Origin of the sequence: Roseofilum reptotaenium CS-1145, from assembly GCF_028330985.1 — a bacterium.
GTDB classification, from domain to species: Bacteria; Cyanobacteriota; Cyanobacteriia; order Cyanobacteriales; family Desertifilaceae; genus Roseofilum; species Roseofilum reptotaenium.
Genome location: NZ_JAQMUE010000067.1, coordinates 1 through 45,800, shown reverse-complemented (window position 1 = coordinate 45,800; position 45,800 = coordinate 1). Strand labels below are relative to the sequence as shown.

51 protein-coding genes and 1 pseudogene are annotated in these 45,800 nt (G+C 45.3%); 30 read left to right on the top strand and 22 right to left on the bottom strand.

Annotated elements, in window-relative coordinates; translation table 11 throughout:
- Positions 1 to 163: 163 nt before the first annotated feature.
- The 3 genes from PN466_RS10930 to PN466_RS10920 form a co-directional block, all read right to left on the bottom strand.
- Complete coding sequence (locus tag PN466_RS10930; protein ID WP_271939615.1) at positions 164 to 2,305, bottom strand: ABC transporter substrate-binding protein; 2,142 nt, start codon at positions 2,303 to 2,305, stop codon at positions 164 to 166.
- A gap of 35 nt (positions 2,306 to 2,340) precedes the next feature.
- Complete coding sequence (locus PN466_RS10925) at positions 2,341 to 3,168, bottom strand: alkaline phosphatase family protein (protein WP_390889990.1); 828 nt, start codon at positions 3,166 to 3,168, stop codon at positions 2,341 to 2,343.
- Positions 3,169 to 3,320: 152 nt separating this feature from the next.
- Positions 3,321 to 3,779 carry an NUDIX domain-containing protein gene (locus tag PN466_RS10920; RefSeq protein WP_271939609.1) on the bottom strand — a complete coding sequence of 153 codons (459 nt, stop codon included), beginning with the start codon at positions 3,777 to 3,779 and terminating at the stop codon, positions 3,321 to 3,323.
- A gap of 108 nt (positions 3,780 to 3,887) precedes the next feature.
- Here PN466_RS10920 and PN466_RS10915 point away from each other — a divergent pair, with 108 nt between their 5' ends.
- The gene (locus PN466_RS10915; RefSeq protein ID WP_271939608.1) at positions 3,888 to 4,181 is read left to right on the top strand and encodes a hypothetical protein; all 294 of its coding nucleotides are present in this window, start codon (positions 3,888 to 3,890) and stop codon (positions 4,179 to 4,181) included.
- Positions 4,182 to 4,187: 6 nt separating this feature from the next.
- On the opposite strand, the pseudogene PN466_RS10910 reads toward PN466_RS10915, so the two are convergent.
- The 3 genes and pseudogenes from PN466_RS10910 to PN466_RS10900 all read right to left on the bottom strand — a co-directional run bounded on the left by PN466_RS10910 (position 4,188) and on the right by PN466_RS10900 (position 6,847).
- Positions 4,188 to 5,141: pseudogene (locus PN466_RS10910) on the bottom strand (IS630 family transposase).
- A 52-nt stretch (positions 5,142 to 5,193) separates the two neighbouring features.
- Positions 5,194 to 5,409 carry a nucleotidyltransferase family protein gene (locus tag PN466_RS10905; RefSeq protein WP_271939606.1) on the bottom strand — a complete coding sequence of 72 codons (216 nt, stop codon included), beginning with the start codon at positions 5,407 to 5,409 and terminating at the stop codon, positions 5,194 to 5,196.
- A gap of 28 nt (positions 5,410 to 5,437) precedes the next feature.
- A complete protein-coding gene (locus tag PN466_RS10900) occupies positions 5,438 to 6,847 on the bottom strand; it encodes a cytochrome c biogenesis protein ResB (RefSeq protein ID WP_271939603.1) in 1,410 nt (469 codons plus the stop codon).
- Between the two features lie 153 nt (positions 6,848 to 7,000).
- Between PN466_RS10900 and PN466_RS10895 the strand changes: the two genes are divergently transcribed.
- Entirely contained in the window at positions 7,001 to 7,927 is a 927-nt protein-coding gene (locus tag PN466_RS10895) for a pentapeptide repeat-containing protein (RefSeq protein ID WP_271939601.1), read from the top strand.
- A 19-nt stretch (positions 7,928 to 7,946) separates the two neighbouring features.
- Here the strand turns inward: PN466_RS10895 and PN466_RS10890 are convergent, their stop codons facing one another.
- The 7 genes from PN466_RS10890 to PN466_RS10860 all read right to left on the bottom strand — a co-directional run bounded on the left by PN466_RS10890 (position 7,947) and on the right by PN466_RS10860 (position 12,959).
- A complete protein-coding gene (locus tag PN466_RS10890) occupies positions 7,947 to 8,432 on the bottom strand; it encodes a thioredoxin domain-containing protein (RefSeq protein WP_271939599.1) in 486 nt (161 codons plus the stop codon).
- The gene (locus PN466_RS10885; protein WP_271939596.1) at positions 8,432 to 9,034 is read right to left on the bottom strand and encodes a hypothetical protein; all 603 of its coding nucleotides are present in this window, start codon (positions 9,032 to 9,034) and stop codon (positions 8,432 to 8,434) included. Before PN466_RS10885 ends, PN466_RS10890 begins: the two co-directional genes overlap by 1 nt.
- An 83-nt stretch (positions 9,035 to 9,117) precedes the next feature.
- The gene (locus PN466_RS10880) at positions 9,118 to 9,774 is read right to left on the bottom strand and encodes a c-type heme family protein (protein ID WP_271939593.1); all 657 of its coding nucleotides are present in this window, start codon (positions 9,772 to 9,774) and stop codon (positions 9,118 to 9,120) included.
- 30 nt (positions 9,775 to 9,804) lie between these two features.
- Positions 9,805 to 10,575 carry a cytochrome c3 family protein gene (locus PN466_RS10875; RefSeq protein WP_271939590.1) on the bottom strand — a complete coding sequence of 257 codons (771 nt, stop codon included), beginning with the start codon at positions 10,573 to 10,575 and terminating at the stop codon, positions 9,805 to 9,807.
- Positions 10,576 to 10,595: 20 nt separating this feature from the next.
- Positions 10,596 to 11,243 carry a cytochrome c3 family protein gene (locus PN466_RS10870; protein ID WP_271939589.1) on the bottom strand — a complete coding sequence of 216 codons (648 nt, stop codon included), beginning with the start codon at positions 11,241 to 11,243 and terminating at the stop codon, positions 10,596 to 10,598.
- Positions 11,244 to 11,246: 3 nt separating this feature from the next.
- The gene (locus PN466_RS10865; RefSeq protein WP_271939587.1) at positions 11,247 to 11,678 is read right to left on the bottom strand and encodes a globin family protein; all 432 of its coding nucleotides are present in this window, start codon (positions 11,676 to 11,678) and stop codon (positions 11,247 to 11,249) included.
- Between the two features lie 486 nt (positions 11,679 to 12,164).
- Positions 12,165 to 12,959: an MlaE family lipid ABC transporter permease subunit gene (locus tag PN466_RS10860; RefSeq protein ID WP_271939585.1), complete on the bottom strand. Its 795-nt coding sequence runs from the start codon at positions 12,957 to 12,959 to the stop codon at positions 12,165 to 12,167.
- Between the two features lie 169 nt (positions 12,960 to 13,128).
- On the opposite strand from PN466_RS10860, the gene PN466_RS10855 reads away from it, so the two are divergent.
- Entirely contained in the window at positions 13,129 to 13,419 is a 291-nt protein-coding gene (locus PN466_RS10855; RefSeq protein WP_278003058.1) for a DUF5132 domain-containing protein, read from the top strand.
- Positions 13,420 to 13,549: 130 nt separating this feature from the next.
- On the opposite strand, the gene PN466_RS10850 is transcribed toward PN466_RS10855, so the two are convergent.
- The 3 genes from PN466_RS10850 to PN466_RS10840 form a co-directional block, all read right to left on the bottom strand.
- Entirely contained in the window at positions 13,550 to 13,762 is a 213-nt protein-coding gene (locus PN466_RS10850; RefSeq protein ID WP_271939582.1) for a hypothetical protein, read from the bottom strand.
- A 180-nt stretch (positions 13,763 to 13,942) separates the two neighbouring features.
- Positions 13,943 to 16,072: a heavy metal translocating P-type ATPase gene (locus PN466_RS10845; RefSeq protein WP_271939580.1), complete on the bottom strand. Its 2,130-nt coding sequence runs from the start codon at positions 16,070 to 16,072 to the stop codon at positions 13,943 to 13,945.
- Between the two features lie 64 nt (positions 16,073 to 16,136).
- Positions 16,137 to 16,748 carry an HMA2 domain-containing protein gene (locus PN466_RS10840; protein WP_271939579.1) on the bottom strand — a complete coding sequence of 204 codons (612 nt, stop codon included), beginning with the start codon at positions 16,746 to 16,748 and terminating at the stop codon, positions 16,137 to 16,139.
- A 315-nt stretch (positions 16,749 to 17,063) separates the two neighbouring features.
- Between PN466_RS10840 and PN466_RS10835 the strand changes: the two genes are divergently transcribed.
- The 7 genes from PN466_RS10835 to sodC all read left to right on the top strand — a co-directional run bounded on the left by PN466_RS10835 (position 17,064) and on the right by sodC (position 23,925).
- Entirely contained in the window at positions 17,064 to 17,678 is a 615-nt protein-coding gene (locus PN466_RS10835; RefSeq protein WP_271939578.1) for a FeoA family protein, read from the top strand.
- A 118-nt stretch (positions 17,679 to 17,796) separates the two neighbouring features.
- Positions 17,797 to 20,133, top strand: a complete 2,337-nt coding sequence (gene feoB / locus PN466_RS10830) for a Fe(2+) transporter permease subunit FeoB (protein WP_271939577.1) — start codon at positions 17,797 to 17,799, stop codon at positions 20,131 to 20,133.
- 173 nt (positions 20,134 to 20,306) lie between these two features.
- On the top strand, positions 20,307 to 20,534 hold the full coding sequence (locus PN466_RS10825) for a FeoC-like transcriptional regulator (protein WP_271939576.1): 228 nt from the start codon (positions 20,307 to 20,309) through the stop codon (positions 20,532 to 20,534).
- A gap of 57 nt (positions 20,535 to 20,591) precedes the next feature.
- Entirely contained in the window at positions 20,592 to 21,323 is a 732-nt protein-coding gene (locus tag PN466_RS10820; protein WP_271939573.1) for an HAD hydrolase-like protein, read from the top strand.
- Between the two features lie 14 nt (positions 21,324 to 21,337).
- Positions 21,338 to 22,003 carry an ureidoglycolate lyase gene (locus tag PN466_RS10815; protein ID WP_271939571.1) on the top strand — a complete coding sequence of 222 codons (666 nt, stop codon included), beginning with the start codon at positions 21,338 to 21,340 and terminating at the stop codon, positions 22,001 to 22,003.
- 11 nt (positions 22,004 to 22,014) lie between these two features.
- On the top strand, positions 22,015 to 23,160 hold the full coding sequence (locus tag PN466_RS10810) for a TIGR03364 family FAD-dependent oxidoreductase (RefSeq protein ID WP_271939569.1): 1,146 nt from the start codon (positions 22,015 to 22,017) through the stop codon (positions 23,158 to 23,160).
- Positions 23,161 to 23,418: 258 nt separating this feature from the next.
- Positions 23,419 to 23,925, top strand: coding sequence for a superoxide dismutase [Cu-Zn] SodC (gene sodC, locus PN466_RS10805; RefSeq protein WP_278003061.1), 507 nt, complete (start codon positions 23,419 to 23,421; stop codon positions 23,923 to 23,925).
- Positions 23,926 to 24,046: 121 nt separating this feature from the next.
- Here sodC and PN466_RS10800 read toward each other — a convergent pair whose 3' ends face one another.
- On the bottom strand, positions 24,047 to 24,919 hold the full coding sequence (locus PN466_RS10800; RefSeq protein WP_271939566.1) for an AraC family transcriptional regulator: 873 nt from the start codon (positions 24,917 to 24,919) through the stop codon (positions 24,047 to 24,049).
- Between the two features lie 192 nt (positions 24,920 to 25,111).
- Between PN466_RS10800 and PN466_RS10795 the strand changes: the two genes are divergently transcribed.
- From PN466_RS10795 to PN466_RS10785, 3 genes are all read left to right on the top strand, one after another.
- Entirely contained in the window at positions 25,112 to 25,843 is a 732-nt protein-coding gene (locus PN466_RS10795; RefSeq protein WP_271939564.1) for an SDR family oxidoreductase, read from the top strand.
- Between the two features lie 227 nt (positions 25,844 to 26,070).
- Positions 26,071 to 26,574, top strand: coding sequence for a hypothetical protein (locus PN466_RS10790; RefSeq protein WP_271939562.1), 504 nt, complete (start codon positions 26,071 to 26,073; stop codon positions 26,572 to 26,574).
- A 433-nt stretch (positions 26,575 to 27,007) separates the two neighbouring features.
- Positions 27,008 to 27,316, top strand: coding sequence for a hypothetical protein (locus PN466_RS10785; RefSeq protein WP_271939561.1), 309 nt, complete (start codon positions 27,008 to 27,010; stop codon positions 27,314 to 27,316).
- Positions 27,317 to 27,419: 103 nt separating this feature from the next.
- On the opposite strand, the gene PN466_RS10780 is transcribed toward PN466_RS10785, so the two are convergent.
- Together PN466_RS10780 and PN466_RS10775 are read right to left on the bottom strand one after the other, a co-directional pair.
- Positions 27,420 to 27,665 (bottom strand): hypothetical protein, encoded by a 246-nt coding sequence (locus tag PN466_RS10780; RefSeq protein ID WP_271939559.1) that lies wholly within the window; start codon positions 27,663 to 27,665, stop codon positions 27,420 to 27,422.
- A gap of 103 nt (positions 27,666 to 27,768) precedes the next feature.
- Entirely contained in the window at positions 27,769 to 28,092 is a 324-nt protein-coding gene (locus PN466_RS10775) for a nucleotidyltransferase family protein (RefSeq protein WP_271939556.1), read from the bottom strand.
- 223 nt (positions 28,093 to 28,315) lie between these two features.
- Here PN466_RS10775 and PN466_RS10770 point away from each other — a divergent pair, with 223 nt between their 5' ends.
- From PN466_RS10770 to PN466_RS10755, 4 genes are all read left to right on the top strand, one after another.
- Positions 28,316 to 30,001: a cytochrome c biogenesis protein gene (locus PN466_RS10770; protein WP_271939554.1), complete on the top strand. Its 1,686-nt coding sequence runs from the start codon at positions 28,316 to 28,318 to the stop codon at positions 29,999 to 30,001.
- A 19-nt stretch (positions 30,002 to 30,020) separates the two neighbouring features.
- Positions 30,021 to 30,479, top strand: a complete 459-nt coding sequence (locus PN466_RS10765; RefSeq protein WP_271939552.1) for a QcrA and Rieske domain-containing protein — start codon at positions 30,021 to 30,023, stop codon at positions 30,477 to 30,479.
- A gap of 129 nt (positions 30,480 to 30,608) precedes the next feature.
- Positions 30,609 to 31,871, top strand: coding sequence for an NACHT domain-containing protein (locus PN466_RS10760; protein WP_271939550.1), 1,263 nt, complete (start codon positions 30,609 to 30,611; stop codon positions 31,869 to 31,871).
- Positions 31,822 to 32,943, top strand: coding sequence for a hypothetical protein (locus PN466_RS10755; RefSeq protein WP_271939549.1), 1,122 nt, complete (start codon positions 31,822 to 31,824; stop codon positions 32,941 to 32,943). The genes PN466_RS10760 and PN466_RS10755 overlap by 50 nt, the downstream gene beginning before the upstream one ends.
- Here the strand turns inward: PN466_RS10755 and PN466_RS10750 are convergent.
- A complete protein-coding gene (locus tag PN466_RS10750; protein ID WP_271939546.1) occupies positions 32,921 to 33,310 on the bottom strand; it encodes a nucleotidyltransferase family protein in 390 nt (129 codons plus the stop codon). The two genes, PN466_RS10755 and PN466_RS10750, sit on opposite strands and share 23 nt — an antisense overlap.
- Positions 33,311 to 33,373: 63 nt before the next feature.
- Entirely contained in the window at positions 33,374 to 33,928 is a 555-nt protein-coding gene (locus tag PN466_RS10745; protein ID WP_271939544.1) for a Uma2 family endonuclease, read from the bottom strand.
- Between the two features lie 133 nt (positions 33,929 to 34,061).
- On the opposite strand from PN466_RS10745, the gene PN466_RS10740 reads away from it, so the two are divergent.
- The 5 genes from PN466_RS10740 to PN466_RS10720 all read left to right on the top strand — a co-directional run bounded on the left by PN466_RS10740 (position 34,062) and on the right by PN466_RS10720 (position 38,471).
- Entirely contained in the window at positions 34,062 to 34,466 is a 405-nt protein-coding gene (locus PN466_RS10740; RefSeq protein ID WP_271939542.1) for a DUF3119 family protein, read from the top strand.
- A gap of 25 nt (positions 34,467 to 34,491) precedes the next feature.
- A complete protein-coding gene (locus PN466_RS10735) occupies positions 34,492 to 35,805 on the top strand; it encodes a DUF3086 domain-containing protein (protein WP_271939541.1) in 1,314 nt (437 codons plus the stop codon).
- Positions 35,806 to 35,846: 41 nt separating this feature from the next.
- Positions 35,847 to 36,614: a glycerol-3-phosphate 1-O-acyltransferase PlsY gene (gene plsY / locus PN466_RS10730; protein WP_313898579.1), complete on the top strand. Its 768-nt coding sequence runs from the start codon at positions 35,847 to 35,849 to the stop codon at positions 36,612 to 36,614.
- A 28-nt stretch (positions 36,615 to 36,642) separates the two neighbouring features.
- Positions 36,643 to 37,617, top strand: a complete 975-nt coding sequence (gshB, locus tag PN466_RS10725; protein ID WP_271939540.1) for a glutathione synthase — start codon at positions 36,643 to 36,645, stop codon at positions 37,615 to 37,617.
- A 278-nt stretch (positions 37,618 to 37,895) separates the two neighbouring features.
- The gene (locus PN466_RS10720; RefSeq protein ID WP_278003059.1) at positions 37,896 to 38,471 is read left to right on the top strand and encodes a GNAT family N-acetyltransferase; all 576 of its coding nucleotides are present in this window, start codon (positions 37,896 to 37,898) and stop codon (positions 38,469 to 38,471) included.
- 152 nt (positions 38,472 to 38,623) lie between these two features.
- On the opposite strand, the gene menA is transcribed toward PN466_RS10720, so the two are convergent.
- A complete protein-coding gene (gene menA / locus PN466_RS10715) occupies positions 38,624 to 39,523 on the bottom strand; it encodes a 2-carboxy-1,4-naphthoquinone phytyltransferase (protein WP_271939538.1) in 900 nt (299 codons plus the stop codon).
- A 250-nt stretch (positions 39,524 to 39,773) separates the two neighbouring features.
- On the opposite strand from menA, the gene PN466_RS10710 reads away from it, so the two are divergent.
- The 8 genes from PN466_RS10710 to PN466_RS10675 all read left to right on the top strand — a co-directional run bounded on the left by PN466_RS10710 (position 39,774) and on the right by PN466_RS10675 (position 45,487).
- Positions 39,774 to 40,109, top strand: coding sequence for a cation:proton antiporter subunit C (locus PN466_RS10710; protein WP_271939536.1), 336 nt, complete (start codon positions 39,774 to 39,776; stop codon positions 40,107 to 40,109).
- The gene (locus PN466_RS10705; protein WP_271939534.1) at positions 40,106 to 41,545 is read left to right on the top strand and encodes a cation:proton antiporter; all 1,440 of its coding nucleotides are present in this window, start codon (positions 40,106 to 40,108) and stop codon (positions 41,543 to 41,545) included. The genes PN466_RS10710 and PN466_RS10705 overlap by 4 nt, the downstream gene beginning before the upstream one ends.
- Positions 41,542 to 41,952 (top strand): Na+/H+ antiporter subunit E, encoded by a 411-nt coding sequence (locus PN466_RS10700; protein ID WP_271939531.1) that lies wholly within the window; start codon positions 41,542 to 41,544, stop codon positions 41,950 to 41,952. Before PN466_RS10705 ends, PN466_RS10700 begins: the two co-directional genes overlap by 4 nt.
- A 70-nt stretch (positions 41,953 to 42,022) precedes the next feature.
- Positions 42,023 to 42,274 carry a hypothetical protein gene (locus tag PN466_RS10695; RefSeq protein ID WP_271939528.1) on the top strand — a complete coding sequence of 84 codons (252 nt, stop codon included), beginning with the start codon at positions 42,023 to 42,025 and terminating at the stop codon, positions 42,272 to 42,274.
- A complete protein-coding gene (locus PN466_RS10690; RefSeq protein WP_271939526.1) occupies positions 42,271 to 42,549 on the top strand; it encodes a monovalent cation/H(+) antiporter subunit G in 279 nt (92 codons plus the stop codon). Before PN466_RS10695 ends, PN466_RS10690 begins: the two co-directional genes overlap by 4 nt.
- A 132-nt stretch (positions 42,550 to 42,681) precedes the next feature.
- The gene (locus PN466_RS10685; RefSeq protein WP_271939524.1) at positions 42,682 to 44,121 is read left to right on the top strand and encodes a cation:proton antiporter; all 1,440 of its coding nucleotides are present in this window, start codon (positions 42,682 to 42,684) and stop codon (positions 44,119 to 44,121) included.
- A gap of 76 nt (positions 44,122 to 44,197) precedes the next feature.
- Positions 44,198 to 44,743 carry a DUF4040 domain-containing protein gene (locus tag PN466_RS10680; protein ID WP_271939522.1) on the top strand — a complete coding sequence of 182 codons (546 nt, stop codon included), beginning with the start codon at positions 44,198 to 44,200 and terminating at the stop codon, positions 44,741 to 44,743.
- Positions 44,744 to 44,824: 81 nt separating this feature from the next.
- On the top strand, positions 44,825 to 45,487 hold the full coding sequence (locus PN466_RS10675; protein WP_271939521.1) for a Na(+)/H(+) antiporter subunit B: 663 nt from the start codon (positions 44,825 to 44,827) through the stop codon (positions 45,485 to 45,487).
- Positions 45,488 to 45,800: the final 313 nt, after the last annotated feature.

Sequence of the window (45,800 nt, the reverse complement as noted above, 5' to 3'; positions counted from 1 at the left end):
GCCACTAACCCATCAAGAATTTGATGGGTTAGTGGCTCCCTTGCGTGTAAAAACGCCTCTCTTGAGATAAGACATCAGGTATAGAGAACGGGTAGAATTTAGAAAGCGAGTTTCTGTCAGAAACCCACTTTTTAGCGTTTCTCCATTACCAGCGCGTAGCGCTCTACTTCAAGAACCATTGACTGGGACGATAGGGATAAGCCCAGTAATAGTCATAGGATTTGGCAGTAAATTCCTGGAAATTACCTAAATCATTGCGATGGTAAACAGGTTCGGCAGGATTCCCTACCGTGCCGATAAACAGCAGATCGGATTGCAGTAAATCGACGATTTGCTTACCGAGTTGATTGGATTCCGGTGTCCCCAACGTATACTTCTGATACTCCGTGGAAGCTTGATCCAACTCGGTCACCCATTCGGGAGGTTCCAAGCCTTCAGCGCCATCGGTTTCAATATATTTAGCCCAGAGATGACCGTTGGTAAGGCTAAAATAGTCACCAAAGGGAGGGAAGAAGGGTTCCCGCGAACCCGCTACAAACGCTGAGGTATAGGCTTTTGTCCAGGTCATGATATCCAAATCATTAGACGCTTGACTGGCGCGATATTCATCGGAGGTGACTTCCTTGAGCTGCATATTAATGCCCACATCATCAAGATATTGGACAAACAGTTCATGCAGTTTGACTGCACCACCTTGGGTAGCAAATTGTAAATTAATCACTAAGGGCTGACCGTTGGGGCGATCGCGTTTTCCATCCCCATTGGCATCGACTAACCCCATCTCATCAAGCAGTTCATTGGCTTTATCTGGGTCATATTCAATTAAATAGGTCTTTTGCTCCTCCGTGATAAAATCCACTGTATTCGGGTCAATGCCTGTATATTGGGCGGGAGTAGCTAACCCAAAATACACCAACTCGTTCATCTCCTCACGATTCATGGCATGACTGACAGCTTGACGGAAGCGAAGATCGTCAAAAATCTCTCGCAAGCCTTCATCCTTGTGGTTGACATTAAAGGAGTAGACCACCATAGATTCCCCTACAGTGGGAACGGGATTGACACTATAATTCCCTTTACTTTCATTTTGTTGCAATACGGGCAAATCTTCAGCAAATACAGCTTGAGATTTATACACCACTTCCCCATTGGAGAGTTTTAAGTTCTGGACTTCCTTCTCTGGCACATACACCTCATCAATCCTGCTGATATAGGGGAGTTGTTGTCCCGTAGTATCAACTTGATGGAAATAGGGATTCGCCACCAAACGCCGACCTTCTGCGGTATCGGCAATGACAATATGGGATTCTAAAGTCGGCATTACTGCTCGCTCTAAGCTATTGGCTTTAGCTGTATCTTTGAGCAGAGGAGAGGGGACATCTTTCCAGTCACTGCTGCCATAGTAGAAGTTAAACGCTTCATCCCAGCTTTCAAAGCCATCATCTTTGGCGTTCTTTTCAGCATTGGAGTCAATATCGGGGTGGTATTTGCCTAAGAAATGTTTGGGTAGAAACGGTTGAGCGTAGTCGGTGGCAAATAAGGAAGTTAAACCGGGTTTGGCTTGGGAGAGAGTAAAGGTAACTGTGGTGGGATTAACCGCTTCTACTGCCATGGGTTGGCCGTTGACGAGGAAGCGATCGGGGATACCATTCGAGTATAGGGTTTTATTCGCTAGGACGTTGTTATACCAAAAGACAATATCTTCAGCCGTGAAGGGTTCGCCATCTGACCACTTGTGTCCTTCTCGTAGATAAACCGTGAGAACGGTGTAATCATCGTTCCATTCAAAGTCGCGAGCGATATTGGGAACTAAGGTTTTTAGGTCGTCGGAATAGCGGAAGAGGTTCACATGGCGAGTAGAGAGCAGGTCTGAAGTTCCAGATTCTGTGGCTTTGGAGAGTCCAGCTAGGATGCCCCCATATTGACCAATTTCTTCATAGGGAACGACAACTAATGGCTCGTTCGGGATTCTTTCATCTATGGAGGGGAGGTCAGCGTTGCCTTGAATTTCCCCATTGAGATCCTCAATTTCTGGGTTAGCGACGAAAGCCATCTCACATCCCGTTTCGGCTTCATAGTTCTGTAAGTCGTATTGCTGGGGATATTTTCCTTCACCAATGCCTTGGGCATCAGCGAGGGTAATGGCAGGACAACTGCCTTCAGCTCTGGTGGCGGTAGTCCCAGCAGTCGTTGTGGTTTCCACGTTAGAAGCACAGGAAGCAAGTCCGGCGATCGCCAATACTAAAGCAGAATGAGTAACTTTTGTGACTCTAGAACTCAATTGTGGATTGAATCGATAATGCATGAGGTTCTCCTGAAAGTAGGAATAATCAAATGGGTTTAAGAAGCGGTGAGGGATAAAGCTTGTGCAGATTTGAGCATCGCTGGTGCGGGCGAGATGTCCAATAGAGTGCAGATTAAAGGGGCGATCGCCAATTGGGATATCGGCTCAGTTGCCTCCCCATTCGAGTCAGTCCCGATCGTAAATAGGGGAACCTCCCGCACATCCGGTAGAGTTCCTCCATGGTGACCGTCAGGATTCATACCATGATCGGCAGTAATGAGAAGGGTATAACCGGCTTCCCGCCAAAGGGGAATATAGTGGGACAGTAGACTATCGGCTAGGAAGGCATAACCGCGATACTCTTTACTATCCGAGCCATAGCCATGTCCCGCATGGTCAATTCCCATAGAATGGACAAGGAAAAAGTCAGGATTATAAGCTTGCCTGAGCATTTCGGCATCAGCAAACAGATGGGAATCAGGGTAAGAATCTTCCCAATAAAAGCGCCCATGTTGGATGGGGTTATGGATATTATGCTGGTCGCGATCGCGCTGGGGAACAAACGGAGCATGATTGTAGAGTTCGCTAAACCACGAATAGGCGGCTGCTGCGGTAGTTAAGCCAGCTTCCGTTGCCAAATGAAACACACTTTGCTGATGGGACAGACGCACCACATCATTGGCTCCAATACCATTGACGGAAACCGGTGTACCGGTCAATAGCACTTCATAGAGGGGCCGGGATAAACTCGGTAGTTCAGCTCGGACTTGATACAGACTGGCTTGGAGGGTTTCCACTAAATGGCCCAAGTAACCCATTGAGGAAACAGCCACATCAAAACGCAAGCCATCTAATAGCACGACAATGACTCGTTTACTCATAATTCACCCATCCTGAATGCTTAGATAGTCATACCAGAGAAAGACTAAGCCCAGGTTATGGGTTAGGAGATAATGGGTTATGAATCAATTAACTTGATTTCATGTTGAGGGATGGGGAAGATGGGGGATCGGGAGATCGCCTATTCCCCCTGTCTCTACTCACCAGCGCCCAGAACTTGTAGGGCTTGCCAGCAGCGAGTGGAGCAGGATTTTTGAGACACAGAAGCCATATCGACCCATTGAATGCCTTTGGGGCCAATTTCGGATTCATCGCTATGGAGATGGGTGGGTTTACTTGGAAGTGAGCATTGGTAGATAATGTTAATCGTATGGAGGACGCGATCGCCTCCTTCGGGAAAGAAACTTTCGGCTATTGTCAATAGATCATCGATTTCAAAGTTCTCTATTCCTGTCTCTTCTTTAACTTCTCGTCGTAGAGCTTCCCGAATAGGTTCGTGGGGTTCAATGCCTCCCCCTGGTAAGTCCCAACAGTCAGGTTCTGGGAACGTCATCTGATGAATCAGTAACACTTCGGTTTCGATGACAAATAAGGCGACAACCGCTACTCGTAAGCGAGTTTGAGGTTTAGTGGTTTCTATCTGCTGATTTTCCATGATATTAACTTTTCATGCACCTCTGATGTCAAGGGTATCATCATTGAGTCAATTAAAGATCAGTTCTATCAATCGTGTATTTCTAATTTCCGCCATGAATATTGTGCTTTGCCGGTTTTGCGATCGCTCTTTCCTCCCGCTATCACAGAACCTATCCATCTCCATGTTGAAGCAAAACGCTATCTTTGTGCAGTCGATCCCAAATATTTGAGTCAACTTTCCCGGGCTTCCCAACAGAGCTTAATCATCCAAGGAGGTGTGTTCTCTCCAGAAGACGCTCAAGCATTTGTCGCACAACCTTATGCTCTCGATAGTATTAAACTTCGTTGCTGGGATGAACAAGCCAAAGTTGAGGGTTTAGAGACTCCAGATCTTGACTATTTTGTTCGGAAGTATTTATAGCGTTTCTCAAATAGATGAGGTACAATAACAACAATGTGTAAACCAGTTATGAAAATCTTGCTTAGAAATTTGACTGAAGGCTTCTTCGATGGCACTATCTAATGCCTTGTGAGTTCTAGCTCCGACACTACGGAGAATTTGCTTCACCTTTGACCAGCAATTTTCAAGGGGAGAAAAATCGGGAGAATAGGGAGGTAAATAGATTAGCCTAGCTCCTGCTCCATCAATGGCATTTTCCACTTCTTCTCCCTTATGAATACTATAATTATCCATGAACACCGCTGCCCCTTTCCATAGTTTCGGCACTAATTTTCGGATAATAAATGCTTCAAGTGTTAAGCCATCTGTGCCCCCTAACAAATTGACGTGGGTAACCTTACCTTGTAGAGATATTGCCGCTATTATCGACACATTTCTACCTCGTTTACTCGGTTTAGCTCCCAGCGCCCTTTTTCCTTTTTGTGAACGAGCATATCGGCGCACTCATCCTAAATTCACCCCTGATTCATCTATGAAGCTCATGTCCTCAGCCTTTATCTGTCTGATTTCTTCCCTAAATTCACATCTGAGCTTTTGTACTCTCTCACTGTCTTTGTCTGACGGAAATAGTGTTTTTTTCCAGGTAAAATTCAGTCTTTTTGTCATTCTTCCCATGGTCGCTTGGCTCACCCTTACTCGAGTTTTCTTCTCCAGCAGAATACAGAGTTCATCGAGCGTTGCACCATTATTTGCTTCAATTAATTCACCAAGTATAATTAATTATTCTTCCTTGAGTTTCAGTTTTACTCCTCCTCTATGAGGTTGGGGAGCTACATTACCAGTCAATCGATATTGTTTAAGCAATTTCTGCACCAAACTCAAAGCCACACAAAATCTTGTAGCTAATTGCCTCTGTGAAATCGGTTGGTTATAGTAGGTGTCAATTATTTTCTGACGTAGATCAATTGAGTATGCTTTCATTTACCCATTTGTTACTCTCCCATTCTACTGTACCTCATTAATTCGAGAAAGGCTATAGATCTTGTTCTATGCCAATAAACTGTAAAAGGCTAACTTTCGCTTTTGGCGCAAAGGTAACCAGTATATCAACATCACTATTGGGTTGAAAATCATCTCGCAAAATCGAGCCAAACAAAGCGAATTCAATAATCTGGTTATTTTGGGAAAACTCTAGGAGTTGATTAGCAGTAATGCCCAGTCGTTGGTAGAGCAGATCGATATTCACCATACAACCCAAGAGTAACAGTAAAAGTTGCTTAATTTTCTCCTAAATTAATGACGGGTGATGGATAATGGGTGAGGCTTTTGTGAATGGCCTTACCATAGAACATTGTACCAATACCGACAACGACAAGGGCTGAACCTGTCCAAGTGAGTAGGGTTATCCACAGAGGTTCGCGTTTCACTTGTAGGGTAGATTGGCGTAAATCTCCAGGGTTCCAGGAGGCTTGAGCGATTTTCCATCCCTGATACCAGGTGGGGTGGTTCATCCAGACGGTGCGATCGCTGCTAATATGCTGATGAGGGTCTTGAATTTGGATTTTGCTTGTCCACATGGCGACGCTATCAGAACCTTCATTGCGCTCTACAATAAAGTCTTGCAACGCCACTTGAAAGGGAAGGGAAAAAAGTTTAGGCGTAAATGCTGCTAAAATTTCCCCATCGGGTACAGGAATAGTGGTAGGTTCTCCCCAAGGTAGCCAGGTTTGGGTTCCTGTTTCTGTTTTGACTAGGATAGCGGGAGTGCCTTGCACGGTGCGATCGCCAACCGGTACAATTTGACGGTCAATCTGAGCATGGGTTAGCTGCTCTTCTAGGGTAATCTCAAAGTCTGCCCAACCGAGTGCAATCGGTTCATTCAGTTTTAGAATACCGGATTGGAAGCCTTGAGAGGAATGGGTAGCATAATAAAGTTTACCGGATGAAGTGGCGATCGCCTGAAAATAATTCCCCTCTGAAGTATCAGCCAGTGTCGCAACCTTCTCTTGCGCTGCTTCCTCACTCTCCACAACCGTCAGCACCAACTCAGCCGGCCCCAAACTTACCCTACGATAAGGTAGGGGTGCAAACCCTAACCATTGTTCCACCTCTTGTGACATTCGCGCACTGGTTAACCGCACCTTCAAAGCCACGTTATCCGTGGCTCCTCCTTCCTTAAAGTGAACGGTTTTCACCGTATTTTCCGCATAACCTAACAAAGAAAGTCCGAGAACTGAAGAAGGAGAAATAGAGCCATCAGGACGGATAAAAATATCCCGTTGTTCAGTTTCGCCTTCAGGAGTCATCACTTCTAATAAATCTCCCTCAACCCGAATCTGATTATTGCCCGCTAGATCTTCTCTTAACGGTAGCATTCCCTCCAAACTCAAGTGAATAACTCCCGCCGAGCCTACAATAATCAAAACCAGTCCAATATGAGTTAAAGCAAATCCCGCTTTACGAAAGCCTCGCCAAGGATAGCGCGTGAGTGCCGAAATGAATAAATTGACTGCCAGCAGGAACATCAAGATCCCAAACCAAGGACTTTTATAAATCAGATGTTGTACGACAGTCGAGCCCACTTGAGACTCATAAATTGTCGCTCCGATTAAAATAGCAACAATACTAGCCAGAAGGGGAACAGCAAACTGGATCGAGCCAAAGAACCGGATCAAAGGCGTATTCATCTTAACAGTTTCAAGAATGATCAAAGGGTTTTCTTATTGTCTACCTTACTGGTTTGAGAAGATCCGGTTGTATTCAGGATGACAGAAGTAGCAAAAACGGGCAATTAAGCGATAAGCTAGAAGTTAAGTTTTGTCATCTATTACCTTAATTTTATGAGTTTATTCACAGCCGAAGAAGTTATCAACCAACTCCAGGACGGAGAATCTTTTGTTAGGGCTGAATTAAGCCGGATTAATCTCGAGGGTTGTATCCTTGATGATGGTGATTTTAGTCAAGCCTATCTACGGGGGGCAAATTTATCTAGAGCCTTTTGTCAAGGGACAAACTTTTCTGAAGCCAACTTGATGTTAGCCAATTTGACCGAAACTAATTTAGTGTGTGCTAAATTATTCCGTGCTGAACTCAATGGAGCTTGTTTAAACAGTGCCAATTGCCGATCGATTGATGCTCGTTATACGAAACTTTATGGTGCAACTTTAGATCACTTGAATGGTGTTGATGCTGATTTTTATAAGTCAGATCTGAGAAAAATTAAAGCTCAGAAAGCTAATTTAAATTCTGCCAATTTAACCCAAGTTAATCTGACTTCTTCTCAGTTGACACAGTGTAATCTTACTGAATCAGTTTTGCACTCGGCTATTTTAGAAAATGCAGATTTAAGTGACAGTTTCTTGATAGATGCTAATTTAGAAAAAGCCAATTTACATCGATCCATTTTTCTAAGGAGCAAGGTACATAACTCTAGTCTTGTATCTACAAATTTGTGTGAAGTTGATTTTCGATCTCTTGAGATGAAAGATACAGAGATCTTAGGAGCTAAATGTATCAATGCATCCTTTACCAATAGTGTTTTAGAACACTGTTCATTCTTGTCTACCGATCTAGAATCCGCTTTATTCGATGAAGTCAAGTTGGTTGAAACCAGTTTCCAGGATGCCAATTTAGAACGGACGATTTGGAAAGATGTTCAATTCATTAACTGCGAATTCATGGGAGCAACATTTACGGATGCCCAAGGATTGACTGACGATCAAAAAGATTGGTTAAGACACACAGGAGCCTTAAATGTTCCCCATTAATCCCATGGATTAGTCAAGTTTATCTCAGCTCCTGATTGGGTGATGTATCATCAAAATTTAGTAATAAACGAACTTGTTCAACCAGTAGAGATGAAGGAATTTTTTCAATTAGAATTTCCTGAACAACTTGTTGAGTATTGAAGAAAATAAACTGAGGGACACCTTGCACGTTATATTCTTCAATAAGATGGGTATATTCTGGGCGATCGATATTAATCATCACCCAGTTTATTTTATGTTCATACTCTTTTTCAATCTGCCAAACTGTAGGAGCCATAGCTTGACAGGTAGTACACCAATCGGCATAAAATTCAATCACTGTCGGTAAAGAATTATTGAGCGCAATACGATAGGGAACAGCAATTTGGACACTGGCTTTAAGTTGCTGCAAGCCGGTTAAACTAGAGGGCAGTAACGCAGGAGATTTGGGTAGCAGAAAGAAGTAAGCAAATACGGCCATCAATACTAATCCCAAAATAACTTGTTTGATCGTCTCAATCGGCATTATTGATAATAGTAGGCAATGATGATATGAAAGACTAGCATAACTAAAAACATGCTGACTAAAATGATATGACTGGTTAGCCAAATTCCTCGTAAATTGCGAATCAAAACTCCTTTAGAAATGCCGGTATTGCCAGGAGTAGAAGATAAACTAAATCGGAAATAACGCTGGGAAGATTCTATGATTCCAGTTTCAGCAACTACCCCGACTAAAGCGGATAAGGTGACCAAGAAAAAGACCCATAGGAAAATGGCATTAAAATTCAAACCTCGCACCCCGATAGTATGGATAAATGTACTACCCACTAAGGCAATGCCTAGAAAAACATGTAGGCTTCTCCAGAGCTGAATACTGCCCGGAACCTTGATTTTTACTTTCCAGCTTCTTCCTCGTTTACGGAGGGTTAGCGCCATTTCTAGTAGCACAAAAGATAGGGATAAATATCCCGTAATTTGCTTATAGAGTTCGCTCTGAAAGGCTAAATAGAGATCAAAGTCATTTAAGCGGAGGACGGGGATATAGTTAGGACTGAAAACAAAAGGGGTGAGCAGAATAGCACAAATTACGGTTAAGAGGATGAGGGTGGAAAACTTGGGTTTCATTGTGGATAAGCTACATTGAAATTAAGGGAGAGAATACAAACGTTGCATTCCTCCCTAAATCAAACCTAAAAAAAAGAAATGGATTAAGTTCCTTCAAGGGGTAAGTTAATTACGACACCGCCCATGACATCTCCCAGTTCAAAGATTTTATCGGGATAACGTTCTTTATGGATGGGATGATCGTTGTGACAGGTGACGCAGGCTTCGGCGATCGCCACATCGGGATAAATAGCAGAGTAATATTGTTGACCAGAAATTTCTCGATAATCTTTATAGGGTTCACCCGTATCAATAACGGTTTGCATCCCCACTTCTTCAAACTCACCTCTAGGAGCTTGAGCATCATTAATATTCCAAGGAGAAATCAAACCATACGTGAATGTACCTTGTTCAGAAGCCAGTTCTGCACCTAAACGGAACATTTGTGCGGGTAAAGGAATACCATCGGCTTCTTGCCAAGCTTCCGTTGCTTCTGCGGGAACGACTCCATTGGATTTCTCTTGTCCTTCGAGTGTTTTCAGCCGGTTAACCACATGCTTGGTGTAGGCAGTACGGTCAGATTCCGCCACAGCATGGATATAATCAACGACAAGAGCAGGATCAATACCACTGGTTTGAGTCGAACTATTGCTGTTTCCTCCAGCACAAGAAACAGCAGTCAGACAAATAGCTGTCGCTAAAACGAATAAGCTAATGGTTTTCAGTTTAAGTGAACGTATCCAAGTTCTGAGGATAAGCATAGTCGGTTTTCCATTAGGTGAACAAATCTGTTATTCAGAGTCTGAAGCGGTTCGCTTTTCTTCTAGCGCTCTAACCAATTTCAGCGTGTCTAAATCTTGCTGAGGGGGATGGTGAAAATTGCCCTCAATCAACTGATCATCAAAGATGCTGTTGTAGGAATATTCCAAGCCGTGACAATTCATACAAACATCCTTCACCATGCGATCGCGCGGAAGCAGAGTGTAAGTGTTATTGTGATTCACAAACACCGAATTGGTATTTTCATTGACTGTGCGAGGTAAATGGCAGGTTGCACAGGTCACCAGATCCGGACTCGGGCGAGGCAGTCTAACCGATGCGGCAAACAGAGAACCATGTTTCGAGTCCCCATAATTGAGAGAATGGGTATCATCATGGCATTGCAGACAGGAGTCTACAGAAGCCTTAAACGTGTCAGGTTGATGGACATCATGGCAGGTATTGCACCCCATGAACTGTTCCTGAGCAGAGGCTTTCATCGGTAAGTGCGCCATCTTTGGCGTTAAAGGAGACAGTCCTTCAGCCGTGCGAATACCATGTTTACCGAGCAGAAATGTATCCACCTGTTGCTGATGGCAACTTTGGCAACTTTCTTGGTTAGGACGCACCACCAAGGTTTTCGTTTGGCTCTCTTGATGACAAGTGGAACAGTTGACATCCGCCAGAGCATGAACACTGTTTTCCCATTGCTGAGTAATTTCTGTTACTCGCTCGGCGGAGATTGGGGAGGCGATCGCCCCATTACAACCCCACAATATCACCACAGACCATAGCCATACCATCAGAAAAATGCTGTTTCTTCTCATCCTCTCCCCTCCAGAAACTCCTCACCCAAATCAGGTTTAGGGGGTTTACTTTCGGTTAAAGTGACTTCTAAATTCGGCATTTCTGGCTTCGGTAATAGGATGGGTTGATTCAAGTTTTCCCGCAAAAAACCCGTTGAAATCGAGCGATGATCGTGAAAATTATGACATCCTGCTGTCCAACAGCCATCTGGTTCAAACCCTTTATGGCTGGGAATATCTCCAGTAATGACTCCTTCATGACAAGCCATACATAAATCTGGTTTCAGGTGAACCCCGCGACCAAACATATGGACATGCTCCGCATGACAAGCAGTGCAAGTTAACACATCTAAATTACTGAGGTATTCTGCCCAACGGGGATCGCGAAACTTTTTCGGGCCGTGAATATCACTGACTAACTCTGCTTCATGACAACGCATACAGGTTTCATTACTGACCGGTTTAAATCCTTCATGACAGGAACTACAAGAAGCCTCAATTAAGGTGTGCCCGTCTGATGTCACTCCCGGAAGAAAGATTTGACGTTGATCTAAGGCAAACGCAGCAATTCCCCAAATCAGTAACAAAACGACCACTGCAATAATAGCTGTCTTGACTTGAAGAATATTTTTCAGAAGAGGAAACCGCTGCAAATTGCTGGTCATGACTTAAGAAAGTTGGGTTTCCGCTTTATCGTAATCTGCACCGGAAAGCATCAGATCGGTAATCGCTTGATAGGCATCAATCCAAGCTTGTTTGACTTCAGGAGTCCAATCATCCCCTAAGTATTGTTCAAAAGTTTTCAAGAGTGCCCCACCAACTAGGGGATAATGGGCAGGAAGGGCTCCATATTTAACGTGGCGTGCCCCTAAGCCTTTAAGTGCATTACTTAACTCTTCTGGCTTTTTCAAATTTTCTACTGTAAAGACCAAAGATTGCAAAAGCATTTGCTTTTGTTTCTTCATATCCGTATGCTCAAACAACGGTTTAGCGTCCGGATTATCCGTAAACAAATATGTATAGAAACTCTCAACAAATTCATTCGCTTCTGGCTTCACTTTTTCAAAGCTCTCTTCCAGAAGTTCGACTTTTAGTGACATTTTTGGTGTTCTCCTTATGCAGTCTGGGTGATATAGCGCTTCGCGCTGGCAATAGGCAACAGGCAATAGCTGATGTTGCTTGGAGTCTAGGGCTTCAAGCTGTACTCCATAGAAGAGAGGATTGCTATAGCCAATTAAGAAATACTTAGGACTTATAGAAAACTGTCCCATTAGCTGATAACAATTGACTCTAAGTCAATTGCTTGTTCTCACTAACTTATTCCTTGCTATAGACAATTTCAATTCTTTTTTGTCCAAGATATAACTTGTATATATCCAGATTATCTAGGATATTCTGTAAGATAAACTACGGAAAAAAATACTTATTGAAATAAAAACATAGACTATATGCAAAAAATGCATTTTTGAGGATTTGTAAATAGCATCTCCCTCGAATTTGCCCCTATCTTTTATCAAGTTCTCAAGATGGCTTAAAGCCAATCCGATAACATGATTTATGGACTAAATCGTTGCTCTAGAGAAGGGTTATACCCCTTGAATTGAGGATGTACCCATACCTTGGAACATAATCCAAGAGAGGACAAAATCAGTCATGAAGATCGAGAGCAGAGAAATAACTACAGCGGTAGTCGTGGATTTACCCACCCCTTTTGCACCTCCAGTGGTGGTGAGTCCCCAACTACAGCCAATGACAGAAATTAAGGCTCCAAAAATAAAGGCTTTAATCACAGAGCTAAAGACATCCCAAGGAGTCATGAAGCTTTGTACGGAGGAGAGGAAGACAGAGTAGGGGATGCGGTATTGAGCTTGGGCAATAAATAAACCGGAGGCAATCCCCATGACAAGGGACAGGAGGCTCAGAAGGGGAACCATTAAGCAACAGGCGATTAATCGAGGAATGACGAGGTAATCGATGGGATCGGTTTTGAGCATGTAGAGGGCATCGATTTGTTCGGTCACTTGCATGGTTCCAATTTCGGCAGCAAAGGCGGAACTGACGCGCCCAGCAACAACGACGGCAGTCAGGACGGGGGAGAGTTCTCTGGCTAGGGCGATCGCCAAAACGCCCCCAACCGCAGTAGTGGCTCCAAAGTTGATGAATTCACGGGCAACTTGAATGGTGAACACGAAGCCGACGCTAACCGCCGTCATCACAGAGATCGCCACCGATGCTGGCCCCACGTTAATCATCTGCTCCATCGTATTTCGGCGATGAATTTTTCCGGCTAGGATATGGGCGATCGCCTGTCCCCCCAACAGGATAGCCGTTAGGGGTCGATACAAAGGATTGCCACTGTGCAAGAGTTTAGGTTGACTCAAGGCTACTTCAAGGTTGGCACAACATCAATTACAGGATATCCCAGATCATCAGAAACGTTAAGTAACGTCTTACTCCTCTGATTGGTCTGGTTTTTCTTTCTCAATTAGGGTATAATAGATGAGAATGTGAGCTACATTTTATTTCAACTTAGCAACAGGATCTTCAATTATGGTAATGATGCATCAAGAAGGCATGGGACTAAGATCGCGAGTCGCCGAACTCACCCGTAACCCCAACACCAAGGCGATCGTCGTCGGAGTCGCTACCGTTGCCCTTGCACCTGTCATTTTGCCGTTGGTCAAACCGGTTTTGAAAACCACCATTAAAACGGGAGTTACTTGGTATGAAAAGACCAAATCCACCCTAGCGGAAACGGCCGAAAGCCTCGCGGATATTGCGGCTGAAGCCAAAGCGGAAGTTCATGCCCAGACTGAGAACAAATCCCTCCCAAATTCCTAACCTAACGGTTCAGTTACAGCCCTCTTGGATCGTTTTGATGGTGCTGTAAACTCGGAGAAACTCACCAAAACAAGGGGCTAGGGGCCCCTTGTCTTTTAACTTGAGAGTTGTAGACAGTCACCGTTAACTGTCAAGCATCGACTCTATTTTTCTGTGCCTGAGCCACCCACTCAGATAAAGACATTTCTGTTTTTCCTGTTCTTCCCTCTTTATTCAACCGTTGATTCACCGGTTGAGGATCGGGTAACAGAGTAGGGGCTAAAACTAAAACGCCTAATCCAACCCAGAATAGGGGATGATTACCGTGTCCATCTTCGAGAATTTCCTTGAGATGAAAAGTCACGATGGACTTTTCCAGATGAATCAGAGACATAGGGGTTAGAAGACCATGTAGAAAGGTTGATTTCTGCCCATAGCCTAGCAGAATTTTTGCAACTAATGAGAACTATTGTTAACAATCTTAAAGTAGAGAGCGACAGCGACATGGAGATACAGCGATGGCGTATCCCCTATTCCCTATTCCCTAACTTTTAACTGTCATCTGATGCTCGACAAGGGGACGCAGACTATTGACTCCAGCAGCGATCGCCGATCCATTGTGAATAGCAGTTGCCAGTAAAGGATGCAGTCCCACACTCGACGCTAACCCCAACGCCGCTAAATTAGGTGCAACCACCAACGCAATATTTTGATCGATCAGATTGCGGGTTTGACGAGCAATAGAAATCGCCTCGAGTAAATCGAGTAAATTATTATTCATCAACACCACATCCGCCGTTTCCCGAGCAATCTCTGAACCCTGTTCAAAAGACACTGCTACATCCGCATAAGCGAGGGCAACCGAATCATTTAAACCATCTCCTACAAAAGCAACAGTTCGCCCAGAACGGTGTAAATCGCGCAAAATCCGAGCCTTATCATCGGGGAACGCTTCGGCATACACTTGGGTGGTGGGAATACGGAGTTCCTGAGCCACTTGAGCCGCTCGTTGGGGGCGATCGCCCGTTAACAAATGAACATCAATGCCATAACTCTTTTGTAGAGTGTGAATTAGGCGATCGCTCTCTGGACGCAAGGGATCGCGATAGTGGATAATACCTTGAAACTGCTGGTTACAAGCCACATAAATCTCAGAGGGGGCATCGGTCTCTACCTGTTCCCCATCTACACTTTCCCACTCAATCCCAGCCTGGTGTAAAAAGCGCTGACTGCCGACCAAAACCTCCTGACCTTCAATTTGAGCGCGAATCCCTAAACCCAGTTCGTAGAACCATTCTCCCCGTGAAGGAATCGTTACCCCCTTCTGATGGGCATAGTCAACAATGGCTTCAGCCACGGGATGATTCAGCCGTTGTTCAGCGGCAGCGGCTAGTTGAAGCACTCGCTCTTCAGACGATCCATTGAAAGGAGTAATTCCCGATACTGTGACAATCCCTTGGGTAAGAGTTCCCGTTTTATCAAACACTACCGTATCTACTTCCGCCAATTGTTCTAAAGTCCGACCGCTGCGAACCAAAATGCCATGGCGAGTGGTATGGTTCAAGGCTCCTAAAAAGGCAGTGGGAATCGAGACACGAATGCCGGTTACAAAGTCTAGAGTGAGGATAGCGGCTGCCCTAGAAGAATCGCCTGTGGTGAGCCAAACGAGAGCAGCGAGAAATAGAGAGGGTAAAATCAGGCGATCGGCGATTTTTTCGGCATAGTTAGCCATGCGAGTATCATGGACAGGAGCTTTTTGCAATAGGGCGAGACTCAAAGCAGCGCGGGTTTGGTTGCCTACGCGATCGGCACGCAGATACAGTTGACCCGATCGCAGCAATGTTGAAGCTAATACCGATTCTCCTTCCTGTCTCACTACCGGCATAGCTTCCCCAGTAAGCTGCTGTTGGTCGATCACTCCTTCCCCCCGCAATACCGTGCCATCGACAGGAATTTGCTCCCCAGGATAAACAATAACCGTCTGGCCGACTTCCACGCGATCGCTAGGAATTTGCTGTGGAGGTTGATCTTCTTCCCGTTTCACCCAAGCAAACCGCCCGATCGCCTCTTGTAAATCAGCCGTCCGCACTTCCGTTGCTCTGGCCGTTTGTTCGCGGATGATATCCCCCAATTCATGGAGCAAGATCACCATCATCGGAGTCACCTGTTTTCCTTGCCACGCATTTAAACTGAGAGCCAGAAAATCCAAACAATCAATATTTAAACGCTGTTCATTGACCATACTCTGCCATGCTCGTTTGGCGACTGGAAAAGCAATCAATAGAAAGGCGATCGTTGTAACTGGACGCAAGCCAACCCATCGAGGGAGAGTCCGACTCAGCAGAGCCAGAGAAGTCGCCACCAACGGAAGGCGTAAACTTGACCACCCTTCTGAACTGTCTTGACTCGGCAGAGCAGGATGTGTCTCTGGAGCAAGATTCTGGCTAATTTTTTCGATCCGATCCTCTACAGTTTGTCTGATCTGCCCTTCCTGCAAAACTTCAGGAGCATAACCAACCACTAGAGACGCTGATAACTGATTAATGCGAACATGCCTTACCCCCGGCCAAGTAGACAGGGTTGCTTGCAGTTGAGAAGCATAAGTAGAATTTTCTTTCAGTTCGGGAACTCGCAAGCGAATTCGCCCAGGAATTGAATGAACGGTCTTTAGCATGGAGTATGGGATGGGGGAATGGGGGAATGGGGGCATTTATTGCCTGTTGCCTGTTACCTATTGCCTATTGCCTATCGCCTTCAGATTCTGAATCTTGATCGCTTTGACCATCCAGGTTTGTAGAATTGGCTTGATCGAGAATATTGAGTAAATACATGCCTAATTCTAGTTCTGACATGCCCTCTCCATCGTATTGAATAATGAGGGAAGCGGCTGCTGGGTTAATCCGCACATGCTTGACTTTCGACTCGGCACTCAGAAGTTTTTCTAGGCGTTTGGCATAAAGCATGTCATTCATTAAACGAGGGATGCGTAAACGAATTCGCCCAGGGACAGAATGGACAATTTTATAATCTTCTTCCTCTTGATTCGATTGTTCTTCACTAGCAGATAAAGCTTGTTGACCGTTTTCTGAGCCAGGCTTGGCTTGTTTCTTGATTTGTTGGATGGCTTGACGGACTAGGGCGGCGATCGTCAGATTGACCAATAAGGCTTGTGCCCCTCGCAACTGCAAGCGACTAGTAACTAATAATCCAGTGACGACCGGTAAAATTGCAGCGATTTCACCGGTATTTTCTAGCCATTGTCCTAATTGAGAAGTAAACTCAGAAGGGGGTTGGGTATTCTGGGCCACTGTTGCAGGGGAGACTTCCGAAGGAGATGCAGCGTCGGTCATGATTTTTAACTATTTTGGGGTTTATTGTCGCGAGAATTTAAATGAGCCATCTTTGATAATACTTCACAGTGAAGAAATAAATAGCTCTCTAAATTAAAAATTAATATTTATCTGGATTTTGCGAAATATTACAGAAGTGAAGATTAAAAATAGATTAAGAACTTTTTTGAACTAAAGGTTAAATCTTTTTTAATCCTTCCGCTATTTATTAGGGATTAGAGTAGACTGTCGATGGCATTTAAATGAAAATAATTAGCAATTCCAATGAATCGCCCTCAAGTTGTTGGTTGGATGAAAAGACGTAGAGGAAAAAAAATGAACCATCACCCTTCAGGGTCAGGACAGCATGATGACGACAGCTCCTACGACTACATAGGAGACAGTTCGAGCCTAGATAGTCAAGAGGAAGCCGCATCAGAACGCCTAGACGTTAATGCCTTTTTGCTCAGTGAAGCACAACCTGGACAGCAGGTATGGGTTAAGGGGTTTCAAGGCAAAGGGGGTATATCTCGCCTTTTAGCCATGGGAATTACCCCAGGATCTCAGTTGCAAATTCTCAGTCACCAAGGGAGTGGCTCGGTGGTAGTAGCGATCGCCGATAACCGCTTAGGCTTAGGTGCCGGTCTAGCCTCACGAGTCTTAGTCACAGACACAAATCTATCCTTACATCCACACTCAGATATGGAAAACTCAACCTCCACACTCCATTTAGGAGACCTAGCTGTAGGCACAAAAGGGCGCATTCTCGGCTATGAAAAGACCCATCGCGCCTACAAAAGCAAACTCCTCTCCATGGGCCTCACTCCAAGTACAGAATTTACCGTGATTCGCGTAGCCCCCCTAGGCGATCCAGTTGAAATTCAAGTACGAGGCTTTCATTTAACTGTACGCAAACAAGAAGCCGAAGCCTTACAAGTAGAACGTTTATAGCGCTTTTTACTTCGAGCTTCGCGCTGGTAATAGGTAATGGGTCATAGGTCATGGCAATAGATGCCCCCTATCCCCCTATCTCCCTCTTCCCCCATTCCCCCACATTAAAACCCTAGCCATGCTCAAACCCATTGTTGCCTTAATTGGTAATCCCAACTGCGGAAAAACCACTCTATTTAACGCCCTCACCGGAGCTAACCAACGGACAGGAAACTGGCCGGGGGTTACAGTCGATCGCAAAGAAGGGCAGTTTAAGATTAATCAAGCGACCATTACCCTGGTAGACTTGCCAGGGGTCTATTCCCTGGATGCCGAAGAAAGTGCCACCGGAATGGATGAATTAGTGGCGCGAGATTATCTCCTTTCTGGAGAAGCACAATTGGTAATTAATATCATTGATGCCTCCAATCTAGAGCGTAATCTTTATCTGACGACTCAGTTGATGGAAATGCGCCTGCCGATGGTTGTCGCTCTGAATATGATCGATATTGCCCAGAAGCGAGGTATCGATATTAATGCAGAGCGTTTAGCCGATCGCTTAGGTGTTCCTGTTCTGCCCCTGATTGCCAGCGATCGCGAAGGAATTGGCTCTTTAGTCGATCTCGTCGGTCACATCCTAGAGAACTTAACCCATCCTGCCAGTTACGTTGCTTATCCAGCAGTCATCGAAGATGCCTTAGCTGAAATCGTCCCTTACCTAACTCAAAACACGACCAATCGGATCGTCGAACCTCGCTGGACTGCTCTAAACTTGCTGCAATACGATGAACGGGGAGTTGGTGAACTCGTTACTCCAGCGCTTACGGAAATGATCGCTAAACATCGGCGTAGCATTCATCAAGTCTTAGGAGAAGATCTCGATATCCTGATTGCCGATAGTCGCTACGGCTTTATTCAAACCGTGACCCAAGAAGCCAGTCAACGCACGGGAGAAGTGAGTCAGTCCATGAGCGATAAGCTCGATGCGATTGTCCTCAACCGTTGGCTGGGGATTCCCATTTTCTTAGGCATCATGTATCTGATGTTCCTATTTACGATCAATGTTGGCAGTGCCTTTATTGACTTTTTTGATATCGTTGCTGGGACAATCTTTGTAGACGGATTGGGGCAACTGCTCGAAAGCCTCCGCTTCCCCGGATGGGCGATCGCCCTGTTAGCTGACGGTGCGGGTGGTGGTGTGCAAACCGTCGCCACATTTATTCCCGTTATTGGCTTCATGTTCCTCTTCTTATCGATACTCGAAGATTCTGGCTACATGGCACGAGCCGCCTTTGTTATGGATCGGATGATGCGGTTTGTGGGCTTACCTGGAAAATCCTTTGTGCCCATGTTAGTCGGCTTTGGCTGCAATGTACCCGCAATTATGGCCGCCCGCACCTTAGAAAATTCCCGCGATCGCCTCATGACTATTCTCATGAATCCCTTCATGTCCTGTGGTGCAAGGCTTCCGGTTTACGCCCTCTTTGCGGCTGCCTTCTTTCCCCTGGGCGGTCAAAATATTGTCTTTGGCCTTTATATCCTCGGTATTGCCTTTGCCATCTTCACCGGACTGGTGATGAAAAACACCATCCTCAAAGGCGAAATTTCTCCCTTTGTCATGGAGCTTCCTCCCTACCATATTCCTCGATTCAAAGGGGTCATGATTCGCACTTGGGATCGGCTACGGGCATTTCTCTTGAAAGCCGGAAAAGTCATTATTATCATGGTCACCATCCTCGGATTACTCAACTCCTTAGGAACAGATGGTTCATTTGGTAATCAAGATAGCGACCAATCCATCCTAAGCGCTGCCAGTCAATCTGTAACTCCCATTTTTGCTCCCATGGGCGTTACCCAGGAAAATTGGCCCGCTACCGTGGGAATCTTTACCGGTGTCTTTGCTAAAGAAGCCATGGTAGGCACACTCGATTCCATTTACGGACAATTGGCACTTACTGATAATCCCGAATTAGAAGAGGAAGAAGGAGGCTTTAGTTTCTGGGGCGGTATCCAAGAAGCGTTCGCCACCATTCCCGCTAACTTAGCTGACGTTCCCGGTACCTTACTCGACCCCATTGGTCTTAACATTGGCGATACCTCAGATGTAGAAATTGCCTCGGAAGAACAGGAAGTTACTTTAGGGACATTTGGAGCCATGGTACGCCGGTTTGATGGCAAAGCTGGAGCCTTTGCGTATCTCTTATTTGTGTTGCTCTATTTCCCCTGTGTCGCTGCCACCGCAGCCGTTTACCGGGAAACCAACTGGCAATGGACAATTTTTGTTGCTTCATGGACAACAGGTTTAGCCTACATCGTCGCCACCAGTTTCTATCAAATCACTCAATTGAGTGTTCAACCCACCTTCGCTAGTGTATGGCTTTTAAGTATGGTAGTGATTAGCGTTGGTGTCTTCTTCGGTCTCAAAATGTTGAATCCCCAGTTGAAAACCCACCGCCAATCTGAAAGCCCCATTTAGTGCGGACAAGGGGATCGGGAGATACGGGGAACGGGGCAGTAGAGATGCCCCATTCCCCGTTCTCTATTGCCAAAAGTATTAGATCTCTTGCATAAATGAATAGTAATACAGTCTTATGCCTGTTGCCTATTGCCTAACTTCTGCAAGAAGTCTATTAATTATTAATTAAAGCCATGATTCTAGAACTACAAAACTACCTCGCCCAAAAACAGAAAGTCTCTCTGGCCGAACTCGAAACCCACTTTCGCAGCCATCCTGATGCTTTGCGGGCAATGCTCAATAAATTAGTCAATAAAGGCAGAGTGCGCCCGGTAAGCTTAGAAGGGCAAAAATGTGGCGGTTGTACCCATTGCGATACAACCGCCTTTGAAGTTTACGAATGGGTAGGGAAGAGGGAATAGGGTACGTTTTAAGTTATCCTAATAGAGACAAACTGACTCATCGGAGGAGTCACTTGAATGTCTTCTACTCCTAATGTGGAACTGGTTATCTTTGACATGGCAGGCACAACGGTCAAGGATAACAATGAAGTGCAAAACTGTTTCTTTGTGGCTGCCGAACAAACGGGTTTACAGGCTTCCGGCGATCGCGTGAATGCCATGATGGGATGGTCAAAAAAGCTGGTATTTCAAACGTTGTGGCGAGAACAACTCGGTGGAGATCACCCAGATTATCAGCAAAATGTCGAGGTTTCTTATCAACGGTTTAAGGAAACCTTAGAACATCATTATCAAACCCAACCGGTTGAACCGACAGAAGGATGCTTAGAACTGTTTGACTGGCTAAAGTTTGAGGAAATTAAGATTGGGTTAAATACAGGATTTTATCGTGAGGTAACGGATATTATCTTGCGTCGTTTGGGATGGGATAAAGGGTTAAATCAAGATTATGTTGGCTCAGAACACTCTTATATCCAAGTCTCGGTTACGCCCTCAGAGATTTATAATAACGAAGGTCGCCCAGCTCCCTATATGATTCAGAAAGCGATGTACAAACTTGGGGTCAAGAATCCCCAAACTGTAATTGTAGTTGGGGATACTCCCTCAGATTTAGAAGCGGGATTGAATGCCCATTGTTTGATGACTTTGGGAGTAACCAATGGAACTCATCGCCGAGAACAGTTAGCCCAATATCCGAATGATGGATTGTTGGATTCTCTGCGGGAGTTGAAAGAAAAAATCACAGCATAATCCCAAGAATTACGATGATGCAAACTTTAGGTCATCCCATTAACTACCTGGCTCCTGATGTTCCCCCAGAACTCCCCTGGGTGGACGTTCCCTTGGTCAAAGCCACACCAGAATCTCTGGCTGGATATGGTCAATTGGTGGATGATTATGAGAGCTATTCTATTGAAATTGTGACCTGGCCCACCCAAGGATGGCGAAAACTCGATCCAGAAACCGGCAACCAAGGGGGAACTACCCAAGGGATCTTTGAATTTTGGTGGGAAGGAGAGATCCTTTATGGTCATAATCAAGCGGTTGGCGATCGCTATCTCTTGGGTTGGTCTACAAACCCAGGAAATGCCCAATCTCAAACCACACCAGAATCAGGACGCTCTCAGGTCTTACTCTGGCACGCCAATTATCACCCCGATGGTGGACAACTGTTTTTTCCCTTAGAAAATACGCCCTTTGTCGTTCCCCTCGCTTTACCCGGAGACGAGGTGAAACCGGAAGACTTTATCGCGTTCTATGTCGAAGGTCACCAGGGATTATATATTCATCCTAATGTGTGGCATGAGGCTGTATTTCCCCTGGCAGACCGGGCAAAATTCCACGATGAACAAGGTAAAGTTCATGGTCGTGTCAGTTGTAATTTAGCCCAAGAATTTGGTGTTTTCTTATCTGTTCCTCTGATTTATTAACGTAGTAACTCATGACTTCACAAAATCAGGCTGATGTATTAATTATTGGTGCAGGGATTGTTGGTTTAGCTCATGCTTTAGCCTGTGCCAAACGAGGACTCAAGGTTGTTGTTTTTGAACGGAATCCCCAGGCAATGGGTGCATCAATTCGCAATTTTGGCATGGTCTGGCCTGTGGGACAACCCTTAGGACAATTAGGCGATCGCGCCCTCAACTCTCGACAAATTTGGCTGGAACTGTCGGCTCAGACTGGATTTCACGCAGAAGAAGCCGGATCGCTACATCTGGCCTATCGTGAAGATGAGATGGCGGTTTTAGAGGAATTTATCAGCATTAGAGCCTCTACCCATTCTGTAGCTTTACTGACCCCTAATCAAGTCTTAGAGAAGAGTCCAGCCGTAGTTAAGGAAGGGTTATTAGGAGCGCTGTGGAGTTCCACAGAAGTGATTGTAGACCCCAGAGAAGCGATCGCCGAATTACCAAATTATCTCAGTAAAACCTACGGGGTTACCTTCAAGTTTGGTACGGTTGTTACAGCGATCGCGGATCGGGTGGCAATTGCCGGGGGAGAGCAATGGCGAGGCGATCGCATTTTTGTCTGTTCCGGTGCAGACTTTGAAACCCTCTATCCCCAACACTACGCCAAGAGCGGCATCACCAAAGTTAAACTGCAAATGATGCGAACGGCTCCCCAACCCAACAACTGGCGACTCGGTGCAGCACTTTGCGGAGGATTAACCCTAACCCACTATAGTGCGTTTGCAGACTGTCCCTCCCTTCCTGCTCTCAAAGAACGCATTGCTAAAGAAACTCCCTATTTTCCAGAATGGGGAATTCACGTCATGATGTCGCAAAATGGATTAGGAGAATTAATTATTGGCGACACTCATGAATATGGTTGGTGTCCTCACCCCTTCGATCGCGCCGATCTGAACAACTACGTTCTCAACTACTTAAAAGGCTTTGTCCAACCCCCTTCCCTAGACATTGCCCAAACATGGCACGGTGTGTATGCCAAGTTACCCGGATCAACTGAATTGATTTTATATCCAGAACCGGGTGTGACCATTGTTAACGCCCTCAGTGGTGCGGGAATGACCCTATCGTTTGGTCTAGCAGAAGAGGCGATCTCGGAAATATATAGCACTTCGCGGTAGGCAATAGGCTTGCTTTGCAATAGGCAAAAGCGTATATTGCTTAGGGTCTAAGGCTTCAAGCTGTACTTCATAGAAAAGAGAATCGCTATATGGCCTTATGGTTTTCGTTTTCTGGGATACACTTTGCATTAACCATTACTGGCACACTGTCTCGTGTGTCAATTAATATATTGTCCCCAGTCATACGTTATTTATTTTTTGACTTCCAAGATACCCATGAAAAAAAAATCAGTTTATATTGCTTCTCTGACAGCCCTAATGACAGCAACTGTTCTCGCACCAGCTTATGCTGACGGTCATGCCATTACCGTTGAAATGAATCTCACTGATGCCAATGGTATTGGCGCGGCTGTTGGTACGGTGCTTTTGGAAGATACGGAATATGGTTTGCTTCTTACCCCGAATCTGACCAATTTGACTCCAGGTTCCCATGGATTTCATATTCATACCAATCCAGACTGCGGCCCTGGAATGAAAGATGGCAAGACCGTACCTGGATTAGCTGCCGGCGGGCACTTCGACCCATTCAATACCGGAGTCCATAAAGGCCCCTATGCGGATGATGGTCACCTGGGAGATTTACCTCCGTTATTTGTGGCCAATAATGGTACAGCAACAACTCCTGTTTTAGCTCCCCGGTTAGAAGTCAGCTTCTTAAATGGTCGTTCTCTAATGGTGCATATGCACGGAGATAACTTTTCTGACGAGCCAGCTCCTCTCGGTGGCGGCGGTCCTCGCCTGGCTTGTGGTGTAATTTCTGAGTAGCCAGTAAAATCGAGACGCGATCAAATTTTGTATATGGGAACTTCTCATGAATAACATTGAGGGTAACTGTATCATAGTCGATCGCGCCACCTTACTAAACTCAAGACCAACCCTATTGAATCTATACAAGTTGGGCATAGCCCGAGTCTCTTGCTTGAGAGGGCAAAAAATTGAAATAGCGCTTAAACTCTCGACTAAACTGGGATGTGCTCTCGTACCCCACATTGAGGGCTGCCGTACCTACAGATATATTGTTATGAAGAATAAGACTCTTAGCTTTATGTAATCGATACTCTTTGAGGTACTGTAGTGGAGATTTTTCGGTTATCTGTTTGAACGACCGGTGAAATGCCGAGACACTCATGTCCACTTCTTTGGCGAGCTGCTTGATCGTGAGGGGTTTTTGGTACTCACGCCGAATGATCTCTATGCTTCGAGCAATCCGCGCATAGTGGGAGTTGTGTTGGGTGAGCGCATAAAGAGCAGGTCCATGTTTACCCAACAGTGCGCGGTAGACGACCTCCCTAACTAATGACAAACCGAGAATTTCACTATCCTGTTCTGAGCAGAGGGCTTGCATGAGCCGAGTTGTTGCCTTACGCATCTGGGAATCAAGGGCAACCGGCTCAACACCACATAATGGTGATGTCAGCTCAAAGTTATCGAGTGCATTATGTTTTGAGAGTTGCATCACCATCTTGTGAAGTTCGGCAAGATCGAGTTCAATAAAAATGCCCAGTAATGGGTTGTCCAAGCTGGCATTTGTTTCGCACTCGAAGGTGAGTGGCACACTAAGGACAAGGTAATGGTCACTATCGTAGTGAAACACGCGATCGCCGAGGTATCCAACCTTATTACCCTGCTCAATAATCACTAGCCCAGCATTGTAGACGAGCGGCGAACACGCTATAGCTTTTGTTGCCCAGAAGAAACTGACACCTCTGATATGAGTCTTGATAAAGCCTTCCACTTTGGAAAACTGATAAACATCCATGATTTGTTGTAGATAAATAATTCGCTCCTCCTCAAATAGCCTTATCACTTGACTATAGCAATCGCTGTCAAGAATTGCGCTCAAACAATGGGCAGAAAGCAGAAATAGGCAATGTCTAAGCAGAAATAGGCCTTGAGATTGCTAGTCGTTCAAAAGTACACTGCATTTACAAGACACTAGAGAGGGGAAAATATGGAGACGAATCAGAAATCCTTAGTGGTTATTACCGGTGCAAGCTCCGGTATTGGTGAGGCTATTGCTCGACGTTTCGCCGAACTTGGTCACCCGCTGTTACTTCTCGCTCGCCGAATTGAAAAACTCGAAGCGCTTGGCCTACCCAACACAATGTGCCGCAAACTCGATGTCACCGATGCTGAAGCTTTCCATGTTGCCATTGAAAAGGCTGAAGCTGAATATGGCCCGGTAGATTGCTTAGTCAACAATGCTGGTGTGATGCTTCTAGGGCAGATTGATACACAAGATTCAGCGGAATGGCACAGAATGTTTGATGTGAACGTTCTCGGCTTGTTAAACGGAATGCAGGCGGTTCTTAGCTCGATGAAGGAGCGAGGCACTGGCACCATCATAAACATGAGTTCTATTGCGGGCAAAAAGTCCTTTCCCAACCATGCGGCTTATGTTGGAACCAAGTTTGCCGTCTCCGCAATTACCGAAAATGTTCGTGAAGAGGTTTCTAACAGCGATGTACGCGTGATGGCAATTCACCCTGGGGCAGTAGAAACCGAACTGCTGAGTCACACCACTTCGCAGGAAATCATTGATGGTTATGAGGAATGGAAACAGGCAATGGGCGGCGCATTGGTTGCCGACGACATTGCTCGCACAGCAGTGTTTATGTATTCCCAACCGCAGAATGTAAACATCCGTGATATCACGATCACGGCTACCCGGCAACCGGCCTAAACCCAATTCATAAAGATCGAAAGTTTACTGGCAACGATTCAGCAGACTGTGGAACAATGTGCAACCGTTAATCTGGGGGTGAACGTGGTAAAGGCCCTGGCGCATGGCTGAAGCCAACCCTCCTTACTGGTGAACGATAGTCCCTTTGGTTTGTTCTCGGCTATCATGAGTTGTAATGTGAACAAAGACAAAGAACTGGCCTTGCGATTAAAAACTGGTTTCTTCTAATGAATAACATTGAGGGTAATTGTATCATAGTCGATCGCGCCACCTTTCCTAAAAAACTGGAGGCACTACTAGAACCAGACCCGAAAGCATTCATGGCGATCTTATTTATCACGATCGAGTCTATTGCTGAGGGCAAATTCTCCAAAGATGAGGAATCGGAACTCCTCTCTAATGGTTGGGATCAATTCCTACAAAACTTTAGCTTGCCTTGTGAGTGTTTGCGCGCGGGTTGGCGAGAGTTTTGGGTTCTCATTGAAGGAGATGATCGGGAAAAAGTTGTTAAAGCCTTTAAAGAAATATTTGCTATTTGGGATAAAAACAGTAAGCCAAACCTGTGGCATGTATGTTTTACTAACTTCAATGAAGTCCAGAATAGAGATACAGAGGCACTTCAATATTTTTATACTGTTGCGGTAAACATAGTTGACTACAGTACTCGCAATCCCCCAGAAAAATTATTTGAAGTTCATATTGACAGTAAATCTCACACTACCATTCTCTAGTAATTATGATGCTGAAGCGGTTGGATGTATTAGTGAACCGTTGCAGTCTTGAATCTGAGGCAACCTGGTATCTTGAACTCTTATGGCGAAAATTTTTTCGCCCCTACAAAAATGTCTCACTGTTATTTGAATTGACTATAACACCAGAAACTATTAAAAGTTCAGAAGAAGTGAGTCTATTTTCCTGCCCGCTCTGCTGGATATTACAGCAGTTTTCGCTCTTATGTGGTAGATTTCTATCCCCCCAACCCCCCTTTCTAAGGGGGGCAGTAAAAGTCTCCCCTTAGAAAGGGGGATTTAGAGGGATTTTTCTTACTGTATCTCATTACATCGCAAACCGCTGTAAGTGCTATAGCAGTGAAAGAGTTGATTAGGACAATGAGGTTATGGTTTGAGGCAATAGGCAATAGAAACAGAAAATGGTGAAGATAAATTGGTAACAGGAATAATGTATCTTCTTGACCATCCATATTCTGGAGACAAGAGCCTAGAAGAGATTTCAGTAACAAGTGGTCAATATCCTCGTCAATATCCCAATCCTGTAAGATTTGAAATTAACTATAAGAAAGACGATACATGGAATTTGGATTGGTATGATATTTCAGTTTCAGATACAAAATTTTCAGGTAAAAAATTAGAGGGTGAAGGCAGATGTCAAAATGCTAAAATAGCAACAGGAAAGTTTGAATATCCCGACAAGCATCATTCGTTCAATGTTATATTTAAACATATTAAACCATGAAACTCTGGAAATTCTAAAACTTGTCCTTGATTTTCCCAATGATTTCAATGGCATCAGGCACATTTTTAGTTAAGTGCAGTATAGGTATCTAATAAAATTGGCTTTAATTCCACAAGCTTTCATCAACATCCCTAAAAGTCTTCGTCTTTTCTAAAAACTCAGCCTCATCTGTTTCTGTCCAGCTTCCAACGGCCTGAGTCAACAAAAAGCGATCGCGATCTGACAACAAAACTGTATCATCCTCCCTGCTCCCTAACTCATGTAAATCCTGAAGCAAAAGCTTAATAATCTTTAATTTATCCTGCCTAGATAAATGATGCATTTGTGGCAACAAGTTTGTAACGGTCATATCTAATTTCCAGACTAATACTCTATATCAAAACCCATAACAAATTTTTCGGCAGCATTGATTGCTTTTAGGATATCCCTTAAGTAATCTTTGATGGTACGGTTCATAGGTAAACCACTTCCTTGAGAATATTTTCCCCGACATCAGGTTTTAAACCATCTTTAGTAACCAGATCTACTTGTTTACCCAGTTTTTCACTCAGGTAATTTTCCAGTTGACAGTAAGCAATTAGACCAAAACGAATGTCTGGTTGGAATTCAATGAGTAAATCAATGTCGCTGGCTTCAGTTGCTTCACCTCGGACATACGAACCCAAAATTCCTAGCGTACTGATTTGGTATTGCTTTTGAATTTGAGGGAACATTTCCCGGAGAGATTCAAGGATAGTGTCAGCAGTGAGAGATGGAGTTTTATGGATACCGATCATTGATGAATTATAGAGACTATCTTGATTTTTATGCTCAATTATAGGTGAATTTTTATTTTGACTCCCACTTTATCACATAAAGGCTAACATTGTGGACTGAGAAGTATAGGGTAATAGCTAGATGTTACCAGTGAGCAGAACAATTCCCCCCAGACAGTTACCACTAAGGAATCAGGAATGTCTCAAGGCTTCCTACATCACCAGTCTGTAGCCTATACATTGTATGAATCCAATTAAATTTCTCATTGGTTTAACATTAGGTCTTCTCCTGTGCTTCTTCCCCGCATGGAAAGCAATAATCTCTAGTCCGGAAACGAGTTATGATTCCCTGAAAACTCTGGCAGTACAACTGGATGGACGCAAAAAGCCCCTTGATACGGTTGCCAGAGAAACAGTTACTCAAATTCATGGCAGTTTCCGCTATGAACCCTTAACCGGAGAAAAGCTCGATTATCTCGATACCTATCTTTCCCTCTTATTCAATAACCGAGACTGGAACAAAGAACCCTTTATCCTGTTTAGTTATCGACCCTTAAAAACTGAACTGGGACTCAATCCAGAACAGAAATATTTTTCTTTCGTGGATCTGGTTTCGTCTCCCTTGGGTTCCTTTGTTTTGCAAGCCCATGAAGCTCAAGCGCAGAATCTAGATTTAACGCGAGATCAACGGGAAGCGCTAACTCTAGAAGACCGTTTAGCCCTAATGTTAGAGACGGTTAGCAGTACCCAGTTACCGGTTGTTCCCCATCCAAGCGATCCGAAAGGCAAATGGTTGGGAATTGCTCAGGCTTCTGAATATTATTCGCCGGAACAAGTCGAGACCTTGCAAACAACCTATGGCGAAATCAAACAAGCAGTACAAATGGGTTTAACTTCGGATTTAAATGCCCAGGTTGCAACTTTGAAATCGCAACTGATAACATTAAGTCCCCAAGTCTATCCTTCTGGGGAAAAACTAACGCGAGAAGTTCGTTTTTATGGACTGCATTGGTTTACCCAAGCCTGGATTTTATATGGTGTAGGGTTCGTGGTGATGTTGGTGACTTTGGAGTTGGAAAAGTTACAAGCCTATTGGGTAGTATTAGGGTTATTTTGCAGTGGGTTAGCGGTGCATGGATATGGGTTTTGGGAGCGGATGCAAATTGCAGAACGCCCTCCAGTGACGAATATGTATGAGTCAGTGATTTGGGTGAGTTTGGGAATAGCGGCGATCGCCGTTACCTTTGAATTCCTGCATCGTGCGAAATATTACCTATTGTCCGCTGCACCCTTATCTATCCTATGCTTGATGTTGGGGGATCGCCTCCCGGCTGTCCTCGATCCCAGCATTAAACCCCTCGTTCCCGTCCTGCGCGATAACTTTTGGCTCAGTGTCCATGTGCCTACCATTACCCTTGGTTACGCCAGTTTTGCCCTTGCCTTTGGCTTCGGTCATTTGCTCCTGGGCGCTTACCTATTCAAGCCCGCAGCCAAAGACTTTATCAACCGCCTCTCGCGCTGGAACTATTCTATCCTCCAAGTCGGCGTACTTTTCCTGACCACTGGCATTATCCTCGGTGGCATTTGGGCCCACTTTTCCTGGGGACGGTTTTGGGGATGGGACCCCAAAGAAACCTGGGCCTTAATCGCCCTCATGTGCTATATCGTGCCCCTACACGGTCGATTAGCCGGTTGGCTCGGCAACTTTGGTATGGCGATCGCTAGTGTTGTCAGCTTTAATGCTATCCTCATGGCCTGGTATGGCGTAAATTTTGTCCTCGGAACTGGATTACACAGCTACGGCTTCAGTACCGGAGGCTCAGAACTGATTATCGGTAGCTTAATTGCCCTAGATCTCCTGTTTGTATTGGTCGTATTCCTGCGTCAACAGATGCTCAAAAACCAATCGCAATCTCCAGTCCTCTCCTAAAATTCAACTCCCATCTACTATGGAACGCCGTTACTTTATCAATTGGATGACCCTTGGCGCACTCGTCAGCGTCCTCCCCCCCACCCTCTCCAGTTGTCAGTCTGGAGAAAAACGCCCAATATCCTCCAGTAATAACACGCCTAAAATTGATACCTCCATACGCGAAGATAGGTTTCAAGCCCTCGATACAATCTCCCAACTCGAAGCCCAAGGAACCATTCTAGACCGACGCAACGCTCCCAAACCCGTCCTCATCTTCCGCCATCAAGAAACCCAAGCCATCACTGCCCTCAATCCTATGTGTACCCATCAAGGTTGCACCGTAGAACTGTTGGCTGATGAAAACGTATTTGACTGTCCCTGTCACGGTTCCCAATTTGACTTAGATGGCGCAGTTTTAGCTTCTCCTGCGGAAAACCCCTTACCCCTGTTTGAAGTGAAACAGGAAGGGGACTTAATTTTAGTCAAAGCTCAGTAGATACAGCGCTTTGCCCTAATGAATGGCTGTATCTACTAAAAACATCAAAATACAGCCGTTTTCCGATCACAGCAATTACTCCAGACCTGGGGAAAGGTTGCCATAGGAGCCGGTGGGTTGGGTTAGACGATGAGCAAGAATAGCCAGATTACACTGCCGTTCATCACCGGTGCAGCGAATGTGGGGTTGGGGGTTTGTATTAATGAAGTCTCTGAGCAGGTTTTAGACGACTGGAATCCCCCCACACTGTTGGTGATTGGGATTGCGGTATTGTTTGGGGTGTTGCCTTTTGTTGCCAATGCGGTGTCGGAGCGATCAGAAGAGGAGACGCGTACCCGTTGGGTGTGGGTTGCGGGGTTATCAATAACTGGGTTTGCGGTTGCTTCCCTGTGGATGCTGAATCAATGGACAGTTCTACCGGACAAGGTAACGGAATTTTTGGGATATGCGACTGTGGGGCTGTTTGTGTTCGGCGTGCTGTTTCCGCCGATGGCGTTGCTGCTGCTGGCTTTGCGGAAGGGAGAGCCGGTGATTCAGGCGATGGGAACAGAAGCTATAGCGTCGGCGGATAGTCTGCAACAGTGGCGCGAAAATATGCGGACTGTGATGAATCTGGAGGTCAAACAATGGTTGGACAATGCTCTACATGACAAGAAAAAGCATGACCGGAAAAATGGACAGCACCAGAAAAACTCCATTCTTTTAAAGATGGAAGACCGACGGGAACAGGTGGGACAGGAGGCCAAACTGGAGATTCAAACTCCTGAACCAGTTTGGCCGTTGCGTCTTCGGCGGTTGTGGCAGCCGTTCAGAGGGCAAGAGCAGCAAGTTTTAGACCTACAAGAGCGAATACTTGATATTTTCCATAAGCCAGAGATTGGGGGCAGGTTGCTGATTTTGGGGAAACCGGGGGCGGGAAAAACAACAACCCTGCTGGAGTTGGCGCGGGATTTACTCGAAGAAGCGCAAGGGCACACTGAAGGGCAGAAACAGCCCATTCCCGTGTTGTTTGAAATGTTTCGGTATCCGGGAAAAATAACCATTGGTCAGTGGTTAGTTGAGGACTTGCAAAAGCGCCACAGTATCCCGCCAGCGCATACAGAAGCGGCACTTCAGCGGGGAGACTTATTACCCTTGATTGATGGGTTGGATGAGGTGGGTTTAAACCGACAACAAGACTGTATTGCCCAGATGAATCGCTTTTTACGGGAAGGTGTTCCCTATGCTTCCCGATTGTCTCTGGTGGTGTGTTGTCGGCAGCAGCAATATCGGGAAGGGGAGGTGATGCTAGAGGCATTGAACGGAGCGGTTTATCTGCAAGCGCTATCGGGAAGGGGAGGTGATGCTAGAGGCATTGAACGGAGCGGTTTATCTGCAAGCGCTGGAGGATGACCAGATTCAGCGCTATTTACGGGGGTTAGGACGGGGGGAATTGTGGCGGCAGATTCAAAGAGATGAGGGACTGTTGGAGTTAGCGAGAATTCCCTTATTTTTGCATCTGATTCCGGTGGCTTATCCCCAGGGAATTGAGAGCCAAGGGACAGGGGGACAGCAAACGCAAGCGGCGTTATTAGAAAAGTATGTAGAGCGCAAGTTAGACGAGCCAAACGCCAAGGGAGCGAGGAAATATACTCCAGAGCAAACCCGCCGTTATCTTACCTGGCTTGCCCGAAGCCTGAAGCAGCAGCGCCAGACGGATTCTTATATTGAAGAAATGCAGCCCATTTTGTTAGCAACCAAGGGAGAACGTTTGGTTTATCGGCTAATAGTGGGGATGATTGAAGGTATGTTTTTAGGGGTAATGGTGGGGATGATTTTGGAGGGGTTTGAGGGGCTATTTTTCAAGCTAATTGGTGGGCTAATTGGTGGATTGATTGATGGAGTAATTTTTGGAACAGTAGGTCTATCTATTGAATTGACAGAAGCTTTTGACTTTTCTCAAAAAAAAATCAAGAAAGGGATTATTTATTGGCTGGTTTTAGCCCTGATTTTAGGAGTTTTTTTTGATGCCATTTTCGGGATAATTTTTGGCGGAATTGTTGGGTTGATTAGGGGTCTAAGGGCTGATCTTAACTATCGATCAAAAGCAAATCAGGGCATCCTAGAATCAGCAAAAAATGCCATAACTGTATTTTTGATTACTCTCCCTGCAACGATGCTGATATTTATTTTGCCTGAGTTTGTAACTGGAAGATCGGTGGACTTTACGAATACCCTGATTAGCGGTTTAGGATTAAGTGCAATCCTCAGCTTTTCATTTGGAGGGGGACTAGCTTGTATTCAACATTTGGTCTTGCGGGTGATGCTGTGTCAAAAAGAGGTGATTGCCTGGAATTATAGCCAGTTTCTCACCTATGCGGCAGAGCGCAGACTTTTAAACCAAGTGGGGGGAAGATATCGGTTTCTGCATGATAAATTGCGAGAACATTTTGCAGGTGATGCTAGGACTCCTGGCTCAAGATGAATTCTAACTTTTGGACATAGATGACCTCCGCCGAATCAAGGATGTTCTCGCGACGGAGAATATTCGGACTATTGATAATACTTTGTCGCGTCATTAGATCCACAGGGCGATTAAAAAGAGTAGAGAGTTGTTCGCGCATCTGGATAAATTCTAAACCCCAAGAGTGATTGGGTTTAAACGTGACTAAAAGATCCACGTCACTGTTCATATTAAAGTCATCCCGGAGAATCGAGCCAAATAAGGACAGTTCCACGATCTGCCAACGTTGGCAAAACTGAGCGAGTTGTTCCGGGGTAGTTCCTAGGCGATGGTAAATTTGGCGATAATGGGACTCATTGCTGGTGCGATCGCTAATTTCAGTAGTCATTTTGATGTATAGCAGGATTGCCTATCCATCCTCAATGTATCTCATGGGAACAGAAACAGTCGATTATCCCAGGATTTCCTCAACTGAAAACTGGATATCGGGAAACAATTGCACCGCAACTTCTCCTTCTTCTAAGCGTTGCACCTGCTGATAGCCTTCTAGAGTCGGTTGTCGATAGACTTCTAAACACCGTTCGGGAATATTCAGCAGCCAAACTTCCGGAATTTGCGCTTGTGCATACAGGGGAATTTTGATGTCCCGATCGCCCCGAAGCGTTGTATCCGCTACCTCTACCAGTAAAAAAATATCCTCCGGTTGCGGATGTCCCCCCTGATAAAAATCAGCACGGGGATGCGCCAGGCATAAATCTGGTTCTGGCTCAGAAGTATTATCTAACACGACTGGATCTTGTACTCTCACCAATACTCGTTTGCCGAATTGCAATATAAATAACTGAGTCAGGCGATTGACGTAAGAGGCATGAATTGGGCCAATAGGTGACATTTGAATGATTTCTCCTCGGATTAATTCAGTACGATCGCCTTCAGACAGAATCCCAGTTGTGCCCATCCTATGGTACTCTTCCACCGTAAACAACCGCTTCAATAAGACTGACATCGCTCCCTCCTAAACCTCAATCTCAGGCTAAATTCAATTTTACTGGGGATAGGGAGATGGGGAGATGGGGAGATCGGGCATTACCAGCCACGGCACGATAAAATAGTCAACCATAGGTGATTTAGAACTTCCGATGACTTCAACTCCCTTTTCATCTTCAACCTCGAGCACTACCCTAGAAACGGTTACCCTGAAGCCCAGTTACCGGATACCCTTAGTGCTGGTGCTGTTGGCGATTCCTCTAGCAGCCGTTCAAATTGGATTAGGTGGGGCGATCGCCCTCTTTGGGTTATTCTTAACCCTACAAACCACCACTATCCGGCTCACCTTTACTCCAACAGCTCTTGAGGTTTACCGTTCCGACAAGCAAATTCGCCAATTTCCTTACCAAGACTGGCAAAATTGGGAGATTTTCTGGGACAAACTGCCCATCTTGTTCTATTTCAAAGAAGTTAAGAGTATCCATTTTGTACCCATAATCTTTGACTATTCAACCCTCAAGCGCACTCTGGAAGAACGTTGTCCCCGTTCTCGTTAATACCTGTAGAACTGATGAATAACTGATGAATACCGATCCATTGAATCCTTGGGACTCCAACCCCGAAACCCCTTCAACCCCCGTTCCTGAATCTGACGTTCCTCAACCCTCAGCCTCTCAAGAGACGGAGGAAAATGGCGATCGCCATGGCGATCGGAAAACAGAAGATGAAACCATAGAAAATCAAAATAGTGAAACGGGAGATAGCTTACTTCCGCTTCAGCTTGATACCAAAACCCCCGATCATCCCGAACCCCGTGAAGAAAGGGCAGCTACAGACGGAGGACTAGATCGGGAGGAAGAAGTGGAGGAACAAGACTCGGAACCTCCCAGGGAGGAAGAAGTGGATGAATGGCAAGCGCGGATTGAGGATCTACGGTTTACCGAGCAAGCGCTGCAAAACCAGGTGGAGGAACTGCGACAGGAAGCCGAAACCCTGCAAGAGCAACTGACAGCCCAGCAATCAGCCATGGGACAATTGGTACAAGCAGGTTTAAGTGAGCTAGAGCATCGCAAACATAAGCTAGAAATTACGATCGAAAAACTGGAAAGACGTGCAGAGCGCATCCGTGCGGAAATGCGGACAAGCTTTGCGGGTGTTTCCCAGGATCTCGCTATCCGCGTTCAAGGCTTTAAGGATTATTTGGTCGGTAGCTTGCAGGATTTGGCCAGTGCGGCGGAAAATATAGAGTTAGGGGCAGATGCTCGCGAACCCGTCGCTCCAGTGGAAGTGCCGATCATGCGTTCCCGTCGAGAACCAGAACGCCCCCCAGAATTAGAAAATCCCCAATTTACCAAATCCAAGTTTGGCGATCAAGTGCGCCAAATTCGCCATCTATTGGATCAGTATCGCACCCGTCCCGATTATTATGGCCCAGCTTGGCAATTGCGGCGCACGTTTGAACCCATCCATGCAGAACGGGTATCCCAATGGTTTTTTACCCACGGGGGACGGGGAGCGGTGCGTACCATGGGGTCTCGTCTACAAAATATTTTGGTATCCTCGGCAGTAATTTCGGTAGTCTATAGTTTATATGGCGATCGCCTCAGACCGTTGATTTTAGTCAATACTCCAGAGCGCTTGGGCGAATGGCGACGGGGTTTACAAGATTGTTTGGGTATCTCTCGCATGGATTTTAGCTCGGACAGAGGGATTACTATGTTTGAAGCACCTGAACCCTTAGCCGTAAAAGCAGACCGAATTACCCAACAGAAGCAACTCCCTCTCATTATTCTTGATGAGTCTGAGGATAAGGTGAGTGTGTCCATGTTGCAGTTTCCCCTATGGTTGGCGTTTGCACCGAATCCAGAAGCACCCCCGATGATTGATAATTGGTAAGGTTTCCCTGTTCCCTGAGCGGAGTCGAAGGGAACAGTGGGATGAGAACGTTAGATAAAGTAGATCGAGAAAGAGGTGAAGGTATGCAATGGGCAATCGCCGTTGGTGTCTTGATTGGGGCTTATTTATTGGGTTCTATTCCGACAGGATATTGGTTAACCAAAGCCCTCAAAGGCATTGATATTCGCGAGTCGGGTTCGGGTTCCACCGGTGCAACCAATGTGTTGCGAACAGTAGGCAAAGGTGCGGCGTTAACCGTGCTATTGGTGGACGTTCTTAAAGGAGTAGCAGCCATTTTTCTGGTGCGCTTTGCCTATCAATGGGGTTGGCTCACTTCGACTTCGCTCACTTCGACTTCGCTCAGTGAGCTACAAGATGGGATAGTGGTGTTAGCCGGATTTTTAGCCCTGTTTGGCCATAGTTTATCGGTTTGGTTAATTTGGAATCAACCCGAAGGAAAATCCTTAAGTAAAGGAGGAAAATCGGCCGCCACCAGTTTAGGGGTATTGTTAGCTTTATATTGGCCGGTGGGTTTGCTCACCTTTGCCGTGTTTGGCAGCGTCATCGGCATTACCCGAATTGTATCACTCGGCTCGATGAGTGCGGCGATCGCCGTTTCTGCCCTCATGGCAGCTTTCCACCAACCCCTCGCCTATGAAATCTTTGGCATTATCGGCGGCTTATACGTCATTTGGCGACACCGCAGCAATATCGAACGCCTCTTAGCCGGAACCGAACCCAAAATCGGCACTTCGGCTCCGCTCAGTGACTCCCAAATTAACCCCAAAGTCTCCGAACCCTCCAACTAACCCCATTTTTAATGATTAATTGAAAACCATGGATTTTGCCTTTATTATTGACCCCATTCACCACCTCGATCCTTGCCATGATACCAGTGTGGCGATGATGGAAGCCGCTCAAAAACTAGGCCATCAGGTTTGGATTACTGAAGCTCAAGACTTAGAAGTCAGATCCGGTAAAGCTTGGGCAAAACTGTCTCCGCTTCACTTAACCCCAGTCGAATTAAAAGAAGACCATTGGGTAGCTACCCATCCCTGGTTTCAAGTCGAAAACCCAGTTATTCGCCCCCTAGAAGAGATGGATGCGGTGTTTATGCGCACCGATCCACCGGTGACGATTTCCTATTTATATGCCACCTATATTTTAGATTATGTTGACCCGCAAAAAACTCTGGTGTTGAATAATCCCAAAGCCTTGCGCAATGCCAATGAAAAAATGTATGCGCTCCAGTTTCCCAAATTGATCCCCGAAACCCAGGTAACAGCAGATAAAACCACCATTCGCAAGTTTGTCCAAACTCACGGAAAAGCAATCATGAAACCCCTGGGAGGCAAAGCCGGGGAAGGAATTCTGATATTGGAGCCTGGCGATCGCAATTTCAACTCCCTCATTGAACTCAGTACCCAAAACGGGACATTACCGGTGATGGTACAGCAATTTTTACCCGCAGCCAAGGACGGAGATAAACGAATTATTCTCCTCAATGGAGAGCCAATTGGTGCAGTCAATCGGGTGTCCAGAACTGAAGAATTCCGCAATAATATGGCCGTTGGTGGAGACGTAGAAAAAACAGAAATCACCGACCGAGAACAAGAGATTTGTTCCCAATTAGCCCCAATTTTACAGAAAAATGCCCTCTATTTTGTTGGCTTAGATGTCATTGGTGGCTATTTGACGGAAATTAATGTCACCAGTCCCACTGGTATTCGCGAAATTGACCGCTTAAATGACGTGCGCTTAGGAGAAGAAGTGATTGCTTGGTTGAGCGATTATGTGAAGTTTAGTTTATAACGATTAAAACAACAGTTTGTCGATTACCCAAATTTTAAAAGTGACGCAACAGAAAATGCAAGAATATCTAGACAATGGTACTCGTTTAGCCTGGCTTATTATTCCTTCATCGCGGAAAGTGGCAGTTTATTGTCTGAATCAAGAGATTGAAGTGTGAGAGTCTCCAAGTTGGGTGTCTGGAGAGTCCATTTTACCGGGATTTATATTCAAGCTGGAATCAATTTGGCAAACGAAAATTTTTGTCGAAAATTTTTGTGATGAATGAAATAGCTTAGGATCTGACGATCCAGACTAAACGCCTTATCCTACGTCCTCAAAAACCTAAGGACTATCAATCTTGGTATGTTGCGTTATCAGAACGACTGCCTCAGCAGTACCCATATGACGAAGGACAGATTAATTTAGATGACTATGATGCTAACCGTTTTGCCGATATATGTAATAGCCATCAGGAACAAGCTTTCAATGATTACGCATATATTTGGGGCGTATTTTGTCGGCAAACGAATCAACATCTGGGTAACCTTGACTTATCTACTATTCAACGAGAGGAAAAACAGTGGGCTAACTTGGGCTACAGTATCCATAATCAACACTGGGGACAAGGATTTGGGAAAGAATCTGTAAGAGCTGCCGTTATTGCTGGGTTTGAGCAGCTTGGGTATCATCGTATCGAAGCCGCTATCAATCTTGATAATTATCCTTCGATTGCACTCGTTGAAAGTATTGGCTTGCAGAAAGAGTGTATTCGTTATGGCTTTTATTACGAAAACGATCAATGGGTCGATCATGTAATTTATGTAGCATTCCCTAGGGATTTCGGGCTGGATGAAAAGCCACCAACCTCCTTATGAAACAGTATATTGCGCCAGTCTAACGCTCAATAAAAACGTATTATACTTAACTAAATATTGTTTAAAAGCTATATCAAACGATGGCTTATGCTCAATCAAAGCTTTTGTCCATTTCTAGCGTCTTTATTGCTTAGGAAAAACTGCTATATAACCTATCCTAAAATAAATCCTAAACCCAATAAAAATCCACTGATAAAGTGAAAGTTAACGGCGATAAACTTACAGTTTTTTACTTGTTCCGGTTGGTCATGATACATCAGAACATGGTAGCATAGTTGCACCGCAACGGGGATACTGAGGAAACTTAAGGCTGTCCATTGGGGGAAATAGCCTTCAATAGTGAAAAGGGCGATCGCCGCAAAAACAGCTACACAAGCACTCAACAGCAGTTGAGCGCCTTTTGTTGTGCCAATACGGACAATGGGAGAGCGTTTTCCAGCGGCGATATCATCTTCCACTTGATGGAAATGGGAGCAGAGTAAAATAATACTGGTGGTAAGGCCAATAATAATGGATGCCTTCAGGCTAGTCGTTGACCAAGTGGGGTTTTGGGAGTAGTATGCAGCAGAAACAGCTAAGGGACCAAACGTAATGAAACAGATGATTTCTCCTAAACCTAAATAACCCAAACGAAAGGGTGGACCTTGATAGGTATAGCCCAGAAAAACTGCTAAGGCAATCAGTTCTAGAATCATCGGACTATGTTGCCACCAGGCAATCAAGATCAATTCTAGAGCAGCGATCGCTAAGAGTCCATTGGCAATCCAAAAAACTAAGGTTTTATTGCCAGTTAAATTAACAACAGAATGGTGTTTATTAACGTCGATTCCCGTTTCAGAGTCAAATACATCATTAGTTAAATTCAGCCAGGCTATAATGAGGATAGCTGCCGTAATGAAAGTGCTAAAAATTGCCCAATTGAAGCTTTCTGTTTCCGCAAAAGCAACGGCACTGCCTACTCCAATGGGAATGACCGCAACACTATACATGGGTGGCTTAATGGCGGCTAACCATAGCTTTTTTCGCGAAATAGGAAGGGTGGGCGTAGTCATGGAAAAGCTTCAATATTAAGAAGTAATTAGTTTATAGAGTTTACCTTAAAAGGGTTTTGTCCTGGTAATCGGTACAGCGATCATATTGCCTCTAGTGTAAGCTGAGGAGATCGGTACATCAATGATAACCAATGGTTTTCCTTACGAATAACTTAAGTCCCTAATGGTTCTCAACGACCGGAAATTGTGTATTCTTATTAAAAAGCTTTCCAGAGCATAGCCCATTCCCCTGACCCCCTAAGCCCTGTCGATGTTACAAGCCTGCATCCTAATCACCCTATTATTCGGATTTTTCGGAATTATCCTGAAAAAGAACCTTGTCATGAAGATCATCTCTATGGACGTGATGAGTACCGGAGTGATCGCCTATTATATCTTCATTGCCTCACGAGAAGGGCTGTTTACCCCCATTCTCGATCCCACCAAAACTGTTGAATATGCCGATCCTGTGCCACAAGCAGTGATTTTAACGGCGATTGTGATTGGCTTTTCGATTCAAGCGCTGATGCTTGTGGGAGTGATGAAGCTGGCAAAAGATAACCCCACATTAGAAACTAAGGCGATCGAGAAAAACTATACACCATGACCTTTTTAACTATCGCCTGGCTTGCACTTCCCTTTATTGTTGGATTAGGGATTTACCTCCTACCGAGGCTTGATTGGGTTCTAGCCTTTGGGGTAACTCTAGTCTCCCTTGCCTATGCCACATTTGTATTTCGGCAACCTGAACCCATTCCCCTGGAACTCCTGGATAGTTTCGGGGTGACCCTGATCGCCGATCACCAGACTGGCTTCTTTGTTTTAACCAATGCTTTGGTCTGTATGGCAGTGTTGCTTTACGGTTGGAGAAGCAACAAAAGTTACTTTTTCTATACTCAGCTCATTATCTTACAGGGTAGTGTAAATTCAGCCTTCATCTGTGCAGACTGGATTACTTTATATGTTGCCTTAGAAGTTATTAGCATCGCCTCGTTTCTGCTGATTACTTATCCGAGAAGCGATCGCTCCATCTGGGTAGGGCTACGCTATCTATTTGTTAGCAATGTGGCTATGCTCTTCTATCTTGTGGGCGCAATCCTAGTTTATCAAGCCAACAACTCTTTTGCGTTCATTGGCCTAACCAATGCTCCCACCGAAGCCATTGCCTTAATTTTCCTCGGACTGCTTGCCAAAGGGGGGATTTTTATCTCCGGACTCTGGTTACCCCTGACGCACTCGGAATCCGAAACCCCCGTTTCTGCCATGCTCTCAGGGGTCGTGGTGAAAGCTGGCGTTTTTCCCCTCGTACGCTGTGCCCTAATGTTAGACGACATTGAACCCATCGTGCGCTTCTTTGGCGTGGGCACTGCCGTATTGGGAGTCGGCTATGCCGTGTTTGAAAAAGACATCAAACGGATGTTAGCTTTTCACACCATTTCCCAATTAGGCTTTATCCTCGCAGCCCCGGAAGTCGGAGGATTCTATGCCCTCACCCACGGATTGGTGAAATCGGCCCTTTTCCTAATCGGAGGGAATTTACCAAGTCGTAACCTAAAAGAATTGAAACATAAACCCATTCCCAATCCTATGTGGATTGCCCTAACCTTGGCCAGTTTTTCCATCTCCGGTTTTCCCCTACTTGCTGGTTTTGGTGCGAAAGTCCTGACGATGAAAACCCTAATGCCTTGGCAAGTCATTGGCATGAATATTGCTGCCTTGGGAACTTCTATTTCCTTTGCCAAACTCATCTTTCTACCCCATGAAGCGGCAAAAGAAGGGGATAAAAAGCAATCCATTGGCTTCTGGTTAGCTGTCGTAGTCTTGATTGGAGGACTGGTGGGAGCCAACGTAGTCTATTATCAAGCCTATACCCTAGCCAATATTGTTAAACCTCTGGTGACGATCGCCCTCGGTTGGGTCGCCTACTTTCTCATCTTCCGCAACGCAACGGTCAAACTGCCCCGAATGCTGGAACAGTTCGATCATCTGATGGGGATGATGAGTTTAATGTTGTTGCTGCTGTTCTGGATGGTGTGGGCATGATTGGATATCTGGATCTGATACTACGATTGACCATCTGGTTTTTACTCACCTCCGATCTGAGCCTAGCCAATATTGTTATTGGCGTAGCCGTAGCCTTTCTCCTACCGAGATCGGTTACTGCTCCAGCAGTCCTCAAAGATTGGTTACACGCTCTTTGGGAGATTGCAGTCGCCATTCCTCAAGCTTATATAGAAGCGATCGAGTTGATGGTTCGTCCCCATCAAGAAGAAGAAACCACCCTGGAGCAAGTTAAACCCAACCGGACTCCCGGATTGATCTTTTTAGATATTTTCGTAATTACCTTTACCCCCAAAACCATTGTGGTGAAGTATCACGCTAGGGGATCGTATGAAGTTCATTGGGTGAGACGAAGAAGGCGGGGACGCACAGAGACAAACGCTCCCTGAGCGGAGTCGAAGGAAGCACAGACACGGCGATCGGGAGACTTAGAGATATGGGGATGGAGACTTTTAAAAGATGACTGTAATTTTGGTTTTGATGATTTTTGCGCTATTAATTCCCATGTATGAGGCTTGTCAAGATAGTGATATTTGGCAGAAAATGTTGGCCTTTGCCAGCATTGCGACCAAAACTTCAATGATGATTTTAATTGTCTCGGTGTTACGCGATGATTTAATGCTGGGTGTGGTTGGCATCATTATCTTAAGTGTAGGGAATGCAGCATTAATGTTGTTAGCTCATGTAATTAAACGAGTGGGGGAGGGATGATTACAACCTTGAGTTATATCTGTATGGGAGTGGGGATCGTGTTCTGGTTTTGGGGAACCTTTCCTTTAATTGGCGATCGCTCCGTTCTCTTTAAACTCCATAGTCTCTCTGTCGCTGATACCCTCGGTTCCATGAGTATGATTATTGGTTTACTCCTGCAAATTCCCAGAGAATGGCCCTTACTGGTATTGGGTATTATTTCTCTCGCCATTTGGAATACCGTTTTGGGATATGTCTTAGCCTATTGTTCTAGTGGGGGGAATGATGACGAGTGATATTTAATCATGGCCCTCTTGCCTTTTATGGTTATTTTCCACTCTGGTAGATAGGGTATTATACATAACGTCGTAATGTATCCGTACCGGTGACCTTATTAGAAACCAAGGAGATTGGGAAAAACTCACACCATGACCATCCTCACAATCGCTTGGCTTCTCCTCCCTTTGATTGTTGGCTTAGGAATTTATCTCCTACCAAGGCTCGATTGGTTTCTGGCCTTTGGGACGACCCTAGTCTCGTTTGCCTATGCGACCTTCGTATTTCAGCAACCCGAACCCATTGTCCTGGAATTGCTCGATAATTTCGGAGTTACCCTGATCGCCGATGAACAGAGTGCCTTCTTTATCTTAACTAATGCTTTTGTCTGTGTGGCAGTACTACTCTACTGTTGGCGGAGTAGCAAAAGCGCCTTCTTTTATACTCAGCTTGTGGTTTTACAGGGCAGTATCAACTCAGTCTTTGTCTGTGCTGACTGGCTGAGTATCTATGTCGGCATAGAAGTGATGACCATCGCCGCATTTCTGCTGATTTCCTATCCAAGAAGCGATCGCGCCATCTGGATAGGACTGCGGTATCTATTGCTTAGTAATACCGTTATGCTCTTGTACTTAGTGGGAGCCATCCTCGTCTATAAAGCAAACAACTCCTTCGCTTTAACCGGTTTAATCAATGCTCCCGCCGAAGCCATTGCCCTGATCTTCCTCGCACTTCTAGCCAAAGGCGGTATCTTTGTCCCCGGATTCTGGTTACCCCTGACACACTCAGAATCAGAAACCCCTGTTTCTGCCATCCTCTCAGGAGTCGTCGTCAAAACTGCAGCCTTTCCCCTAGTGCGCTGCGCCCTGACTTTAGAAGCAATTGACCCCATCATACGCTTCTTTGGCGTAGCTACTGCCCTATTAGGTGTAGGGTATGCCCTATTTGAAAAAGACATCAAACGCATGTTAGCCTTGAGTACAATTTCCCAATTGGGCTTTGTCCTTGTAGCCCCGGAAGTGGGAGGATTATATGCTCTTACCCACGGACTGGCAAAATCTGCCCTATTCCTAATTGGGGGTAACTTACCCAGTCGTAACCTAAAAGAATTGCAACAAAAACCCATGGCCAATTCCCTGTGGATCGCCCTCAACTTGGCAAGTTTATCCATCTGTGGTTGTCCCCTACTTGCCGGTTTTGGCGCTAAAGTCCTAACCCTGAAAAACCTGATCCCTTGGCAAATGCTGGGCATGAGTTTCGCTGCCGTGGGCACAGCAACCGTCTATGGACAATTCATGTTTTTGCCCCATGAAAGGTCAGAAGAGGACACTCAAAAGCTATCCATCGGTTTCTGGTTGGCAGTGGTCATTTTAATCAGTGGACTCATCGGCGCAAACGCCTTTAATTATCAGACCTATACCCTGGCAAACATAGCCAAACCCCTTGTCACGATCGCCTTGGGTTGGCTTGCCTACTTCATCATCTTTCGCAACTCAACCGTTAAACTCCCTCAGACACTCGAAACGCTTGACCATCTGATTGGCATGATGAATTTAATGTTGTTGTTTCTATTCTGGATGGTTTGGCAATGATTGTTGTATTGGAGTGCCATAATCTCTCTATTACCGATAGGATATGTTTTAGCCTCTTGTTCCAGTGGGGGAAATAATGACGACTGATATCTCTCTATTATTAATTGTTGCCCTATTGCCATTAGCCGCAGGTCTAGTGGTTCTGCAAAAAAATCCCTACCATGCGCTAGTTATTCGGGGGATCTTGGGAGCTGTAGCAGCACTGGTATATGCCGTGTTAGGTGGGGCAGATGTGGCCTTAACAGAAGCTCTAGTGGGGACAATGTTAGCCATTACTTTATATGCGGTAGCCGTGCGATCGTCTTTGGTGATGCGTCTGGGCACCATTTCTGAAGACATGGAGCAGGAAAATCCCCAATTTGAAGCCTTAATTAACAGCTTACAGAAAACCTTAGATAAATATCATATGCGCCTCGATCTGGTTCCCTATAGTGATGATGCCAGTCTACATCAGGCGCTGATGGATAAGGAAATTCACGCCACTTGTATTTCCTCTTCAGCCAGTCAAGAGACAAAACCCTACCATACAACCATTCGGGTAGAGCGACTTTATGAGATTATGCAGACTGAGTTACCCAGTGAAGTAACCAGTTTATCGATGAAAAATCATGTGTCGGGTTAGGCAAAAGACAAACAAGGGGCCCCTTGCCCAATTAGTGACAAAGCTCAAGAGAAATAGCGATCAGTGGAGGAAAAACAGCAGATGAAATGGCTTTATTTGGTAGCAGGCATTATCTTTTTAGTCAAAATGTTAGTGATGCAAGATCCCACATTCGAGGGGGGCGAGATTTCGATTGTCGAGTCTGTGGTTGCAGATAGTGGCATCCCCAACGCTGTTTCCGGGATTATCTTTAGAAATCGGATCTACGATACGATATTTGAAGTAGTGGTGTTTACGATCGCCATTATGGGAGCAAAATTCTTATTAGCCAATGAACAACCCTCAGCCATAGTTTGCCAGTTTACCGACCAACCTTCCATCGTTTTAGCTCGTTTAGGTGCAACTATATCCGCTTTGGTCTGTATCGAGTTAGCCATCCGAGGCCATCTGAGTCCAGGAGGCGGATTTGCTGCCGGTGTCGCGGGTGGAACGGCGATCGGTTTAATTGCCATTACCTCCCCTTCCGAACGGATGGAAGAGATTTATGAACGTTGGAGAGCATCCACCTGGGAAAAGATTTCCGTTTTAGTCTTTATTGTGTTAGCAGCGATCACATTAGTCGGCCTACAACTTCCCCAAGGAGAGTTAGGTACACTCCTAAGCGGTGGCATGATTCCAGTTCTGAATATCTTAGTTGCCCTAAAAGTGGCTTTAGGCTCATGGGCAGTTATTCTAGTCTTTATCCGCTATCGGGGTCTCCTTTAGGGCGACCGCTTGACTGTCTATGAATTCTACAGTTCACGGATTGGATGATGTATTAACTTGGAATTGTAAGTACATGATAAGAAAACCAGATTGGGTAGGATGAAAGTTGAACCCAAATTTTTGGTATGCTCTAACGATCATGAATGTCAATCTAAGCGCAAGCTCTCAAGAGCTATTATATCAAGTCCGTTGAATAAGTTGTGATATAGCAGTGAGTTCACTCCACCCGTAAAAATCGGTTAACCCTCCAATTAATTCTGGCTGTTTCAATAAGGTTTGGCAGCGCTGGTACAACACTTCTTCTAGCTGATCG

What these genes read in the sequence shown, in the direction of transcription:
- PN466_RS10930 (WP_271939615.1), bottom strand. Translation starts at nt 2,305, where the DNA reads ATGCATTATCGATTCAATCCACAATTGAGTTCTAGAGTCACAAAAGTT.
- PN466_RS10920 (WP_271939609.1), bottom strand. Translation starts at nt 3,779, where the DNA reads ATGGAAAATCAGCAGATAGAAACCACTAAACCTCAAACTCGCTTACGA.
- PN466_RS10905 (WP_271939606.1), bottom strand. Translation starts at nt 5,409, where the DNA reads ATGGTGAATATCGATCTGCTCTACCAACGACTGGGCATTACTGCTAAT.
- PN466_RS10900 (WP_271939603.1), bottom strand. Translation starts at nt 6,847, where the DNA reads ATGAATACGCCTTTGATCCGGTTCTTTGGCTCGATCCAGTTTGCTGTT.
- PN466_RS10895 (WP_271939601.1), top strand. Translation starts at nt 7,001, where the DNA reads ATGAGTTTATTCACAGCCGAAGAAGTTATCAACCAACTCCAGGACGGA.
- PN466_RS10890 (WP_271939599.1), bottom strand. Translation starts at nt 8,432, where the DNA reads ATGCCGATTGAGACGATCAAACAAGTTATTTTGGGATTAGTATTGATG.
- PN466_RS10885 (WP_271939596.1), bottom strand. Translation starts at nt 9,034, where the DNA reads ATGAAACCCAAGTTTTCCACCCTCATCCTCTTAACCGTAATTTGTGCT.
- PN466_RS10880 (WP_271939593.1), bottom strand. Translation starts at nt 9,774, where the DNA reads ATGCTTATCCTCAGAACTTGGATACGTTCACTTAAACTGAAAACCATT.
- PN466_RS10875 (WP_271939590.1), bottom strand. Translation starts at nt 10,575, where the DNA reads ATGGTATGGCTATGGTCTGTGGTGATATTGTGGGGTTGTAATGGGGCG.
- PN466_RS10870 (WP_271939589.1), bottom strand. Translation starts at nt 11,243, where the DNA reads ATGACCAGCAATTTGCAGCGGTTTCCTCTTCTGAAAAATATTCTTCAA.
- PN466_RS10865 (WP_271939587.1), bottom strand. Translation starts at nt 11,678, where the DNA reads ATGTCACTAAAAGTCGAACTTCTGGAAGAGAGCTTTGAAAAAGTGAAG.
- PN466_RS10855 (WP_278003058.1), top strand. Translation starts at nt 13,129, where the DNA reads ATGGTAATGATGCATCAAGAAGGCATGGGACTAAGATCGCGAGTCGCC.
- PN466_RS10845 (WP_271939580.1), bottom strand. Translation starts at nt 16,072, where the DNA reads ATGCTAAAGACCGTTCATTCAATTCCTGGGCGAATTCGCTTGCGAGTT.
- PN466_RS10840 (WP_271939579.1), bottom strand. Translation starts at nt 16,748, where the DNA reads ATGACCGACGCTGCATCTCCTTCGGAAGTCTCCCCTGCAACAGTGGCC.
- PN466_RS10835 (WP_271939578.1), top strand. Translation starts at nt 17,064, where the DNA reads ATGAACCATCACCCTTCAGGGTCAGGACAGCATGATGACGACAGCTCC.
- feoB (WP_271939577.1), top strand. Translation starts at nt 17,797, where the DNA reads ATGCTCAAACCCATTGTTGCCTTAATTGGTAATCCCAACTGCGGAAAA.
- PN466_RS10825 (WP_271939576.1), top strand. Translation starts at nt 20,307, where the DNA reads ATGATTCTAGAACTACAAAACTACCTCGCCCAAAAACAGAAAGTCTCT.
- PN466_RS10820 (WP_271939573.1), top strand. Translation starts at nt 20,592, where the DNA reads ATGTCTTCTACTCCTAATGTGGAACTGGTTATCTTTGACATGGCAGGC.
- PN466_RS10815 (WP_271939571.1), top strand. Translation starts at nt 21,338, where the DNA reads ATGATGCAAACTTTAGGTCATCCCATTAACTACCTGGCTCCTGATGTT.
- PN466_RS10810 (WP_271939569.1), top strand. Translation starts at nt 22,015, where the DNA reads ATGACTTCACAAAATCAGGCTGATGTATTAATTATTGGTGCAGGGATT.
- sodC (WP_278003061.1), top strand. Translation starts at nt 23,419, where the DNA reads ATGACAGCAACTGTTCTCGCACCAGCTTATGCTGACGGTCATGCCATT.
- PN466_RS10800 (WP_271939566.1), bottom strand. Translation starts at nt 24,919, where the DNA reads ATGGATGTTTATCAGTTTTCCAAAGTGGAAGGCTTTATCAAGACTCAT.
- PN466_RS10795 (WP_271939564.1), top strand. Translation starts at nt 25,112, where the DNA reads ATGGAGACGAATCAGAAATCCTTAGTGGTTATTACCGGTGCAAGCTCC.
- PN466_RS10790 (WP_271939562.1), top strand. Translation starts at nt 26,071, where the DNA reads ATGAATAACATTGAGGGTAATTGTATCATAGTCGATCGCGCCACCTTT.
- PN466_RS10780 (WP_271939559.1), bottom strand. Translation starts at nt 27,665, where the DNA reads ATGACCGTTACAAACTTGTTGCCACAAATGCATCATTTATCTAGGCAG.
- PN466_RS10775 (WP_271939556.1), bottom strand. Translation starts at nt 28,092, where the DNA reads ATGATCGGTATCCATAAAACTCCATCTCTCACTGCTGACACTATCCTT.
- PN466_RS10770 (WP_271939554.1), top strand. Translation starts at nt 28,316, where the DNA reads ATGAATCCAATTAAATTTCTCATTGGTTTAACATTAGGTCTTCTCCTG.
- PN466_RS10765 (WP_271939552.1), top strand. Translation starts at nt 30,021, where the DNA reads ATGGAACGCCGTTACTTTATCAATTGGATGACCCTTGGCGCACTCGTC.
- PN466_RS10760 (WP_271939550.1), top strand. Translation starts at nt 30,609, where the DNA reads ATGAGCAAGAATAGCCAGATTACACTGCCGTTCATCACCGGTGCAGCG.
- PN466_RS10755 (WP_271939549.1), top strand. Translation starts at nt 31,822, where the DNA reads ATGCTAGAGGCATTGAACGGAGCGGTTTATCTGCAAGCGCTGGAGGAT.
- PN466_RS10750 (WP_271939546.1), bottom strand. Translation starts at nt 33,310, where the DNA reads ATGACTACTGAAATTAGCGATCGCACCAGCAATGAGTCCCATTATCGC.
- PN466_RS10745 (WP_271939544.1), bottom strand. Translation starts at nt 33,928, where the DNA reads ATGTCAGTCTTATTGAAGCGGTTGTTTACGGTGGAAGAGTACCATAGG.
- PN466_RS10740 (WP_271939542.1), top strand. Translation starts at nt 34,062, where the DNA reads ATGACTTCAACTCCCTTTTCATCTTCAACCTCGAGCACTACCCTAGAA.
- PN466_RS10735 (WP_271939541.1), top strand. Translation starts at nt 34,492, where the DNA reads ATGAATACCGATCCATTGAATCCTTGGGACTCCAACCCCGAAACCCCT.
- plsY (WP_313898579.1), top strand. Translation starts at nt 35,847, where the DNA reads ATGAGAACGTTAGATAAAGTAGATCGAGAAAGAGGTGAAGGTATGCAA.
- gshB (WP_271939540.1), top strand. Translation starts at nt 36,643, where the DNA reads ATGGATTTTGCCTTTATTATTGACCCCATTCACCACCTCGATCCTTGC.
- menA (WP_271939538.1), bottom strand. Translation starts at nt 39,523, where the DNA reads ATGACTACGCCCACCCTTCCTATTTCGCGAAAAAAGCTATGGTTAGCC.
- PN466_RS10710 (WP_271939536.1), top strand. Translation starts at nt 39,774, where the DNA reads ATGTTACAAGCCTGCATCCTAATCACCCTATTATTCGGATTTTTCGGA.
- PN466_RS10705 (WP_271939534.1), top strand. Translation starts at nt 40,106, where the DNA reads ATGACCTTTTTAACTATCGCCTGGCTTGCACTTCCCTTTATTGTTGGA.
- PN466_RS10700 (WP_271939531.1), top strand. Translation starts at nt 41,542, where the DNA reads ATGATTGGATATCTGGATCTGATACTACGATTGACCATCTGGTTTTTA.
- PN466_RS10695 (WP_271939528.1), top strand. Translation starts at nt 42,023, where the DNA reads ATGACTGTAATTTTGGTTTTGATGATTTTTGCGCTATTAATTCCCATG.
- PN466_RS10690 (WP_271939526.1), top strand. Translation starts at nt 42,271, where the DNA reads ATGATTACAACCTTGAGTTATATCTGTATGGGAGTGGGGATCGTGTTC.
- PN466_RS10685 (WP_271939524.1), top strand. Translation starts at nt 42,682, where the DNA reads ATGACCATCCTCACAATCGCTTGGCTTCTCCTCCCTTTGATTGTTGGC.
- PN466_RS10680 (WP_271939522.1), top strand. Translation starts at nt 44,198, where the DNA reads ATGACGACTGATATCTCTCTATTATTAATTGTTGCCCTATTGCCATTA.
- PN466_RS10675 (WP_271939521.1), top strand. Translation starts at nt 44,825, where the DNA reads ATGAAATGGCTTTATTTGGTAGCAGGCATTATCTTTTTAGTCAAAATG.